The organism is Martinezella lusitana (assembly GCF_016901135.1).
Taxonomy (GTDB): domain Bacteria; phylum Pseudomonadota; class Alphaproteobacteria; order Rhizobiales; family Rhizobiaceae; genus Rhizobium; species Rhizobium lusitanum_D.
Window position 1 is genome coordinate 113,432 of sequence record NZ_JAFEVL010000036.1, and the last position, 55,898, is coordinate 169,329.

Here is a 55,898-nt window from a genome sequence, read left to right on the forward strand (position 1 = left end):
CGATTGGACCGTTGAACGGCTGCGTCGTGCCGTCCATCGCATGGTGCGCGAGAAACTGGCCGATCCCGGTTTGCTTGCCCGGTCGCCGCGTCGCGCCCCGGAGGATCATCTCATGAAGCTGGTTGCCGCGATCACCATCGCCGATCCGGCTTTGTCGTTGCGCGACATCGCCGCGCAACTGGACCAAATGGGGGAGCGGCCGGTGCGTGGTGGTAGGAAGTGGCAGCCGTCTTCCGTCAGGGCCCTGTTGGACGAGGCACATCGTTTCGGCCTCGTTCGCTCTTGAGTGCCTGGCTCATAAGGCGCCCGAGCTTCCTGTCCCGCGAACTCCCCTTTATGGCCGACATCGCTTTCCAATCCTGGCTGGCCAGGATCTGTTCGGCCAGTTGATGATACTCGATATCGGGTCTGAGCCTGAGCTTCGGAAGAGTTTCCAGAGTTCCAACCGAATGGGGCGTTTCGGCGGCCTGCGGCAGTGATTTGCGTTTACGATTGGCCAACTCTCGCTCGAGGTAAGAAGGTGGCGGTCCGAGCCATTGCCTTGCCTGCGCCAGATCAAGCAACTGTGCCACCGCCATGAATGTGACGATGCGCCATGGAAGCGACAGGTAGACGAGAGGGTTACTGCGGGCGGTGAAAGCGGGAATGCGTCCAAAGGGAAACTTCAGGTCAAGCCATGCAATGAACGGTTTGCCATTTGTCTGTGACGGCGACCACAAGGTTTCGATCGCAGCCTTTATCTCATCCAGTGCGCCGCCGCCCTCCCTCCCCTCGATAGCGGCGTCTATCGCGGCCGTCAGTATGAGCAGGAAATCTACCGTGGCCGCCCCTTCGACCTTCTTTTGTCCCCCCGATACCGCGGTCGAGCAGTGTCCGCAGATGAGCCGCGCCTCTTCCTCGATACATTCGAAGCGGAAGCGGTCCCGGGCGAAACAGTGGCCACACCAATCTTGCAGCATGCAGCGATGTTTCCGACAAACCGCTGTTTCGACATGAGCCCATTCACGGCGAAGATAGTGATCCCGGCCAACCGACACGTCCTCGTCAAGGCAATCGGGGCAAGTCCCCTGCTCCCTGCGGTCGGTAACATACCAGGCGATCGATCTCACCGATCGGCTCAACATCATTGCTTCGACTTCAGCGATCTTTAGTCTGGCGGTGCGCGCCCACGATCTGAGGACCAGCGGATCCGGGCGAAAATCCCGCAACTCGAAACTGCCGGAAGCCGGCGGCCGATCCTCATGCCCCAGCCAATGCTCGATTTCGCCCGGCGTGCATCCATAGCGACAAGCCACCCTGGCCTGCCATGACGAGATCAGCTCATCTGGGTAGGGCCGCGGTGCGATCGGCAAGAGGGGGATTTGCCTCACCGCGCCGATCGCCGCTGGAGCGAGCGTTCCGACCGTCGAACCATGGCGACAAGCGGCAACACAAGGTCGTCGCAGCTGAAGCTGTCCGCGGTGATACACTCACTGCCGTTGCGGATGGCGTCGGCAGCAACGGTCTCCATCAGCCGGAATATACGCACCGTCACGCCGTCGGTGAGCTCAAGAACACGCCGGCGGACTGCCGGAGATGTCACTGCCGATGGCCGGCGTAGTGGAAAAATAGACGCCAGGCTCGAAAGAAGCTGAGTGATGCGCTGATCGTTCGACCAGCGCTCCAGGTGAAACGCTTCGAACCGTTCTGCGAGCTGCGGGTCCGTCAGAAGCGCCTGCCGGGCAAGATCGGTGCCCGCGCAGATCAACGGCACCTTCAGGTCATTGGCAAGAAAGCGGATCACATTGAGGAAAATCCGCTGCTGGCGAAACGTGCCGGTCAGCATTGCGTGGATCTCGTCGATAACAAGCATTCTGACGCCCATCCTGCGCATCAGGCTACGGCAGATCGTTTTGAGGCGGAACGCCGCGTCGCTGCTCGGTCCAGGCGCCCCTAGAGCGTTCAATAGCTCACCATAGACATCCCGCTCCAACGGCTCTGCGGGCATCTGCATCGCCACGACCGGCATGAAGGTCACGCCAGTTCCCCTGTCGAAAGTCGCGGGATGATCGCGAAGAAACTTGCGGATGATTTTTGTTTTTCCCATGCCGGTGTCACCATACAATAGTAGGCAAGGCATGCGGTCCCGCGGCGGATACGAAAGCAGGTCCTCAAGCCGCATCAATGCCGAATTTGCCTGAGCCGTTTCGAGCCAGCGATCGGCCCGAATCCAGGCGATGCGCTCACTATCGCTCAGCTCGGCATAGCTCCGGTAGGCCGGCAGAAGATGGGCATACTCGCTCACGACCACTCCTCCACCGCCAACGGCGAAAGGTCGATGCAGACATCGTCTTCGTCGTCTGATTCCGGTAAATCGGTAGTCCGATCACGGGCTGCCAATGCACGCTCTTTCCGCTCAGCATGGCGGCGCATGGCCCGGGTCTGCTGAACGGCGCTCTCCATAAGCCGCCTTTGCTCGGCGATGGTCTCGAAAATCAGGTGCTCGTCGATAGCTCGGACTCCCCGAGCCCTCAGTGCCGCCCGCGCCAGGCGATGTTCTCCGAGGGTAATCGGCGGCCGGTCCAAGGCCGCAAAACGCACGGGCCAGATCGAACCGTCTGCCTGCTCCACATAAACACAGGAGAGATCCCGCGGATCATACTTGACCCGCACCTGGCGCGAAGATCGCCCAGCCAAAGGACTGAGAACGTCATCCCAATAACGAATTCCGAACAGATGCAGACCATCCCTGCGGATACAGCGTTCCTCATAAGGGAGAAAATCGAGCAGAAACCGTTCTGGATCATGCGGCAGGCGTAACGGCCGGGAACGGACCGCGACCGCATCTTCCCATGCCGTCCGCGGCGGGAGCAGCAATGCGCTATGAACTTCGGCATGGTAGCGGCCGACGATCTGGAGGGTCAGCCATCTCTCCAATTCATCCAGTGTCATCGCTGCATGCTTCTGCGGATCGTACGAGCCTCGCTTGGCAATGCTGCTCGAAGTAGATCCCGGCAGCAGATGCACCGCACCCATCATGGTCCCGATCAATCGCTCGATATGCCCGCCGTAATGCGGGCGTGCAACAGGCCGGTACATCAGCTCGATCCCATGTTCAGGCGCTCCCCTGACCAAAGCCTTGCCGTGGAATTCTGCTCCATTGTCGAGGTGAATAACGTCTGGCAATCCAGAGACCGGCCACTCGGCATCGATGCCCATCGTCTGGAGCCAAGGTTCTTTTGGCATCACCAGATTCTGGATCGCCAAGGCCACGGATGTCGCCGACGGGCTTTCCAGGCTGAGATAGAAGCCAGCCACCATGCGGCTGGCAACATCGATCGCCAACGTCAGCCAGGGGCGCTGCAGCGGCTTGCGGCTAACCGCATCGACGATGAACAAATCCACCAGGGTGTGATCGATCTGAATAATCTGAAGGGCATAGTTGGCGTTATATTCTTGCACGACAACGCCGAACTTTTCGGTTGCCGCCTTCGCTCCCTCCCTCCATCGCATCAGTATCTGCGGATCGATGCAGTCGACGCGCGCCCGGACGGCTGTCCACGATGGCGCGCGAACGCCGCGTTCATGGCAAACTTGCCGTACCCGGTCGTGTAGAGCGGAGATCGTCGGCCGCTCACGTTTCCGGTAAGTATCGAAAATTGCCGCTTGAATGATCTCCTCGATCTCCGGGGGCAACAGCACTCTGCCCTTGGCGGGACCCGGTATAGCGTCCAGCAATGAGCTCGTGACCGGCGATGCGCGATATTGGTTCAGCAGCTTATAGAAACGGGTTTGGCCCAACTCCAGCTCTCGGCAGGCTTTACCGACATGCGCGGCTGAAAGGCGGGGCATCAGAGCCAAGGGGCGAATAACCTTTTCGCGTGACACCGCCCTCAGCCATACCGCCTCGTTGACGGCCAACTTGTCTGGTTTCCGGCCCATCGGTGCTCACCCTTACATCGAGCTGCAAATCAGGCTAAAATTCCACCGAACCTACTCAAGTTCACTCAATTAGAATGAGCGATTATTATTACGCGACAAAGACATCCAGTCCGGTCGATTAAAAAGAGTGACACGGTAAAGTCGGGGCAGATCACAGCCCGCGAGCCGCCCATGCCAAAACCCAAAGCCTGCCCTCCCCCACCGATCCGGTGCTGCGCCGCTCGGATGAGGCAATTTAGTATCGTTAGTTAGCCATCTAGCGACGCCTTTCTTGCCATCTCAGGTCGGTATTGCTATATTTGGCGGCATCTCGATAGAGGAAAGCCGATGTCTGAAACACAACTCTCCGTCCGCAGCACAAAGGCGAGGGACCTGGCCCATGCGCTGGCGCGCCGCACCGGTCAGCCAATCAACAAGCTCGTCGAGCAGGCGCTTGAGCGCTACGATCTGGAACTGCGCCAACAGTCTGCCCGGACGCCGATCGATGTCCTATCGGACTTGATGGCCGAGGGCCGGCGTGCTGTGCCAACCGGCACGACATCTGCGCATGACGATTTCTACGACGAATATGGTTTGCCACGATGATCGCTGTCGATACGTCGGTCATTCTGGCGATGGCCTTGGGAGAGCCGGAGGCCGAACGGTTCATATCGTTGGTGGGTCGGGAGGCACTTGCGATCGGCTGGCCGACCCTGCTCGAGGCTCGAATGGTGCTGACAGGAAGAGGGTTTTCAAACGCTTCGGACATAGTTGATCAGTTTGTCCGGCTGCCGAACGTAACCACGATTACTTTCGACGAGAAGCATTATCGCGAAGCGGAACGAGCGTTCGACCGTTTCGGTAAAGGTCGCCATCCAGCCACACTCAATATGGGCGACTGCTTTTCCTACGCCGTTGCCGCGGTCGCCAAGGCGCCGCTCCTGTTCAAGGGCCAGGATTTCGGCAAGACCGATGTGAAATGCCATCCCGCGTCGGCAACCCAATGACACGCAAAGCCATCACCCGACCCGCCCCCGCCGATCCGGTGCAGCGCCGTGCCGAAGAACTCGATGCGCTTGACGCGATCCTTCCCTTCGATCGCCGCGACCAGCTGGCAACGCTACTAACTGATGATGATGTCGCCACACTCAAGCATCTGGCAAACCAAGGCATGGGCGACAACACGCTCAGGGCGCTGGCTTCCGACCTTGGTTACCTCGAAGCCTGGTGCGGGCTTGCCACTGGTGCTCCCCTGCCCTGGCCGGCGCCGGAAAGTCTGCTGTTGAAATTCGTCGCCCATCACCTCTGGGATCCGGTCGAACGGGCCGAGGATCCAAACCACGGTATGCCGGCAGACGTCGAGGCGGGATTGCGCGTCAGGGGGCTGCTGCGCGCCGACGGGCCACATGCGCCCGACACGGTCCGTCGGCGTCTGACCTCCTGGTCGATCCTGACACGCTGGCGTGGTTTAACTGGAGCCTTCACCGCTCCGTCCCTGAAATCTGCTCTCAGGCTCGCCGTTCGCGCAAGTGCTCGGCCAAGGCAGCGGAAGAGCAAGAAAGCTGTCACCGGCGACATCCTGGCGAAACTCTTGGCCACCTGTGCTGGCAACCGCCTGGTCGATATTCGTGATCGCGCCTTGTTGCTGACCGCCTTCGCCTCCGGAGGTCGGCGGCGCTCTGAAGTTGCTGCACTTCGTGTCGAGGATCTCATTGATGAGGAGTCAGTGCACACCGATCCGGCCAACCCAAACTCCCCTCCCCTGCCCTGCCTGACGATCAGCTTCGGCCGCACCAAGACGACGACGGCCGATGATGACGAACACGTCGTGTTGATCGGCCGGCCGGTAATCGCCTTGAAGCATTGGCTGGCGGAGGCCAGGATCGACACCGGCCCGGTGTTTCGACGCATCGACCAGTGGGGCAATATCGATCGGCGGGCGCTGACGCCGCAATCGGTCAACTTCATCCTCAAGGCACGCGTCAAGCAGGCCGGCCTAGACCCGGAGATGTTCTCGGCGCATGGCCTGCGGTCTGGCTATCTCACCGAGGCCGCCAATCGTGGCATCCCCCTCCCCGAGGCCATGCAGCAGTCGCTGCACAAGTCGGTGACGCAGGCGGCCAGCTATTACAACAATGCTGAGCGGAAGAACGGGCGCGCGGCGCGCCTGGTTATCTAGTCGTCACGGTCTGCCGTCTGGTTCCCCGATCTCAAACGTGGCATACATGAGTCCCCTCTCCTACGCTTTCTCGCGGCATCGGTGCCAGACAGAGGGCAGCTAACGCGCTTCCCACGCTAGCCCCGTAAATGCACAGGGTCTCTCACCGCCTTTGATCCTTTGGAGAGCCCAGAACGATGAAGCTGGTAATCGCCGTGACCTGCGGCAGCGTGCCTAACACGTTCCTATGGAACGCCTTGTAAGTGGCGATGTCGGCAACCTCGACACGCAGCAAATATTCTATTGTGCCTGTCACGTTGTGGCACTCAACGACTTCATCGGCCTGTGACATCGCTTGCTCGAACGCCTCTTGGCTCATCTTGGTGTGATCGGACAGCCCGACCGTGATGTAGGCGAGGAACCCGGCTCCCATTCGCGCACGATCAATCGACGCCCGCTATCCCGTAATGACACCGGCGCGCTCCAGTTCTTGAACGCGACGCAAGCATGCCGACGCAGATAAGCCAACGCGCTCAGCCAAACGTACATTCGGCTGGCGTGCATCGACGGATAGCTCGCGCAATATATGATGGTCAATTCGATCAAAATCAGGCTTTTGTTGCAATTTTTCCGGCTCCGTTGATAACATTCGCACCAACATTCTGTGAAAATGCTCTTAACATTGCGCGTATGACCGATCCAGTAGTTCTCGCCCCATTCCTCGTTTTCGCGTTTCTCATGGCAGTTACGCCGGGACCCAACAACGCAATGGCGCTGGCGTCCGGCGTTCGTGTAGGTTTAACCAGGTCGTTTCCGCTCATAGGCGGCATTGCCGCTGGAGTTGCCTTGCAAATGTTAGCGATTGGCTTCGGCCTAGGCACGCTATTCGAGGCCTATCCGATCACGCACGAAATTTTGCGGATCGGCGGTTCGCTTTATCTCATCTGGCTTGCATGGAAGATCGCGCGCAGCGGCCCAATTGTTGAAGGCGAGGAGAGTTCGCCCATCGGCTTCTTTGGCGCCGCCGCGTTTCAGTGGATCAATCCAAAGGCATGGGCAATCACAGTGAGTGCGGCTGCGACTTATATTCCCAGCAACGACTATTTGCTGAATATCTCGATCGCTGCGGCTTTGCTGGCTCTTGTAGCCATCCCTAGTGTTGCTGTCTGGGCGGCTCCCGGGCGCCTGCTCCGCAATGTGCTTACTCGGCCGACTTATGCACGCATCTTCAATCTTTCGGTCGCGCTTCTTCTCGTCGCGTCGACAGTACCGATTCTATTGGGCAATTTGTAGAAGCCAGCTCACCACTCAACCGAGGCCTTAAACTGATCCGAGATGAACCCGATATCCTCAATCGCCGCGGTCACGACTGGACAGTCGAACGATTGCGCCCTGCCGTCCAACGGATGGTGCGCGAGAAACTCGTTGAGCCGGAGTTGATTAAGCGTTCCCCTCGCCGCCAACTAGAGGATCATCTTTGCCATGTCAGCCCTTCTCTAGTGGTCTGTCGATTTTAGCAGAATACCCTACCCATCTGGGTGTATGTACGCGCAGCAACGTTGGTTGTATCGATGAGCTGTTCACTACCCGGTGAACGCCCCAACTGCGCCAGGCGTCTACGCCCCCAACCGGACGCCTGGCACCCTCTGCCGACGATGGCGCTTGACGAAGCTGTTGAGACGTTATCAGGCAATGGCCTCCCAATGTCGTCGGTACGCCCACGGGCGCCGTGAGCCGAGTGGTGCGGACGCGGAATTCGATGTCAGTGTTGCTTGTAGGGTTGCTCTTCTCGTCTGAGGGAGCGACGTTTGCGTCCCCAAAAAACCTTTGGGCGTCGAGCGTTGGTCGATTACGCATGTTCACCAAGTAATCGCCTTAGAGGGAATCGATTATATCGACTTGGAAGCATTCCGGGCCGAAATGAAGCCGGCCTGGGTAGGGTCGAACTTCGGCTAGATCTATTTCCTGGTCAAACGCAAACGAAATATGCGGCGTGTAGCTGGGAAAATCCCAGCTCATTCCGAGCCGGCGAAACTCAGCATGTCGATGGGAGAGCCGCTGGCAGCCGAAGATCAACACGATCACACCGCCAAAATTCCGGACCGACCTTCGGCTCCCAACCCGCACGGTCAAATCGGTCGCGCATGGCGAGATCTGTTTCCAGTTCCCCGTCCCGCGGGAGGTTGCGATCGTCACGTGCAGCCCGTCCGAGGCAACGGTATCGGTAAAACCTTCGGATTTGGCCCAGGCCAGAAATTCACCGTGGTTGAGAAGCGGTCTACTGACTAACATTTGTCAATAAAGGGTTAGAGCGAAAGTTGCTCAAAATACGTCAAGCCAGGATCGTATATCACAACTGTCCGGCTTCATCGATGTCGATGAGGATCACGTTTTCGGGCCGCTGAAGCGGCATCATGACGCCGGCGCCGGCGGGCTCTTTCTCTTGAGCGGGGAAAGAAGGCTCCGCCCCCTCTCCCCAGCAAGGACAAAAAGCCGTCTCCCCATCCTTCGGCTCGAAGGCCTGCAGGACCTGGCCGAACATGTTCAGCTGGCCGCTGACGCGGTGGGCGATACCCCTCGGTTTTTCTCCTTGCCCCCTCTCCCCTGCTGCTCCACGCGAACTTGGGAAGCAGCCAATCGCGATTTCACGCTCCAGGAATGCCGAACTGAAGAACGGGCGAGCGGCGCGGCTTGTCATCTAAATACCGATAGCGGTTGCCACGCTAGCCGCGTTCGCGGGAGGCGGCAGAGATCTAACGCACACGAGCGCCGAGAAAACTGACGCTGGGCTCATTCAAATGTTTCGATGCAACGCATGGGGCAACAAAGAGTTCATCCACCAAACGATGATCTAGATGCCTGAACGATCTTAAGGTCGCCGGAGAATTCCAGCAGTCATGCAAACAAACGCTAAGTGACATACATCGCATGTTCGTTTGCTTTGGTCGGATAATGGCCCGACCTTTCTCAAACTATTGTGATCTCTTGGTCTGCGGGATGAAATGGACGAGCAGAGATTTCAGCTCAATTTCGCGAACCCGTCTGGCAGCCTCGTCCGGGGTTACCCAGTGGAGAAGCCGCTGCCCCTTTTCTTTGAAATCGGCGCGGACCTCTTTCACTTCTATTTGAAACATCTCGACGATGCAGGGCGCAACATCGCCGTCATCAAATTCCTTCAAATAGGTATACCGGCCTATGGCACTTTTCCTCACCGTGCCGCGTACGCCTGCTTCCTCCCACGCTTCGATCGCCGCCGACTCATAGGGCTTCTTGCCTTTCATCGGCCAACACTTGGGAATGATCCATCGTCCACTGTCACGCGATGTAATGACCAGAATTTCGAATTCTTCTCCGTCGTCTTTATACCGAAAGCACAAGGCACCGAACTGGCTGCGGAACGTTCCGCCAAAGAGTTTGTCTGGTGTTTGCGCTAGCTGTTGGAGCAGGTGCTTTGATTTGTCGGGGGAGGGCTTCCTCCCTTCTTTCTTTGGCTTCATGGGACGCCACGTTGTCAAAGTTTCAACGTCAGCTCAATTGCCTAAAGGGCCCTTCGACGAGTTTATACCGATAGTCCATGTGTGAGATAGGGGATAGCCCCTCCTGCTCCTTCTGACGCCGAAACCTAACGGGCGGTTCGGCCAAGGATATGTTATCGGCTTGGATCCCGTGGAGGGACTTTGGCCTTTGCCTTTCGGGATTTATGAGCCTTTTGAATTCGTGATTTCATCACATCTGATGCTGTGAACTTTACGACCCGGCGCGCGGAAATCAGTACCTCTTCCCCTGTTCGTGGGTTGCGGCCCGGCCGGTGGATTTTAGCGTTCAACTGAAACGAGGCAAATGATGAAAGTCCTATCGGTTCTCCGCGCACAAGTGCATCGCCGATCTCACCGAGCACGGCCTCCACAAGATCGGATGATTCTGTTCGTGAAAGGCCGATCTTTTGAAACACAGCATGCGCTAAATCTGCGCGCGTCACGGTTTTCGTGGTCATGTTCTCCGATCCAAAGCTCCGAAAGAAGATTCTTTATCGCAATTCGTGCGGCAAGACGTACCAACGTTGTTGCCAAGAAGGATCCACCGCTGTCCGGTGGTGTCCATCAGCCTATAAATCATATACAATATCGCGGTGGATGCGACCTGGAGGTTGCGTACCGGCCTCTTTTCGTCTGAACCGCTCGCCCCTTATATATGAAAATAGAGCGCCGTAAAAAGCGTTGTTCTTTCAATATGTTAATGCGGTGGTCAGCTGACCACCGGAATCAGGTGGTGTTTTCGATCCTAAAAGCCACCGGCTATCGCCTCAATCCCGGTATTGGACAGTCTGCAACTCCTCTCCCGGCGCCCAACGTCTACCCCGCTTTCAATGGCGCAAGCCCGCTCGCCTTTAACAAGGCAATTATCATCGGGCCAAGCGAGAATTCGCCGCGCTCGGTTCGCCGAGTCAGAGCCCGCAGATATCCACCGGCCGAGTTGATGAAGTTCGCCCGCTCCAAGATGCAGGCGATCACAACCGCCGCATTCTCCGGCCCCATAGTAGCGCACGCGTCCTGATAGGCCGCCGGGCTGACGCCAAGCATGGACCGAACAACCACCGCAGCCGACATCAACTCGCGCCAGCTTGCGATCGCTCCATCCGGTCCATAATCGGCAATCGCTGGGCAGGCCTTCAGCACTGTTCCCAGCGGAAACGCCTTAATCGGCGCACTCATCGGCCGGCTGGTTTCATCCAGTTTCGCCCCCTGCTCTTTTTCGGAGCGAGGTTCAAGTTCATTAAGGTATTCGGGTTTTGAATTCTGTATGTGCCGCTCAATATGAGCACCATTGGTGCTATTTTTCTCCGAATTTCCCTGGATATCCAATCGATTGACTATCTCCTCCTGAAGCAGCTGCATTTCATCGAGGACCGCGGAAACGTCAGAGAGCGTGGGAGAGCGTGGAATCCGCGTGACCAGGGCGATATACATCGCTTCGATCACCCTCCAGTCGCCATCAGCACCTTCTTCCATTGCTGCAGTAATCAACTTACGAACGTCTCGCCGGCAGATCGTCAGGCTTTCCTTGGCCTTACGAAGCATCGCGCGATCGGTCATCACTTGCTGCGCCATCACAGCCAGTTCTTCTGAACGCGCGAGGAGGGGGGAGAGATCAAAGCCGAAGGCACTCTCGATCTCTCCAGCGCCATCCCTGCGAGCGTAACGCTTGCCATTGGCACTGTCTTTCCGGATGATCAAGCCCGCCTCAACCAGGACCGCGATATGCCGGCGCAATGTCGCACCAGCCATCCCGTGGGCTCGAAGCGCAAGCTGGGTATTCGACGGGAAGACTATCAGTTTCGCGTCTTGACGCAGTTCATTGTCCGGATAGAAGCTCAACAGCGCGTCGAGCACCGCGAGACTGTTGGATTGAACGCCGAGCACATCCATAGCGGCGGAGGCGTCCCTGAAGACCTTCCACTTGTCCGCGGTCTTTCCGTGCTTAATTTCAGCCAATGCCGCCTGTCGCCGCACGAGCGCAAGCGTCATCGGCCGCCGCCCGAATGGCGTCGTCACACTTCCTGTTTGCATCGTCTCTCACCTTTCAGCAGGCAAAAGAAATCCACTCACCAAAACGATGCCAAAGAACTCTTGACGAGGATTCGAGGAAATGCGATTCTGTTCTTGCTACAGAGACAGAAGGGCTTCCGCGACGGCGACGTTGAGGAGGCTCTTTTCTTTTGCGGTTACTCTCCCTGTTTCCGTTGGTTTGCAGCGTGGTAGGCTTGGTATAGCGCCGGCACTTGCTCCAGCACGAAGGTCGCAAAGTCAGGCGTCGCCTTCCGGTCGATTATGACTTCCAGCTTGGTCTTGCTCTGTGAGATCTGTGCCAGTCTGTCTCCGTTCGGGGCCGACATCACCTCCGGCAGGCCGCGAGGAGGTCGGCGAGGCTTCAGGTGGGCGATGACCGCCTTGAATCGGTCTGGCGATGGCAGCGCCTGCACCTCTTCTGAGGCAGCATAGATGGACGCGTCAGACGGAGACGCTGCATTCCCGACCAACTCTGCCAGTTGCTGCCAGCTTGGGCGTCCGACGCCAGGAGCGGCACCAATGGCGTCGATCAGTCCGGAGGGGAGGGCGTCGACAAGCACGAGCATCTTCGACAAATTGCTTTTGTCGATCGACATAGCAGCGATGACAATCTCGCGTGGAAACTGTTTGTTCAGATGATATGCGAAGCGCGCCTTCTCAATAAAAGTGAGATCTTCACGCTCATTGTTTTCCTGGCCTTGGGCCACAACGAGTTGTTCGTCCGTCAGCTCGCGGACCACGGCTTTGACTGGAAGACCCAGTTCCGAAACAGCACGCAATCGACGGTGCCCGAAAGCAACTTGATATCGGCCGGAAAGCTCTGGGTGAGGTCGAACCAGGATCGGAACCTGCTGGCCTTGCTCGCGGATTGAGGAGAGAAGGCCGTCGATATCACCCTGCATACGATCCTGGACGAATGACGGCTCGATCACCGAGGCGTCCAGTTCTATGACTGCCTGACCTTCAGCAAGGCGCCGCTCGATTTCTTCGGCACGGCTAAGGCGATCATTTTGCTCGCGCAGTGCATTGCCAATGTTCGCCGTGAGCTTGGTTGCCGGATCGCGATCCTTCCTTGGCACACCGAGAAGCGGCATGGACCGGTTCTTTCCAGACCTGTTTTCCGCGAGTGGCGTGTCGGGGGCGTCTGTCGAGACGCCCAGGATGTGTTTCCGGCTCATGTGGGTCTACCCCATGCTTTTTTGATCAGAGTTTCGATCTCGTCATTGACCGCGTTCATAGCCTCCAAGGCCCGATCATAGGTCGATCGCGTGAACTGTCCGCGCTCGACTTCAAAAAGGGTCTGGTTTGTCAGACCTGCATCCGACACTGCCGTGGTTTTCAGCATCGGGAAATTGAGGACACTCTCGCCAAATATCGACCGCAAATAGCCCACCATTTGGTTTTGCGGCCCATCGCTCGGTTCAAAACGAGTGATGAGGTAGCGCATCCAATTGAACTTGAACTCGGCGCCAGCGTTCTCGATTTCCCGGAGCAAATTGGACGTCATCGCCAGGAACTGGTTCATCGACATCACGTCCAACATCTGAGGATGGACCGTGACCAAGATCGATGTTGCTGCTGTCAGAGCCGAAAGCGTGAGGTAGCCGAGCTGGGGAGGGCAATCGATCACGACGACATCGTAGTTATTGGCGATGTCCTCGATCACTTGACTGATACGACCGTAAAAGAGCGTGTCGCCTTCCTTGCGCTTCATCAGCGCGCGTGGGGTGTCGTGCTCAAACTCCATCAGTTCGAGGTTACCGGGAATGAGGTGTAGGTCGGGAATATATGTTCCCCGGACAACCTGCTCGATCGGGACCTGCTCATTATCGTAGCGAATGGCGCCATAAAGCGTTTCGTTTGGACCAACGTCGGTCTCCGGTTGACTGCCGAAGAGTGCGGAAAGGCTTGCTTGAGGATCAAGATCGATCGCGAGAACCCGGTACCCGCGCATTGCCAGATACTGAGCCAGATGTGCGGCTGTGGTCGTCTTGCCCGACCCGCCTTTGAAATTCATAACGGAGATAACCTGAAGCTGCTCGCCGTCGCGACGGTGCGGCAGATAGCGTCGATTCCCACGGCCGATCTGGTCCATGTGCTTGCGGATCGCATGAATATCTTCGATTGAAAAATTCCGCCTACCGCCCGGGCTCATGCTTACATTCAACTCTGGCATTTCCGAAGCGGTCTGTCGTAGGTAAGATTCACCGACGCCAAGCAGCTTAGATGCTTCCGACGGACCGAACGTTCGAATGCCCTTCTCGGAAGTCGGCGGGAAGACCTTAAGATGATGCGCTTGAAGTTGACTGGAGAGGGCGTCGGCATGACGCTCCATCAATGCCGTCAACCCTTCAACAAGAGGCGCTGCTTCTGCGGCGGACTTCGCCATCTCAATACCCATTTCTTGCCAGTGGCGATATTTTTCGCGAAACCGGTAAAATTCCGCCACCAGAAATAAGCGCCGATTCTGATTTTTGAGCAAGGGTTTTTAGGTTAACAAGGGGTTAACATATTTGCCCCAAACTAAGCCATCAGGCCGAATCGGCGATAACTAACCGGTAGTTAGGCAGATTCCCCGCGTTGCGGCCAGTGCGCATTAAGTGCAGATTTGCACATAAAATGAGGCATCGCCCACAGCGCAAGCCAGTCGGCTTGGCAGGCTTCAACCCCAGTTCGGTAGAATCACTGGGTGCAAATCTGCACGTTGGCACACGCTGACCGAGATGATTTCTGTCCGCATGACCTGTTCATGCGGAGATCATGATGCGGATACTGACCATTCCACCCCACCATCACAGACGGCACCGACGTTTCCTGAAACAGATGCACCGTCTTCGCGCTACAGTATTCGGCGACCGTCTCGAATGGGACGTGTCTATTGCGGCAGGCGAAGAGCGTGATCAATATGATGACTTCAAGCCGGCCTACCTCTTGGCGATCACCGAGAGCGGACTGGTCGCCGGCTGCGTCCGTCTTCTTCCGGCTTGCGGGCCGACGATGCTCGCACAGACCTTTCCTCAACTGCTTAAAACAGGCTCGCTCGCTGTACACCCTGGAATGGTAGAGAGCTCGCGCTTCTGCGTCGACACCTCCCTTGTTTCGGGGAGGGAGGGAGGCCAACTGCATCTCGCGACGCTCACCCTGTTCGCTGGCATTATCGAATGGTCGATCGCGAACGGCTATAGTGAGATCGTCACGGCGACCGATCTCCGTTTTGAGCGTATTCTGAAGCGGGCCGGATGGCCAATGCGCCGGCTCGGCGAAGCTGCCGCGATCGGCAACACCATCGCTATTGCCGGAAGTCTGCCGGCAGATCGCGTCAGCTTCGAACGGGTTTGCCCTCAGGGCTACCACTCGATCCCTCAGCTCGACGGGGCACCGATTGGGAGCGTCGCGTGACTCAGCTGCGCTCCCATCCCCGCCTTGTCCGCAAACTCCAGGATGCCCTGGGTGATCACCTCTGCGTCGCGCTCGACGACGCAACAGTCGTCGAAATCATGCTCAACCCGGATGGCAAGCTTTTTATCGAGCGCCTTGGCCATGGTGTCATGGGAGCTGGCGCCCTTAGCTCGGCGGCGGCAGAGGTTATCATCGGCAGCGTCGCTCATGCTCTGCGCTCGGAAGTAGACCCCGAGCAGCCAATCATTTCCGGCGAGCTGCCGATCGGCGGACATCGTTTTGAGGGCCTCCTGCCGCCTGTCGTCTCGGGACCGACATTTACGATCCGGCGACGCGCCTCGCGCCTTATTCCACTCGATGAGTATGTGCGATCGAAGGTAATGACCGAAGCGCAGGCTTCGGTGCTGCGCAGCGCCATTGCCTCTCGAATGAACATCGTAATTTCCGGCGGTACGGGATCTGGCAAAACGACGCTTGCAAATGCAGTCATCGCCGAAATCATCGCGAGCGCACCCGACGATCGCATTGTCATCCTCGAAGACACCGCCGAAATCCAGTGCGCCGCAGAGAATGCGGTATCGCTCCATACGAGCGACACGATCGATATGGCCCGGCTGCTCAAAAGCACAATGCGGCTGCGGCCCGATCGTATCATTGTCGGCGAAGTCCGTGACGGTGCGGCGCTGACGCTGCTCAAGGCATGGAACACCGGTCATCCGGGCGGGGTCACAACCATACATTCCAATACAGCGATGTCGGCGCTTCGCAGGCTCGAGCAACTGACAGCGGAAGCCAGCCACCAACCCATGCACGAGGTGATCGGCGAAGCCGTGGATCTCGTCGTTTCCGTAGAGCGAACGGGGAAGGGGAGGCGGGTCCGCGAGATCATCAACATCGAAGGTTTTGCCAATTCCCACTACCGCACCGAACATTACGCACAAATCGATGAGGACAGCCATGTCGCGTGACTATCAACGTTTCCTGGCCGGCGGCGCGCTGGTCTTGCTCTTCGCCAACACGTTGGTCGCTCCGGCACTTGCCTCATCGGGTGGCGGGGGTCTCCCGTGGGAATCTCCGCTCCAGCAGATCCAGCAGTCGATAACCGGTCCGGTCGCCGGCTTCATTGCACTGGCAGCCGTCGCCATCGCCGGTGCGATGCTGATTTTCGGAGGCGAGCTCAACGATTTCGCGCGCAGGCTCTGCTACGTCGCGCTTGTCGGCGGCGTTCTTCTCGGTGCGACCCAGATCGTGGCGCTGTTCGGTGCAACAGGCGCTTCGATCGGCGAGAACACCGCACAACCTGCTCCGGGCACTGCCGAACAGATGACGCTGCTTGGACCGAAAGGGGAGGGGGCTCATGGCTGAGCCCGGATCCAATCTCGCTCGCTCGCGGGTGCATCGGGCGCTGTCACGCCCAAATCTGCTGATGGGTGCCGACCGCGAGCTGGTGCTCCTCGCAGCGCTCGCGGCCGTGATCCTCATCTTCGTCGTTCTAACCTGGTATGCCGCACTGTTCGGCGCCGCAATCTGGCTGGTCGCGGTCGCAGCCCTTCGCATGATGGCGAAAGCAGATCCGCTTATGCGCCGTGTCTATGTCAGGCACATCTCCTATCGGTCCTACTACAGGCCGACCTCCACACCGTGGCGACGGTACTGACGATGGCTGCACTGAAGCCTTTTCGTCATTCCGGACCATCCTTCGCCGACCTCGTTCCCTATGCGGGGCTGGTCGATAACGGCGTGGTCCTGCTGAAAGATGGCTCCCTCATGGCCGGCTGGTATTTCGCGGGACCGGACAGCGAAAGCTCGACCGACGCCGAGCGCAACGAGGTCAGCCGGCAGATCAACACGATCCTGTCGCGGCTCGGCACGGGCTGGATGATCCAAGTGGAGGCCGTCCGCGTGCCGACGATCGACTACCCGGGGGAAGACGTCTGCCACTTTCCTGATCCGGTCACGCGCGCCATCGATGCGGAACGGCGATCGCATTTCGAGCGCGAGAGCGGACATTTCGAAAGCCGGCACGCGCTGATCTTGACATGGAGGCCGCCGGAGCCTCGGCGATCCGGGCTTGCGCGCTATGTGTATGCCGACGCGGGGAGCCGATCAGCCACTTATGCCGAAACGGCGCTGGAAACCTTCCGGACCTCGATCCGCGAGGTCGAGCAGTATCTCGCCAACGTCATCTCAATACACCGCATGGTGACGCACGAAACCGAGGACCGCGGTGGTTTTCGGATCGCACGCTATGACGAGTTGTTTCAGTTCGTCCGTTTCTGCATCACTGGCGAGAACCATCCAGTCCGTCTGCCTGACATCCCGATGTATCTCGACTGGCTGGTGACGGCTGAGCTGCAACATAGGCTCGCCCCCAAAGTCGAGAACAGGTTTCTTGGGGTGGTCGCCATTGACGGCCTGCCGGCGGAAAGCTGGCCGGGCATTCTCAATTCCCTCGACCTGATGCCGCTGACCTATCGCTGGTCAAGCCGCTTCGTCTTTCTCGACGAGCAGGAGGCGAGGGCGAAGCTCGAACGTACGCGAAAGAAATGGCAGCAGAAGGTGCGGCCGTTCTTCGACCAACTCTTCCAGACACAAAGCCGGTCGATCGACCAGGATGCGATGCTGATGGTGGCGGAGACAGAGGATGCGATCGCGGAGGCATCCTCCCAGCTCGTCGCCTATGGCTATTACACGCCCGTCATCATCCTCTTTGATGACGACAGCACCCGGCTTCAGGAAAAGTGCGAGGCCGTGCGCCGACTGATCCAGGCCGAAGGATTTGGGGGGCGAATCGAAACCCTGAATGCCACCGACGCTTTCCTCGGTTCGCTTCCGGGCAACTGGTACGCCAATATTCGCGAACCGCTGATCAACACGCGCAACCTCGCCGATCTCATCCCACTCAACTCGGTCTGGTCCGGCAGTCCAACGGCACCGTGCCCTTTCTACCCGCCCGGCTCGCCGCCGCTGATGCAGGTCGCCAGCGGATCCACGCCCTTCCGGCTGAACCTTCACGTCGACGACGTCGGGCATACGCTGGTGTTTGGGCCGACGGGTTCCGGTAAATCGACCTTGCTCGCGCTGATCGCGGCACAGTTTCGACGCTACGCGGACGGTCAGATCTTCGCGTTCGACAAAGGCCGTTCGATGCTACCGCTGACGCTGGCCGCCGGCGGCGATCACTACGAGATCGGCGGCGAGAGCGACGGGAAGGGGAGGGCACTTGCCTTTTGCCCACTGTCGGATCTTTCGACCGATTCCGACCGGGCCTGGGCGACCGAATGGATCGAGACACTTGTGGCGCTGCAGGGCGTGACGATCACGCCCGACCACCGCAATGCCGTATCCCGCCAGATCGGTTTGATGGCGGAGGCGCGCGGCCGATCGCTCTCGGACTTCGTCTCCGGCGTGCAGATGCGCGAGATCAAGGAGGCGTTGCATCACTATACGGTCGACGGACCGATGGGGCAGTTGCTCGATGCCGAGGAAGATGGGCTTGCGCTCGGTGCATTCCAGACCTTCGAGATCGAGGAACTGATGAACATGGGCGAGCGTAATCTCGTGCCCGTGCTCACCTATCTCTTCCGCCGTATCGAGAAGCGCCTGACTGGAGCTCCCAGCCTGATCATCCTCGACGAAGCCTGGATCATGCTCGACCACCCGGTCTTTGGCGGGAAGATCCGCGAATGGCTGAAGGTCCTTCGAAGGTTGAACTGCGCGGTTGTGCTGGCAACACAGTCGATCTCGGATGCGGAGCGGTCCGGGATCATCGACGTGCTGAAGGAAAGCTGCCTTACGAAGATTTGCCTCCCCAATGGCGCGGCGCGAGAGCCGGGCACACGCGAGTTCTACGAACGCATCGGGTTCAATGAACGACAGATCGAGATCGTCGCGAATGCCATGCCCAAGCGCGAATACTACGTTGCCTCGCCAGAGGGGCGCCGGCTCTTCGACATGACGCTCGGACCGGTCGCGCTCTCATTCGTCGGCGCCTCCGGAAAGGACGATCTGAAGCAAATCCGCGCACTGTATTCGCGACACGGGGCCGGATGGCCTCTCCATTGGCTCGAACAGAGGGGGATTGGCAATGCCGCTACATATTTTCCAATCATCTAGCAGTGGCGTAAAACGCTCCGCCGCGATGGCGGCGATCTTGGCTCTCGCAAGCACATCGCCGCTGCAGGCAGGCGGCGTGACCGGACAGGCGACCGAGTGGACGCAGCTTGCCAACAACACTGAGCTGATCAGTCTCGTCGGCAAGTCTGCCGAACAGGTCAACAACCAGATCACCCAGATTAGCCAGCTCGCAGAGCAGATTCAGAACCAGCTCAATATCTACAGCAACATGCTGCAGAACACCGCGCAATTGCCAAACCACATCTGGGGACAGGTCGAGGGCGATCTGAACAAGCTCAAGGGCATCGTTTCCCAGGGCGAGGGCATCGCCTTCTCGATGGGCAATATCGACGATGTGCTGAAGCAGCGGTTCCAGAGCTTTGCCGACTTCAAGTCGAGCCTGCCGGACGGGGCATCCTTCTCATCGACCTATCAGAACTGGTCGAACACCAACCGGGATACGATCGCCGGGACCTTGAAGGCAGCTAACCTGACGGCCGAGCAGTTCTCCTCCGAGGAAACCACCATGTCCTCTCTCCGGTCGATGTCGGAGAGTGCCGACGGCCAGATGAAGGCATTGCAAGTCGGCCATGAAATCGCGGCGCAGGAAGTGGCGCAGATGCAGAAGCTGCGCGGTCTCGTCTCCCAGCAGATGACGATGATGGGTACCTGGTACCAATCCGAGCAGGCTGAGAAGGATCTCGCACAGGCGCGCCGCGAGGAATTCTTCAAGTCGACGGCACCGTCGATGTCCGGTGGACAGGAGATGAAGCCCAGATGGTAGTCTCGAAGCTATTTCTCGTCGTCGTCCTTTTCTCAAGTGCGGCCGGCGCCGGAGGAGCGGTGTGGCTCCTTGCTCAATCCAACGATCCGTCACAGTCAGCCGCCGGGACCGACGCGTCCGAATCTCCGCTCAACGACGAAGCCCGCAGGCGCGCGGAGAAATTCTTTGGCGGCCAGCACAATTACGACCTGACAGGCGGGCAGGAGATGAAACCACGATGGTAGTCGACAGGACTTCAGGTGCGCGGCTTCTGCCGATCGCGCTGGCGCTTGGCGTTTTGGTCATAGCAAGTCCGGCGCTGGCTCAGGATGGCAGCGTGCTGAATACGCTGGAGAACCAGATCGTCACAGCAGCGAAGGGCTGGGAGGACACGATCAGCCGCGCCGCCCGCTCGCTGTTCTGGATCCTCGCCGGCATCGAGGTCGGTATTGCCGCCGTGTGGCTGGCGCTGCAGGCCGCCTCTCTCGATGCCTGGTTTGCCGAGCTTGTCCGCCGCATCATGTTTATCGGCTTCTTTGCATTCGTGCTGGAGCGCGGTCCCGCACTCGCAAAGGCGATCGTCGACAGCCTATTCCAAATCGGCGCCGGCGGTGGTTCCGCTTCGCCGGCTAACGTCTTCAACGCCGGCCTGACCGTTGCCTCGAAGATGTCCGAGAAAATCAGCTTCGGCCTCTTCCAGGACAATGCGCTGGCGCTTTCGGCAGCGCTGGCGATGATCGTCAGCGTCATCGCCTTCTCGCTCGTCGCGGCAATCTTCATCTCCGTGCTCGTTGAAATGTATGTGGGTTTGCTCGCCGGAATGATCCTGTTGGGTCTTGGCGGATCGAGCTTCACCAAGGACTTCGCCATACGCTACCTGATTTATTCATTCTCCGTCGGAATGAAGCTGATGGCGCTGGTGATGATCGCGCGTATCGGCTCCGAAGTGTTGATCGGCATGGCAAACGATGCCTCGGTCGGCGACCAGTATCAAACGGCTCTTGCCATCGCCGGTATCGCCGTCGTGGTGTTCGTCATTTCAATGTATGTGCCGAACATTATCCAGGGCGTCGTCCAGGGCGCCTCCGTCACGGGTGGCATGGAAACGATCCGGCATGGGTCGCAGGCCGCCAACTTCGCGATCGGCACGGCGGTCGGAACCGGAACGCTTGCGTGGGGCGGCGCCAAGGCTGGAGCCTCCGCATATTCCGATGCTCGCAGCACCGGATCTTCGATGGCGGGCGCTGCCCTGAAGGGCATGGCGAGCGGAGGCGCTGCCGCCGCAAGTGCGGTCGCGGCTGCCGCGCGCGATCAAGCGATGGACGGCCGCGGCACATACGGAACCTCAACACTTGGCCTTGCCAACGCCAAACTCGATGAAGCCAACAGGGCATCGGCGCACAAGAGCTTCACCGGAAAAAGGGGATGAGGAAATGAGGATCTTCAAAGTCAACCGGCGAGGTCCGCATGCCGCCGCATGATGGTCCGGACAATCCTTACATCGCAGCTCGCCAGGAGTGGAGCGAGCGCTACGGCTCCTACGTCAAGGCAGCCGCGGCGTGGCGTGTCGTCGGCATCGTCGGAATGCTGATGGCGGTGATTGGGTTCTGCTATGCCCTGTTCCAGAGCACGCAGGTCAAGCTGGTTCCCTATATCGTCGAGGTCGATAAACTCGGCACTACGGCGAATGCCGGCTTCCCGCAACAGATCGAGTACGCCGATCCGCGCGTGGTCCGGGCAACGCTCGGCAGCTTCGTCTCGAATTTCCGGAGTGTGACGCCAGATGCTGTTGTGCAGAAGCAATATATCGATCGCACCTACGCGCTTTTGAGGACGTCGGATCCAGCGACTGAGAAGATCAACGCCTGGTTCAGGTCGAATTCTCCCTTCGATAAGGCTCGGAACGCGACAGTCGCCATCGAAGTCAACAATATCGTGGCGCTGTCGAGCCAGTCTTACCAGATCGACTGGACCGAATTCGAGCGCGACCGCAAGGGTAGCGAAGTCGGCCAGCCGCGTCGCTTTCGCGGCGTCGCCACCGTGACGCTGACACCCCCGCAGGATGAGGACGTTATTCGCCTCAATCCCATCGGTCTCTATCTCCGCGATTTTGACTGGACAGCCCAACTTTGAAAGGCATGGCCCCGCTTATGACCATCAGAACAAGAGCCGTTCCGGCCGTGCTTCCGATCGCCGCACTCGTGCTCGCCGCATCGCCACTATTCGTGGCGCAGGCGGCCGCGCAAAACGTCAGTCCCAACGAAGCAAAGGGAATAGGCATCTCCGGCCAATGGCGGGGCAGCCGCGGTCTCGTCACCAAGGGCAGCGACGGTAAGGTGATCTTTCTCTTTGGCGAGATGCAGCCCTCTGTGGTGTGCTCGCCGCTGCAGGTCTGTGACATCGAGCTTCAGGCAGGCGAGGTGGTCCGCGACGTATTGGTCGGCGACACCGTCCGATGGAAGGTCGAGCCGGCCACCTCCGGCGCCGTCGGCGGTCAGGCGATCCACCTGATCGTCAAGCCGGCCGAGTCCAACCTGGTCACCTCGATGGTTGTGACGACATCGAGAAGAACGTACCATATCCAGCTCAAGTCGCACCCGACGCAGTACATGGCACGCGTCGGTTTCGAATATCCAGAGGATGTTTCGACCAAGCTGGCTGACGTCAACGCCCGGCTGGAGGCGAGCACCATCCCTGGCGCCGGCGTACCCGCCGAGCAACTGAACTTCGCCTATTCGCTTTCGGGCAGCGCTCGCTGGCGGCCGACGCGCGTCTACAGTGACGGCATGAAGACCTACATCCAGTTTCCGCGCTCGATCGCAGGCCAGGACGCGCCGGTGCTGTTCGTCGTCTCCGGCGGGCAGAACCGGATCGTCAACTATCGCATGAAGGACAATATGATGGTGGTCGACTATCAGGTCGACAAGGCTGTTTTGGTCTCCGGCGTCGGCTGGCACCAGCAAAAGATTACGATCAGCCGGGGAGGCCGATGATGGAGTTGGCGTCATTCCGCTCGTTTACGACGACGTGTTTACTTGCTCTCACGTTGGCCGGCTGCCAGGCGGCCGGCCCGGACGCATTGGTTATCAGCAACGCCCCGCCTGAAATCTCCGGGCCTGCGGCTTCCGCGATTGCCGGCGACATGGTGAGCAGGCTTGCCGAGCAGATCGGGCCCGGTACAGCAACCATCTCGTTGAAGAAGGATGCTTCGCCCTTCGGAGAAGCCTTGGAAGCATCGCTCAGAGGCTGGGGTTATGCCGTCGTCACGGATCAGAAGACGGCCGACAAGGCGAAGACGATCGTGCTCGCCTATGCGATCTCGCCGGTCGACGGGCAGATCCTGGCGAGGCTATCGACGACGAGGGTAGAAATCGGCCGTGCATATAGTGCAAACGCAACGGGGGCGACGCCGGCGAGCCCGCTCTCCGTCCTGCAACACGGGTAGGGGAGGGTACGATGGCTCAATCCCTGAAACTCGGCGGGGTACCGGACGACAAAAGCGGCTCCGGTGGCAGACGCGTCAACCGTTTGCCGGTCATCGTTGTGATCATCCTTGTCGTCGCCTTTATCGCGGTCATTTTCTATGGCCTTGCGTCACGCGGGCTTTATTTCCGAGGCACGCCTGGCCTTGACCAAACATCGGGCAATCCTGCCTCGACCTATGCCGACCAGCTCAAACGCGGCGTCAGTGACGGCATCATCGGTGAACCTGTTCAGACCCCTTCCTTCCAGCCGTCGCCCGTCGAGACCAAAAAGGAGACGACATCTAATCCATTTGCCGCAGAGATACGTCCACCCCAACAGGAAGAAAAATCCCAGCTTGAGCCTGAGGCCGTCTGGAAAGCTCGTCTGCAGCGTGAACAGCAGGAACAATACCTACGCGAACGCCATCGGGAGCGGATGGCGCGACTTCAGGCCAGCGACGCCGCCTATGATGCGCCGCTCGTCATCGACAAAGGCAAGGTCGATGCGCAGGCAAAGGCAGCCACCGATACGACGACGAGCCTTGCCGCGAACGCGGTTCAGCCAGGTTCGGCGACAGATCTCTATGCGGCAGCTCTGCAGGCAGGTCTCGGCGGTCAGAATCTCGATCCCAATGGCCAGCACACCAAGGAAGGCTTCTTCAACGCCGATATCAAGGAACTTGGTTATCTGCCGAACAAGGTGATGCCCCAGCAGTCTCCGTTCGAACTCAAACGCGGCTCGGTCATTCCGGCAACGCTGATCACTGGTATCAATTCCGATCTCCCCGGCCGCATCACGGCTCAGGTCAGTCAAAACGTCTTTGACTCAGCCACCGGCCACCGCCTGCTGATCCCGCAGGGAACGAAACTGTTTGGTCGCTACGACAGCAAAGTGTCCTTCGGGCAGTCCAGGGTGCTCGTGGTGTGGACCGACATCATCTTTCCGAATGGGTCAACACTTCAGATTGGCGGCATGGCGGGAACGGACGCGCAAGGTTACGGCGGCTTCAATGACAAGGTGAACAACCACTACTTCAAGACCTTCGGTTCAGCGATCTTGGTCGCGATCATTGGAACCGGGATCGATATGGCGGTTCCGGAGAGCTCTACCCTGGCAACTCAGGATACGGCATCGGACGCGGCGCGGCGGAATTTTGCGGAAACCTTCGGCAGGGTTGCCGAGCGCACGATCGACAGAAACCTCGACGTCCAGCCAACGCTTGAAATCCGTCCGGGCTACAAGTTCAACGTCCTAGTAGATCAAGACATCGTGTTTCCTGGCATCTACAACGGCTAGGACCAATCGACATTCACAGTGTCCAGATCATTCCGCGGCGAGAAAGGCAAAGCTTGAGAAGTGAATGGTTCTTCAGGCATGGAGTGTTACCAAGCGCCAGAAGTGCTGCATTCGGTTTGAAGCACCGCTCCATGTGGTTGCGATGCCGTTCATGCGCTCGGGTTAGGAGCCTCTTGACGCATGCCAAGATCGGCGTCGGTCAGGACGGTGAGGGATTTTGGGAAGACACGACGTCCCCAAGCCGTCATGGTCAGTTTTGTTTCGCCGCAAGCGGAATTCGCCGATCTCACGTTTACAGGGTTCAACTGCTTTCCCTAACGATAAGCTTGAAACCCAGATCTAAAGCCGGGATCTCCGGCGTTTCCCCACAGAGAAGGCTAAGAAGGCTTAAGGCGGCGTGCTCTCCGATGGTAGCGCGGGGTGTGCGAACGGAGGTTAAGCGCGGAACCATCTGCCCGGCTCCCGGCAAATCATTAAATCCGACCACCGAAATCTGCGCGGGGATAGCCACTCCCTTGCGTAGGGCTTCAAAGGATGCCCCGAAGGCAAGATCGTCGTTGCAAAAGAAGATCCCGTCTGTGTTTGGATGCTCCGTCAAGAGCCGGTTGAACAGATCGCCGCCAAGTTCCACCGAGGACGGTTCCGGCGTCATGATTTCGAACGCCGGGGGAAGATCAACCCTAGCAATCGCCTGCTGATAGCCGTCGCGACGCTGGAGAACGCGGGCATCGAGCTGGGCCCCGACAAAAGCCAGTTTTCGCCGTCCCCGCGACATAAGATGCTCGGCAACCTTGGCCCCAGCCGCTTCTTGGGAAAAGCCGACACAGACGATGCCCTCCTCCTGCCGCAGTTCCATCATGTAGACGCAAGGCACTCCGGCATTTGCCAGAAGCCGTGCGGCGGTCTCGCTTCGATTGAAGCCGGTCAGCAGAATGCCGCATGGCTGGAACGAGAGATAGTTGCGAATGAGTTCTTCTTCCTCATCTTGGCGGTAGTGGTAGTTGCCGATCAGGACGTCAAACCCGCGCGGGCGCAGGACATCTTGGACGGCTTCCAGGGTCTCGATAAACAGATGGTTCGACAAGGCAGGAACAAGCACAAGGATCGATTGGCTGCGCGCCGAAGCAAGCGTTCGCGCCGCCGGGTTGGGCACATATGCCAGCGCCTTGGCGGCGTCATGCACCCTGGTTGCGAGTTGCGGATCGACCGTTGCGATTGAGCGCAGTGCGCGTGAAGCCGTTATCTGCGAAACGCCCGCGCGGGCTGCGACCTGCGCAAGCGTCGGCCGGCCGGTGGCACGCGACGGTCTGTCTTTCATGACGAATCTCCTCCGACTTGCCAAATCCTACGATGATTAATAAGGTAGCGCTATCTCAAAGTCGCTTTGCCGTCTTTGCGGGAGGAAACGGCGTCGATTCTCGCGTCTTGAATCGGCCAGGCTTCTGCCGGCGGTTTGTTTCAAGACGATGAGATAGCGCTATCTCGGAGGAGGATACAATGGATAGGATGCCGGCCCTTGTGGTGATGGGCGTATCAGGCTGCGGCAAAAGCAGCGTCGGCCAAGCGATTTCGGATGCCGTCAACGGCACGATGATCGAAGGCGATACCTTTCATCCGGAAGAAAATATCAAAAAGATGAGTGCGGGCCAACCGCTCACCGATGAGGATCGGGCGGGCTGGCTGGCGCGCCTTGCGACAGTCTTGCAGGACGCCGTCAGGAACGGCGAGCGGCCGGTGCTTGCGTGCTCGGCGCTGAAGAAAAGCTACCGCGACATTTTGCGTAGCAAGACACCGGGCCTCGGGTTCGTGTTTCTGGAAATGACGAGACAGGTGGCTGGCGAGCGCGTTAGCCACCGGCCGGGCCATTTCATGCCCGCCAGCCTTGTCGACAGCCAGTTTGCGACCCTCGAACCACCTCATGGCGAGGCGAAGGTGTATCCCGTCGACGCAAACTTGCCCATCGTGGACATCGCGCGGGGCGCGGTCGCGTGGTGGGAGCAGACACCAGTCGCTGACGCCGGCAGGCCAGTGCGGACGACAAAGGCCCAAACCGGCAAGCTCAAAGCATAAATCACACAGGCACCTGTCCAAATCAGAACTTTTCGCGAAGGAATTTCAATGCTCGGACTGACACGGGAGACCTATCTTCTGGTTGATGCTGGTGTGACCATCATCGCACTCATACTTCTCATCACGCGCTTCAAGATGCACCCCTTCATTGCGCTGACCATCGCCGCCGGTTTCTTAGGGCTCACTTCCGGCATGGCCACGGAACTGGTGATGAAATCCTTTCAGGACGGTTTCGGTGGGGTCCTTGGCTTTGTCGGCATCGTGCTCGGGCTTGGTACCATGCTCGGCAAACTCATGGCGGAATCGGGCGGCGCAGACCAGATTGCCCAGACATTGATCCGCACCTTCGGCAAGGAGCGGGTGCATTGGGCGATGATGCTCGCAGCCTTCCTCGTTGGGCTACCGCTCTTCTTCGAAATCGGTTTCGTGCTCCTCGTGCCGCTGGTCTACATCGTCGCGCGCCGGTCGGGCGTGTCGATCGTCAAGGTCGGAATTCCGCTTCTCGCCGGTCTCTCGGTCGTCCATGGTTTGGTGCCGCCTCACCCTGGGCCGCTCCTGGCCATCAGTGTCTTCGGCGCGGATATCGGCAAGACGATCTTCTACGGCCTCATCGTCGGCCTGCCGACGGCTGTGATCGCCGGGCCAATCTACGGCTCATTCATCGCCAAGAGAATTCCGGGCGAAGCGTCGCCGGAGCTGATGGAGCAGTTCGTGCGCGATGACGTGGATACAGTCAAGCTGCCAAGCTTCGCCGTGACGCTGATCACGATCCTGATGCCGGTGTTCCTAATGCTTTTCAAGGCGCTCGCCGATATTACCCTTGCCGAGCACAACGCCGTACGCGTGTGGATGGACCTGATCGGCCACCCGATTACTTCTCTGCTCGTGGCGCTGCTCATCAGCTTTTATACCTTCGGCTCTAATTGCGGCTTCTCGCGAGACAAGATCATCAAACTGCTGAACGACAGCCTCGCGCCCGTGGCCTCCATTGTACTGATCGTCGGTGCTGGCGGCGGCTTCAAACAGATGCTCGTGGCCAGCGGTGTTGGCGACGTCATTGGCCATATGGCCGTTCAGGCGTCCGTCTCGCCAATTCTGCTCGCCTGGTTGGTCGCAGCCGTCATCCGTGTCGCCACAGGTTCGGCAACGGTTGCGACAATCACCGGCGCAGGGATTGTCATGCCGGTCATAGCTCTCGTCCCCGGCGTCAACCGCGAACTGCTTGTGCTGGCAACAGGCGCTGGATCGGTGATCTTCTCCCACGTCAACGATGCTGGTTTCTGGTTGGTTAAGCAATACTTCAACATGACGGTTGCCGAGACCTTCAAGACCTGGAGTATTATGGAAACAATCATCTCCGTCGTCGGCCTGGGCTTCATCTTGCTGTTGTCGCTTGTCGTTTAGATCGGTATGACGGCAACCTGACGACGGGCGGCGACATCACGCCGATGATCCGCGCGGATGTCGATGCGCGGTCTCCTTCGAGCACTTGCCCTCTGTCTTGAGATCGGCGATCGCAATCCGATGGGTTGGCGCCTTGCCGGCGTTGGTGCTCCGTGGCTTTCCCCAATCCAAAGCCGGCAAGCACCATGTCCGGAAAGCGCTTGCCGGCTTTGGCGTTACGGGTCTGCGACAAGTACAAGTCGATTGTGTCGCCGTGCTTATCCACGGCCCGGTGGAGATAGACCCACCGACCCTCGTGCTTCACATATGTTGTCAACCGGCGCGAAAATGTGTCGCTCCGCCGGCCTGTGGTTCTTCAATCACGATCAGGACGGTGCGACGGCGCTCGCCGGCCGGATGGTCGCCATGGGCTCCGCAATCAAGGTGATAGTCGAAACCGTCGCCGCGCCGGTAGCGCGTCAGCTGTCAGGGCTCCAGATGGGACGCTGCAATCGAAAAACGGGCGTTAAGCTCGGCCTCGATCGCCCCGAACTGGTCCGGTGCGAGGGTCCGCAAGTCCGGCCGGAAAAGCGACAGGCTGCGGCGGGCGCGTCCGCCGCCGAGCAGGGTTCCGTCGCGGCGCGCAACCGTGCTCGGCAGCCAATCGCCCGCCTCGCCGATTGCCAGCAGCGCATCGCATGCGCCGGGCATCAAGAACTCGTCGACCACAGTTACCACGTTGACGGCTTCAAACCCGCTCATATTGATCTGCCCAATCGCAAGGGCAGGCCGATCTGCTCTTCGTAGTCGCAGGGCCGGCGCAGGCTGCCGAGCGGATAGTCGCGATGGCCACGCCCACCGAGGATACGGCGGACGCGCGAAAGTGATCGGCGGTCGACATCCGACCAATCATGGTGGTCCTCCCAATGGCAGCGCCGCGTCATCCGGTCGTAGATATGCCAGGCAAGCACACGATGCGGATGGAAGAAGTCGTAGCCGTGGCAGAAGGCCCTCAGTCCCGTCGTGATCTCGTCGCCGAAGAAATAGATATGCGGGTCGAGCGGGATGTCGGTGTTGAAGCGGCCGTCGGCAAACAGGAAGCCGAGGGCAAGAAACAGCGCCGGGATTGGCGACCGCAGCCATTGCCACAAGGCCAGCCTGTGTCCGGCAAAATGCAGGAGCATGCCATCGATATAGGCCTCCTTGTAGATCTTGAGCGGCGCGCGCGATCGCCGCGCCGGATAGGTCTTCGGATCGAAATCCGGTGGATAACCGGTAATGATTGGCCGTGGCGAGCCAGCTGAACGCCGGTCTTCCAGCATGTCGACGAGGTGATCGTCCCAGTACCTCGCAAAGCGAAGATGGGAATCGATGATCATCGTATAGGGTTCCAAGCGCCAGGACCGCTGCTCGCGGCGTCGGGCCCAGTTGGCACCGCGGCTTTCCCGGAAGTTGACCTCGTCGATTTCGATTGCCTTGGCTGAGACAAGGTGCTGGGGCAACGCTTCGTCTTCAGCATGCTGCCAGCAGACGCGCACCCGCAGGCGATCGGGACGGGCGGCCTCGGAAAACAGGCTGTCGAGCGTATGGGCAAGCTCGGGATCGCGATAGGCCGCGATCTGCACGTAGATATCGGGACGATCAATCTTCGACCTCCGAACCGGATGCTGCACGACATATGCCTCCCTCAGTTCCCCCAAGTGCCGTTCCAGCGTATCGCTCCTGGGACCGGCCTGCGTCCGTCGCATTGGCAATTCAGGTCTGATCTACTGCGGCGCCTCGATCTTTAAAGGCCCGGCAAAGGAAATATGCCTGGTTGAAATGCGCCGCAGCGCCTGCGCACGCTTGAACAGATGTCGGCGAGCCAGGCCTTAGGATCTACGCCGTTCAGCCGTGCTTCGGCCTTTACGCCTATTAGCGCCCTATCAATTATTTTTCCTGCAATCGTTGGCGCAGATCGGCAACGTTATTGGACGTGACGGCAGGCGCTGCATTGCCCCAGCTATTACGAACATAGGTAAGTACGTTGGCGATATTAGCATCCGACAGGTTCCAAGCAAAAGACGGCATGGCCGGACCTGTCGGGGCCGCCTGCGTGCCGCTGGCCTTGCTGCCGGCCAGAACCACCCGTATCAAGCTAGTTGCGTCATCGCTATTGGCAAGCGGAGCTTTGGCGAGCTGCGGGAAGAGTTTCGGCACACCTTCGCCGTTCGGCATGTGGCAAGCCGAACAACGGTCCGCATAGAGGGCCGCACCGGCTGTCATCGACGCATCGGACGCCGGGATCGGGGCGGGGGCCGCTGCATCCACGTCGCCAACGTCTTTGAGGTAAGTGGCCACAGCCTTGAGGTCCGCATCCGTCCAGTATTGGCTCGAATTCTCCACTTCCTCAGCCATTGGACCAGAAGCGGTGTCGAAACGGTTCGCACCGGTCTTCAGGTAGGCGACGATGTCGTCCTCGCTCCACGTGCCAATTCCTCGGTGCGAGTCAGCCGTGATGTTGGGTGCATACCAGTCCTGAAGCGCACCACCTGCAAGCAACTGACCGGTTTTATCGCCACCGAGCATGTTCTTTGGTGTGTGGCAGGTGCCGCAGTGACCAAGACCCTCCACGATATAGGCCCCGCGGTTCCAATCAGCAGATTTCGAAGCTTCCGGCTTAAACTGGCCCCTTTCAAAGTTGAGGGCATTCCAGACTGGAAGGCTTGCGCGGACACTGAAGGGGAAAGGCAGCTGATTGGTTTCGACCTTATTCTGAACCGGTTCGAGCGTCCGAAGATAGGCATAGATGGCGGCATTGTCGGCCGGCGAAACTTTTGTATAGGCCGTGAACGGCATCGCTCCGTAAAGATGCACGCCACCAGGCCCTCGACCTTCCGACATCACCCTCTGGAATTCATCAAGCGTCATCTTTCCGATACCGGTTTCCGGATCGGGGGTGATATTGGCGCCGATGAGCTCGCCGAAGGGCGTCTGCAGGGTCACCCCGCCGGCAAAGGGCCTGCCGCCGGGAAGGGTGTGACAGGCGGCACAATCGCCGAGCGTGGCCAGATAGCGGCCTTTTTCGATCTGTTCGAAGGAATCTCCGCGGGGCGATTGCGCCAAGGCGGCGCTGCCGGCAAGCGCAAGGATGCCTGCTGTGACCAGGGAAAGGTTTCTCATGCTTGCACCAGGGGGCCGGGGTTTTTCACATATTGGGTTCGGATTGCATCGGCCGCCTTGAAGGCCAGCGCGCCGACCGTCGCGGTCGGATTATAGCCGGGGTTCTGCGGGAAGGCCGAAGCGCCGACCACGAAAAGATTGGGTATATCCCAGCTCTGCAGATATTTGTTGACTGAGCTTGTCTTCGGATCGGCGCCCATGATGAAGCCGCCGACGACATGCGACGACTGGTATGGCCCGCTATTCCAGTGTCCCTTCATGGGGTTCGCTACCATCTGCCGCGGGTTCATCGCCTTGGCGATTTCCTCAACCTTGCTGGTAACGTATTGTGCCATCTTCAGGTCGTTCTGAGAAAAGTCGAAGGTGACGCGCAGCAGCGGCCTTCCGAGCCTGTCCTTGTAGGTCGGATCCAGGGACAGGAAGTTGTTGCGGGTCGAATAGCTCGATGCCTCGCAGCCGATCGACATGGTCGAGAGATAGTTCTTGACGGTTTGCTTCTTCCATTCACTGCCCCATTTCGGGGTGCCCGGCGGCGTCGGGCGGCTGCCGATCGGTGCAGCACCGATCGGCGTCACGCGTGTGCTGCCGCCGCCGAAGAAGCCGAGCCCGGAATGGTCAAAATTGTCATTGTTGAACTCGTCAATCCCCATGCCTACGGCGCCGCCGCCGATGAACGGATTGAAGTTCTTGTCGTCAAAGAACAGCTGGACGCTGTTTGCGGTCTGATAGGCATAGTTGCGGCCGGTCGTGCCGGTGTTAGATACCGGATCATAGGCCATGCCGACGCCCGAAAGCAGCATCAAGCGCACGTTTTCGAAGGTGAAGGCGCTGACAACCACGAGGTCGGCGGGCTGCTCCCACTCATTGCCCGACGTATCGACAAAGATGACGCCGGTCGCCTTCGTGCCGGTCGAATCCATCACAATGCGAAGAACTTCGGATTCAGTCCTGGCCGTGAAGTTGGACTTGCGCACGAGCGCCGGCAAGATTGTCGTGATGGCGCTTGCCTTGGAATAGTTGGCGCAGCCGTAATTCGTGCAGAAGCCGCAGAAAGTGCAGGGACCCATCGTGACGCCGAGCGAATTGGTATAGGGCTCGGAGATCAAGGCGGAAGGCACCGGGAAGGGCTTATAGCCGAGATTGCGTGCAGCCTCGGCAAAGAGCGTCGGGCCGTAGGGCTGCTTCAGTGGCCTGGTCGGATATTCACTGCTGCGCGCTCCTTCAAAAGGATTGCCGCCGTCCTGGATCCGGCCCTGCAGGTTGCCGGCCTTGCCGGAGGTTCCGGCCACTTTGTCGAAAGCGTCGTAAAAGGGCTCCATTTCGCTCCAGTCGGTACCCCAATCCTGCAGGGTCAGCTCTTCCGGAATGGCGGACGCGCCGTACTTTTCCGTCAGATGGCTCTTCAAGCGAAATTCTTCGGGCTGAAACCGGAAGGTGATGCCGGCCCAGTGATTGCCCGCTCCTCCCGTGCCGTTGCCTGGATGGAACGAGCCCCAGCTGCGCATCGGCAATGCCGTTTGGGAGGGATCGTTGCGCATCGTGATGGTGTTCTGGGCAGTGCGCAGCATCAGATCCTGCCGCTGGGCGTATCGCAATTCGTCGGCCGCAGACGCCAAATTGAAGTCGGCGGCCGTGTCGCGCCAGGGCCCGCGCTCAAGGGCTACCACATCAAGCCCTTCGTCGGTCAGTTCATTGGCGATGATCGATCCGGCCCAGCCGAGCCCGATGATGACGGCATCGGTCTTTGGAAGCTTCGTTGCCATCGGCTTATCCCTTCTTCGTCCATTCGGGCCGGCCCGCAATGCTAAGCGGCGGCAGGTCAAGCTTCTCATTGTGGCGCTCGATGTACTCGCGATAATCATAGCGCGCGCCGGGAAAGCCGATCATCTTCCAGGAAACCATGTCGCGGTTTCCGCCATAGATCGGATCGGCGAAAAAGCCTTCCATCGTGTTGGCCAGGAGCTGGCCGAAAAACATCTTTGAATCGATGCCGTCCAAGCTGATGTCGCCACTTTCCATTCCCGAGATAGTCTTATCCTGATCGGCGGGCGAGAGCTCGGAGAAGGGTTTGCCGAGCGCGCTACGACAGTGCTTGTCAAGAGCCGCAAGACCGATGCGGTAGCGCTCACGTGGTACCAGTGCGGATTGGTCACCCTGCTCGGGCGTCCCCGGGACAAACGGTCCCTTCATGTAGAGCCGTTCTGATGAGCCATAGGATCCCGCAAGCTGACGATCAATAAAGATCGCACACCCCGCGTCCTTGCCGCTGACACTTAAATCGTCGGCCGGAATGATGCGCGAGACCAAGGCATCCATCGCCCGGGCCTCGTCCGATGTAAAGAAGTACCAGCCGCCGGGACTCAGCGTTTCAGGAGGATTGTAATCGAACGGCTTGAAAGGCGCCACGCCCCGGATGATTGTCGCGCCCGCATTGCCCGCAACGGTGACGAAGAATGCTGCGGCTGACGAAAGAAGGACCTGACGTCGACTTAAGTCGGCACCTGACTTGTCTGTCATGGGATGAGACCTCGATTGATGACGGATAGCGCGAGGGCAAATGTCCTCAGCGGCGGTGCTTGCGGCCTTGGGCGCAGGCCTGGGGCCTCCACAGCAAGCCGAGGCCATATTAGGCCGGGCTGGCTAATCTCCAGTGAGAGATTAAGCTAGCGGATGTCGACGGGGCATCGATCTTTCCCGGATGAACAAACGCGCATGTTCGCCTTTCGCTTATTGCTCGGAGGAACTGATGTGGAATGCGGATATTGGTCGGTAAGGTGGAGTGATAGAAGCGCTACATCGCGGCGCTTTCAAAAATGAAAAAAGTTTGATAGCTGAATTTCAGCTATGACACTATTTCGAGATTGTCAATCTGCGGGAGGATGAAGATGACGATGAATTTCATGAGTGACGTGACTGCGGCGCCTGGTTTTTTGATCCGGCGCTGCCATCAGATTTCCGTTGCCATTTTCATGGAAGAAGCCGCTGAACTGGATATGTCGCCAACACAATTTTCCGCGCTTTCCTTGATTGCCTTGGAACCGGGTGCCGACCAAAGCACGCTTGGCGAGCGGATTGCGCTTGACCGCTCCTCCGTCACCAAATGCGTCGAGCGGTTGGAAAAGCGCGGTCTGATCCGAAGGGAAGTGGACCCGGCAGACAAACGGGCGCGAAAGCTCTATGCGAGTCAGGAAGGGCGAGAGATGCTCGAAAAGGCGACAGCTGCGGCGGGACGGGCCCGCGCGCGGCTTCTTGCGCCACTTTCTGAAAAAGAGGGGTCGCAATTGTTAGCGCTGCTAAAGCAGCTTGGTGACACGCTCAATACGTGCAGCCGTGTACCCGTCATAGAATGCTGACAGTGCGCCCAAGACTCCGGCGCAGCTAAGTTAGCACCGGTGATCGTACTCCGCGGAGGTGTCTGCTGCGAAGCTCACGCGGACACCTCAACCTCCACGTCCATGGATCTGAATACGTCGGAGGCACCAACGAAGCTGCCGGCCACGGGAACGGATTGCGCGATATCACGGGTGACGGCGACGGGGATATGATTGGCCCCGCCCATGCTGCGATTGGTCGGATCAAATGTGATCCATCCAGCGCCGGGGACGAACACCTCGACCCAGGCATGCGTCGAGCCCTGATCCTGCGAACCAAGCAATATTCGATCGGGATTGAACAGGTATCCCGACACGATGCGGGCTCCAAAGCCCAGACAACGAACAGTTTCAACAAACAGCACGGCGAAGTCACGGCATGATCCCCAACCACGTTCGAGCGTTTGGATCGGCGTCTGTGTGCCTTCCGCCTCACGGCTTTGATAGGAGATTGATGAAGACACCCCCGCACTTATGTCCTTGAGAAGCGAGAGCGTGTCCGTCGAACTGCTTGCGACAAACCCTTGCGCCCACGTCTGGAGTTTTTGGAACGGGTCGGCATACTGCCGAGCCGTCAGCGCGCCGAGATCGGTCCATTCCTCATCCGAATAGCGGAAGGGAAAGGTAATGGCGGAGCCTGCAATAGCAAAGATCGGCCATGCGGCCGCGGTAAGGTCGACCAAGGCGACGCTGTCGACGGTCAGGACATCGGTCATGTCGCTGAAAACCGCGGTGGCAACCGCGTTGCCGAATACATCGGTCGCCCAACTGATCTGGGTTTGTGGCGTTGTCGACACTTCATGCGAAAGCAGCCGGAGATCTCTGCCCTCGCGTGGCCTCAGCATCAGCCGGTGAGGCCTAAGATTCACCGCATAGCGGTAGCGATAGATCGTACGATGGTGGATACGGATTTGCGACATGAGTGTTCTCGGGTTCTGGGCATCGGCATTAGCCGAGCCACCACATCTATCACATACGCTCGCAAGCTCTCCGACCACCTGCGCGTCGTCACTCCCGTCCCAAAGTGCCAGGAACCTATGGACCAGTCATTCCATATTCTTGGACTTTGCTCTTTCAGCGCTCTGCTGTTCGGCGAAAAGCGACCATGCCGCGATAAACAAGGCGGCGATCAAGGGGCCGATGACGAAGCCATTGATGCCGAACAGGGAGATGCCACCGACGGTCGAGATCAGCACGACGTAGTCGGGCAGCCGCGTTCCCTTGCCGACCAACGGCGGGCGCAGCAGATTGTCGATCAGCCCGATAACGAATATGCCGATGAGGACCAGGATCGATGCCTTCAGCCAGGCCCCCGTGAGGACCAGCCAGATGGCGGCCGGAACCCATACGAGCGCCGCGCCAATTGCGGGCAGCATCGACAGGAACGTCATTGTCACACCCCACAGCAAGGCGGCCTCAATCCCCAGAGCCCAGAATGTCACGCCGCCGATCGTTCCCTGGACGATCGCGATGATGATGTTTCCCTTGACGGTGGCGCGAACGACAGCGGAAAACTTGTCGAGAAACTGCCGTGTATAGTCATCGCTCAACGGAATTGCATGTCGGATCTTGCCTCTGAGGTCCCCGCTATCCCTGAACAGGAAGAAGAGCAGATACAGCATGATGCCGAAGCTGATAAAGAACTGCAGCGTATTTTGACCAAAACTGAGCAGACCGCCGCCGACCGACCGGCTTGCCTGCACGACGCCGGAGGAGATATTCGCGCGCAGTTCCGAAAATCCACCGAGTTTCAGTGACGTCAGCCAGTTGTCGATGAAGCCGGGCAAGGCATTCTGGATCCGGACCAGATAACCATTGAGATCGATTTCGTTGCTGCTGATCCGTTGATACAGGCTGGTTCCTTCCTGGATAAGAGAACCGAGAATGATCATTGCCGGCACGATAACGAGGCATATGCACATCAACACCGTCAGCAGGGCGGCAATGCTGCGACGGCCCCCTAACAAACGCTCCAGTCGCTTGTGAACGGGAAAGAAGATGATCGCGAGGATGACGGCCCAGAAGACAGCGCTGTAATAGGGGATAAGCAGCCAGATGAACGCAATCGTCACGACCGCCAGAAGGACGTAAAAGCTCGTGCGCTGGATCGACATGTCTGCCTTGTTCCCTGGCCGGTCTCTTTCCCACCAGCTATACAAGAGAAATTAGCACAGGACAGCTCCGGCAGCTGAAGCGGCTCCTTTATGCGGCGGGGATCCTAAAGTCGCTCGAAAGCATAGCTGCCATTGCGTCTGCGATGGTATGATTGTTGTAGGGCTTTGAAAAGAACCGGCTTCCCTCAGGAAGGCTGCTCTCTTCGAGGATCGCCCTGCCGGAAGCAACGATCAGCTTCACCGGCGGCCATCGATTGCGGATGTAGTGCGATAGCTTGATGCCGTCCATCGTTCCCGGCATCTGCACGTCGGTAAACACCAGGTCGATGTCGGCTCTCGATTCCAGGATGCGAATTGCCGCGTCGGCATTGCTCGCTTCAAGCGCCTCGTAGCCTGCAGATTGCACCAGGTCGACGGCGCCCATTCGAATGATCGCGCTGTCTTCGACCACCAGGACGACCGCCTTGCCATTAAACATATGTCGCTCGATTTTCGTGTGAACCCGGAAAGCCCGGGCTTGGGTTAGCGTTTCGGCGAGAGATCGGTTCCTATGCCGCCGCCGGAATTCTGGTTCGGCGCTCGGCGTCACCGCGATGACTGATTGTCACGGCGGTTCCAGGGCTAGCATCGTTCAACTGTATTTCGCCCTGCAGATTCCTGGCAAGCGCCTCGACGATGCCGGTGCCGAGGCCGGCCTTGGGTGCGTCGCTACCGGCCGGCATGCCGACGCCGTTGTCAGTGACGATGAGGGTCCAGTCAGTGCCTGTCGAGCGATAGTCGATCACGATCCTACCAGTCTCCTGTTTCGGGAAGGCGTGCTTAAGAGCATTGATCACCAATTCCGTCACGATCAGTCCCAGGCTTATGGACACGTCCGCTTCAACGGCGCTGTCATCGACTGTCACCGAAATCGAGAGCCGATCCTCATCGGCAATCATCGATGCGCCGAGGCTTTCGCAAAGTTGCGTGAAGTAGCTGCGGAGTTCGACGATGCCGCCAGGTGATGTTGAGAGCTGTCGCTGTACGGCCGCGATCGACATGACCCGGTTATGGGCGTTGTGAAGATGTCCGCGCGCTTCCTCGGACTGCACCCGACGGGCACTCTGCATGAGAACGCTCGCAATGATCTGAAGGCTGTTTGCGACCCGGTGCTGGACCTCCTGAATCAGGATTGCTTTCTCCCGGACCAGGTCGTCTTTCTGTTTTGCTTCGGCACGCGCGTCAGTCACGTCGGTGATGGCCACCAGCAGCCGGATATGGTCCTTGTCGCCGTCGTCGAGAACCTGCGCATTGACGATCAACTGACGTGTCTTCCGGTCAGGCCGTTTGAGGTCGATCTCGTAGGCCTCGATCCTTGTACTCCCGGACGCTGTCGCTTTCAGCAGCGAAGCAAGCCTGGGCATTGCCCATTCGCCGCCTCCTAGTTCACCGAGTGCTCTGCCGGGAATTGTCGCAGGATCAATCTCGAAGGTCCGGCAGAAGGACGTGCTGGCTGCAATGACCTTTTGGTCTGCGGACAGGAAAAGCAGCGGCTCGTTCGATGAGACCACCACCGCAAGCGTACTCGCCGCTTCGAAATGGACAATCGGTTCTTTTGACATGGAAATGGCCCTCATGGGCCGAAAACTCGCGCAGCGAGCCATCACTCGGCAGGAACGTCGCCAACACAACCTCAAAGCGATGCTCTAACGTACGATAGCACGTCCACTGCAGATCAGCACCATGCTTAATTGGCACGCCGGCGTATAGGGAGAGCGACTTGCATTTATCTTGTGTGAGTTTCTCGCCCGATAGCCGTGCGGCGTTCTCACGCTGCGTGTTTCATCGGCTTTGCCAAGCATTTGATGGCCTGTTCAAGCGACCGTCCCATCGCAGACTCCGCCTAGCTGGGACATTGCCAGCACTGCCATTCTCTAACATCGCAAAAAAGGCGGGAGGGGCATTGATGTCGTGACAACGTGGCAGCAAGGTAATTGCCTAATGTTGCCTAATCGCGCCAAGCCGAACTAAAGCGTACCCCGCGCCGCCAATTTGATTCAAAAGGTCGGCTCTCATTTCCCTGTCGGTGACGACCTTGATTTTGATCCATTTGTCTACCTTGGTATCGAGCGGTACAGGCAAGCCCTCACGCAGCAAGAGGGTAAGCTCAGGTGCTCTGTCCGACTTATAGATGCAAATCCTCATCGCACGGCATCCAAACTGTACAGATTTATGACAGTTATATTGCAGTGCGTTATCAACTATTGCAATGCCGAAAAACCCTACTGCTAGACAACCCCCTTGCTGAAAATAAAGCATCCGTAGGGACCTGGATCCGACGTTCTGACAATCGCGAACGAGTTTTTTGCAGCCTCGTAAAACGCCAAGCGTTCCAATGCCTCCACCTCGATCGGTTTTTCCTCGGCCCGATCTATCACTGCCTGCATCGCGGAGAAAATCGGCATGTGGCTTTCCGGGTCGCCGACAACCTGCATCCGTTTCACGGGTGCATCGACGAACGTGTCGAGCGGAAAAAGCTTTAGAATTGCTTCCGCCGCACGCTCAAGACCGCAGCCGGACATGTATAGGAGACGACCGTAAGTCGTGTGTCGGGCGATGGTCTGGGCGGGATGGTTGATATCGCACAAGACCAGTTGGTCCCCGTGTCCCATCAGCATCAACGCATGGATCAGTTCAGCATTGATGATCGGATCGATTCCTTTAAGCATCAAGCACCTTTCTTGGTCATAGCTTTACAGAAATACATGTGTGCCGTGATGTTTGCAACCGCTGCTTCACGCGATACTCGAGACGTTTGCTGGATAGAGGAATGACGGGTCTGGCGATCCCGCCCTTGCTTCGGACCGGGCGAGGAGAACGCAGGTCGAAGTAAAATTCTACCCCCGCAAATGAAATACTTTACAAGATTACGATGTTATGTGAAGTTGACGCCGTAGTGATGTCCCTCCCAGGACCGATCAGAGGCAGTGGGTATTGCATGATGCGAGACCCACCGCCTTCTTTTGGAGGGGGATCAAACGTCGTGAGGAGCGCGACGAACGGGGAGGAATGCGCATTGGCATCCATGGATATCGTGAATGTTGGCAAAGCCTATGGAAGCCTGGCGGTTATTCACGGGGTTTCTGTGGAAATACGCGATGGCGAGTTCGTGGTCCTAGTTGGCCCTTCGGGCTGCGGCAAATCCACGCTTCTGCGCATGGTCGCGGGCCTGGAGCCGATCACATTCGGCGATATTCGCATCGACGGCCAGGTGGTGAACGATCTGCCGCCCAAAGATCGCGACATCGCCATGGTGTTCCAGAGCTACGCGCTCTATCCCCACAAGACCGTCGCCGAGAACATGGGCTTCGCACTGAAAATGCGCGGAGAGCCAAAATGGGGCATCGATGACCGTGTGAAGAAAGCAGCCGAGATTCTCGATCTGGTTCCTTATCTCGCACGCTATCCGCGTCAACTCTCCGGGGGCCAGAGACAACGTGTCGCCATGGGACGGGCGATCGTGCGCGATCCCAAGGTTTTTCTGTTCGATGAACCGCTTTCCAATCTGGATGCGAAGCTGCGCGTGCAGATGCGCGCGGAGATCAAGGAATTGCAGCGGCGGCTTGCGACCACGATGATCTATGTGACCCATGACCAGGTCGAGGCGATGACAATGGCGGATCGCATCGTTGTCCTGCGGGACGGACGCGTCGAACAGATTGGTTCACCGCTCGAACTTTATGACAAGCCGGCCAACACTTTCGTTGCCGGTTTCATAGGCTCGCCGTCGATGAACCAGCTCAAAGGCTACATCCGGGCGTCCGGGGCACCCTTTTTTGAGACCGACGACGGTATCCGGCTGCCGCTTGTTCGTGCACCCGAAGGCTCCGACGGTCGACCCGCCTTCTACGGCATCCGGCCGGAGCATTTCGCACTTGGCGGCGAAGTGACGGCCAACGTCACTGTCGTGGAAACGACGGGATCAGAGACACAGGTCTTTGCCCGGATCGGCAACCAGAAGGTTATCGGCGTCTTTCGCGACCGGGTGGAGGATCAATCCGGCCAGCCGATGGCAATGACGCCAAACCCGGCGTCCGTGAATCTTTTCGATCTGAAAACCGGATTGCGGCTCGATTAAGAGCCGCTTCGTCGAGCGCAGGGCTCGGCCGATACCCATCACATGCGGTGATTTGTTCAACGGGAGGAGTGAATTATGAAGGTCAGTGACTTCGAAAGAATGATGGCGATCGGGCTGAGCCGCCGCGCCATTTTGAAGACCGGCGCAAGTCTGGGGGCTCTTGCCGCCGCCGGCACCATTCTCGGCGCTGTTGACAGCGCCAGCGCGCAGGACGCGTCCTTGCGCAGCCAGATCCTGCAGATTCCCGGTGTCGGCAAGGGGGCGCCGACCGATGCGGATTGGCAGAAGGTTGGGGAACTGTGCCTCGGCGCCACCAAGAGCAGCGTGAAGCAGGGGGAATTTGCCGGCGTCGAACTGTCTTTCATGGGTCTCAACAACCAGAATCTTCACAATGTGATCTTCCGTGGCTTCCTGAAATCCTGGGAAGACTACACCGGCGCCAAGATTTCGTGGATCGATCTGGCGCAGGCAGACTATAATCCGCGTCTGCAGCAGGCGATCGCCACCGGGACAGTGGATTTCGATATCCTGGAGATGGGCGCGCCTTTCGAAGGCGACGTCTGCGGCAAGGGGCTCGCATCCGAGATGCCTGACTGGGTCAAGGCCCAGATCGATATGGACGACTATGTCGACTACCTCAAGGCGCCGGTCGGAACCTGGGACGGCAAGACGTATCGCATCTCGGTTGATGGCGATTGTCACAACTTCAACTACCGCGCCGACTACTTTACCAATGCCGATCTGGCAAAGGCCTGGAAGGACGAGGGGCACGAGGGCGAGTGGGGTGTGCCCAGGACCTGGCAGAAGGTTCAGGAAGTTACCAAGTTTCTCAAGGGTAAGACGATCGGCGGCACGCAAGCGATCGGCTATCTAGATGCGCCGAAAGCCTGGGGTGGCTTCGGCTTCTATTTCCTCGGCAGCCGCGCCACCGCCTATGCCAAGCATCCGGACGACAAGGCCTGGCTCTTCGACATCGACACGATGAAGCCGCGGATCAACAACCCGGCTTGGGTTCGGGCCATTCAGGACGTGATCGACGCGTTGCCGTCGGAGTCTGGAGATCAGCTGAATGCAGACCCTGGCACCACCGCGTTCCAGCAGTTCCTGGCGGGTACCGGCTCCATGGTTTCCTGGTGGGGCGATGTTGGTTCGGGCGCGCGCACCAGCGACAGTTCGGTGGTGGGTGATACTGTCGCGTTTGACATCCTGCCTGGTTCTGACGACGTCTACAATTCGAAGACCGGTCAATGGGACAAGCTGCCGAGTGGTCCGAACCATGCTCCGAACATGGCCTACCTCGGATGGGGTGTCTACGTCATGGCCCGGGTCGACAGCGACGAAAAAAAGAAGAAGGCAGCCTGGAGCGCCGCCGCCCATCTCGGCGGCAAGGACCTGGCTCTGTGGATGGCGGCATATCCGTCCGGTTTCCAGTGCTATCGCAAGAGCCAGTTCAACATCAAGGAATGGGCGACAGCTGGCTACGACGAGGCCTTCATCTCGAACTACCTCGCCTCGCAGTCGAACTCGTACAATCACCCCAATGCTGCCATCGAGCCGCGCATTCCCGGCATCTTCCAGTATTACAGCGTCGCCGAAGATGAGCTGGCCAAGGTGTTTGCCGGGCAGATGACAGCCCAGGATGGGGCGGATGCAATCGCTGTTGCCTGGGAAAAGATCACCGATCAGCTGGGTCGTGACAAGCAGATAGCGCTCTACAAGGCGTCGCTCGGCGTTTGAGCCTGAGGCCAATCGCCTCAAGGGCTTAACCGCGAGGTCCCGGCGGCATGACTCTCCCATGTCGCCGGAACTCCAGAGACAATTTCCAAACTTCGGCCGTGAGGGTCTGCTGCCATGTCTCAGTCAATGACGCTGGTCACGAACGAACTGTTCGCAGCGCGCCGTTCTGCTCCTGCGGGAAAGCATGTCCTGCTGGGTAGGTCTCTGCTGGCATTCGCGACCGTCGCCTTCCTCACAGTCCTGGCGCTTCAGTCGCTCGACGCCCTGGGTGTCGCCACGCTCGGCTTTCAAAGCTGGCGGCCTTTGCTCTATGTCTATCTCATCTGGGCGGTGATCTTCGGCATATCCCAGGTGATGATCCGCGGTGAGGCGGGCGAGCGCGCGGCCTTCGTCCTTCCAGCGGTTCTTTTTACCGTCGCGATGGTGATTTTTCCGACCATCTTCGGCCTCTACATCGCGTTTACCGATTGGAACCTCAGTGCGGTCGCGGGACGACACTTCAACGGTCTCGACAATTTCCGCACGCTTTTGGCGGATGCCTATTTCTGGAATGCGCTCTTGAACATGGTCTACTATGTTCTGGCGGTTCTCGTTCAATATACCATCGCCTTCGGCCTGGCTCTTCTGCTCAACGCGGAGATCAAGGCACGCAAGTTCTTCCGCGTCGCGTTCCTATTGCCGTTGATGCTAAGTCCGGTCGCCGTCAGCTGGATGATCGGCAAGTCGCTGATGGAGTATCGCTTCGGTCCCGCGGCGTCACTGGCACGCTATCTGGGTTGGGACAATCCTGCCTTTTTCTCGACTCCCTGGCTGGCGCGATTATCGATCATGGCCATGGATGCGTGGGTCTCCATTCCCTTCATCATGATTTTACTGCTGGCGGGCCTGCAGGCATTGCCTGCGGAAATCAAGGAGGCGGCACGGGTCGATGGCGCCACCGGCTGGCAATCGTTCAAGGAGATTACCTTTCCGCTGATGCTGCCGGTGAGCATGACCGCCTTGATCCTGCGCATCATATTCGAGCTGAAACTCGCCGACATCGTCATCAATGTCACGGCGGGCGGTCCGGGTGGGGCGACGGACACGGTATCGAGTTTCATCTTCCGGGAATACCGGGACCGGTCCAACGTTGGCTACGGCACCATGCTCGCCGAAGTCTATCTCGTCATCATCATCGTTTTCGTCGCACTCATCCTGAAATGGGCGAGCCGATGGATGCAAAGAACAAACTGAGGGCTGACACGATGTCGACAGCACATGGGGCAATACGTTTAGACACGCCCGCACGTCGCGGCTTTGCGCTGCCCGGTTTCATGACGCGCGGCATGTTGATCTATGCCGCCCTGGTTTTTTGGGCTTTCGTTTCCCTGTTCCCGATCTACTGGACGGTGACGACGTCGTTCAAGACCGCGGTGAATGTCACCCAGGGCCATCTCATTCCCTTCGTGGATTTCACGCCGGACTGGAAAGGCTGGCGTTCGCTCGGCCTGTCGCCTGACACGATCTTTGCGCAATCGACCGTGCGCGACGAGTTCATTCACCGGTTCTTCAACAGCATCGTCGCGTCGGCGGGTGCCTCGCTTTTCGCCGTCATCATCGGATCGCTTGCGGCCTATGGCCTCAGCCGGTTCTCCTACAAATTCCTCTGGATGCGCAACAAGGACATCTCCTTCTTCTTCCTGTCACAGCTCATCCTGCCACCGGTCGTGCTCGCAATGCCCTTCCTGGTTCTCTACAAGCAACTGATGCTGCTGGACTCGCTTGTCGGCCTCATCCTGGTCTACACGCTGATGGTGCTGCCGATCGTCATCTGGATCATGCGCGACCAGTTCGACACGATCCCGCTCGAACTGGAGCAGGCGGCGCTTGTTGATGGCTGCTCGATCTGGGGCGCGTTCCTGCGGATCGTGCTGCCTATCGCGCTGCCCGGCATGGTCGCAGCCTTCATCCTGTCCGTTATTCTCTGCTGGAACGAGTATTTCTTCGCGGCGCTTCTGACCAGCACCGATGCCAAGACACTGCCGGTGATGGTCGCAAGCCAGACCGGATCGCAGGGCATCAACTGGTGGTCGATGGCAGCGATCGCCAGTGCCGCCATTCTGCCGCTGGTGCTCATCGGCATATTCCTCGAGCGCTACATCGTTAAGGGCCTGACGGCGGGCGCGGTGAAATAGCGCGGCGCCACCCCTGCTGACCCAGGACGAACATGGTCGCGCGAAATGGTGCGCCGCACAACATTTCATAACTTTACAAAACGGCATTAATATGTGAAGTAAACCCAACATCTAACGATATGAGCGTAGTCCAGTGACCAATTTGAAATTCGCCACCCGCCTTAACTCTTTCGCCTCGCGGCCGCATGCCGAATGGCCTGATCTTTCGGGCAAGCCGACGGTGGCGCAAATGGTCGCCCGCGCGGCAAAGGTTGAGGGTTTGACGGATCTTGATCTCAATTATCCCGATCACGTCTCCGAAAATCCGCGTGAGCTCGCAAGCCGAATTGGGGATACGGGGCTTGCGATCAACGGCTTCGCGATGCGCTACTACACCAACCCGGCTTTCAAAATCGGCGCTTTCACCAATCCCGACCCTGCAGTTCGTCGCGAGGCGATCGATCTTACGAAGAAAGGGATCGATGCGGCGCGCGAGGCTGGCAGCAACCTGATGACCATCTGGCTCGGTCAGGATGGCTTCGACTATGCTTTCCAGGCCGACTACGCAACGTTATGGCAACACGAGATATCAGGAATTCGTGAAGTTTGCGAACATGATCCGGACTGCCAGATCAGCATCGAATACAAGCCGAACGAGCCACGCTCGTACAGCCTGATGCCGGACTGCGCGACGACGCTTCTGGCAATCAAGGAGATCGGGCTGCCCAATCTCGGCGTCACCCTCGACTTCGCCCATGTCCTTTATGCAGACGAGCAGCCGGCCTTCGCCGCTGCATTGATCGCCCGCTACAGCCGCCTTCTCGGCGTTCATCTTAATGACGGCTATGCCAAGCGTGACGACGGGTTGATGGTCGGTGCCGTCCACACACAGCAGACGATCGAGCTGCTCCGTCAGATCCGCAAGGATGGCTACGAAGGCGCCATCTACTTCGACACGTTTCCCGACATGACCGGCCTCGATCCGGTTCACGAATGCGAGGTGAACATCCAGACCGTCAAGCGCATGCTGAAGGTCGTGGATCGCCTTGAGCAGGACAATCGCCTCTCCGGTGCGATTGACCGCCAGGATGCCGTTTCCGCACAGGCAGTCATTCAAGAATTGATGCTTGGCGCGAAGGCGTGAATTCCAACAACCATGGCATGCCAGACGGCATGTGAAGCCAACACTCGGGAGGAACCGATGAAGACATTCTTGAAGACAACTGTCGCTGCAGGGCTGGCCGCCAGTTTCCTGTTCGGCGCAGCTATCGCGCAGGATCTGCCGCCGCTGAACTCGGACACTGAAAAGGACCGCATGGACTGGTCTCAGCTCGAGACCAAGTTCGGGCCACTCCCGAAACTGCCGGATGGTACCAAGGCGGGCGCCGTTTCCAAGACGCTGACCAACGAATATTGGCGCTCGCTGGGTGAGGGATACAAGAAGTTCGGCGACAAGGTCGGCGTTACCGTTGCCTATCAGGCGGCGCAGAGCGAGGGTGACCAGCTCGGCCAGCTGACGATCGCCGAGGGTATGATCACCCAGGGCTTCAATGTCCTTCTGGTCTCGCCGCAGACAGACGCCAATCTGCAGCCCGTCATGGAACAGGCAAAGGCTGCCGGCATCCCTGTCGTCAACGTCAACGATGCGGTCATCCCGCAGGCCGAACACTATGTTGGCAACGTTCAGCGCGACAATGGCGTGCGCGTCGCAAAGTGGTTCATCGACAATCGTCCCAATGGCGGCAAGGTCGCTATCGTCGAAGGTCAGGCCGGCGTTTACGCCGCCGTTCAAAGAACGGATGGTTTCAAATCCACCATCAGCGAATCCGGCAAGTTCCAGGTCGTTGCCAGTGTTCCTGGCAATTGGGATCGCCAAACCTCCTATGACGCGGCAACCAATATCCTGCAGCAGCATCCGGATCTGATCGGCTTCTATGCCAACAATGACGGCATGGCTTTGGGGATCGTCGAGGCGGTGAAAGCTGCCGGTCTTCAGGATAAGGTCGCAGTCTTCGGCACGGACGGCATCTCCGACGCCTATGCGTCGATCAAGGCTGGCGAGCTGACGGGCACCGTCGACAGCTTCCCCGTACTGACAGGCGAAGTTGCGCTCGAGACCGCCCTGCGTCTGGTTGCCGGCCAGAAACTGCCGCGCGTTGTCGCAACACCTCAGGCGCTCATCACCAAGGACAATGTCGCCCGCTATCAGGGCGACGGCGTCGATGTGCGCGCCGTGTTGATGGAAGATGCCGCTAAGGGCAAATGACGCAAACTTGACAATCGTGATGCCGGCCATCTGTGGCCGGCATCTCATCGTCAGACAAGGTGGTAGTAAGATGACCGAGATGCCCAGACTGAGATTCGAAACCATTTCCAAGTCGTTTCCAGGTGTGCGGGCGCTGTCGGATGTATCGTTCGACGTCATGCCAGGTGAGATCCACGGCCTTCTCGGAGAAAATGGAGCCGGAAAGTCGACGCTGCTGCGCATCCTGTCCGGCGTCTTTCGTCCGACGTCCGGTTCGATGTTCGTCGATGGAGAGGCTGCCGCGTTTCGTAAACCCCTCGATGCTCGCGGCGCCGGGATCGCGATGATCCACCAGGAACTGCAACAAGTGCCGCATTTAAGTGTCGCGCAGAACATGTTTCTGGGGCACCCCTTGACGACGGGAGGCGGCCTGTTCGTATCGAGGCGCGAGCAGGAGCGTCGCGCCGGTGACGCATTGGCGATGATCGATCCGGGAATCGATCCCTCTGCGCCGATTTCGACGTTGAAAGTTGCGCAGCGTCAGATCGTGGAGATCGGCCGCGCGCTGCTCGACAAGGCGAAGATCATCGCAATGGATGAGCCGACCTCCAGCCTGACACCGAGTGAATTCGAGCGGTTGGCAGGGGTCATCACCAGCCTTTCGGCAAGTGGTGTGTCGATTATCTATGTTTCGCATAAGATGGATGAGGTGTTCCGCATCTGCCAGCGCGCTAGCGTCATGCGCGACGGCAAGCTGGTTGGTCGTGTGGATATGCAGACTGCCTCGCATCAGGACGTCATCACAATGATGGTCGGCCGCGAACTGATGCAGGAGCAACATGTTTCACATGCCACCACGACGATAAAGCTTGAGGCGCGGGATCTCTCCTCTGCGACGAAGATCCGCAACGCGTCATTCCGGCTCCACCGCGGTGAGGTCCTCGGCATTGCGGGTCTCGTCGGATCCGGCCGAACGGAACTCTTGCGCCTTTTGGCCGGCGTCGACCGCTTGTCCGCCGGCAGCATCGAGATTGACGGCAAGCCTGTAAACCTCACCAATCCACGCGAGGCCATTTCCGCGGGCATCGGTCTCGTACCTGAGGAGCGCAAGCGCGAGGGGATCATCCCGGTTCGCTCAGTCACCATCAATATGGCACTCGCCTCGCTTGGCAGTTTCTCGAAGGGTGGCCTTATCCAGAATGGCAAGCTGCGTAAGACCGCACAGGATCTGCTGCGTCGCGTAAACCTTCGACCATTCCAGCTGGATCGGCCTATTCGTCTGTTCAGCGGCGGCAACCAACAAAAGGCGATTATCGCGCGCTGGCTGGCAAGCCGCTCGCAGATCCTTCTTTTCGACGAGCCCACTCGCGGGATCGACGTCGGTGCCAAGGCAGAAATCTACCACCTAATCGAGGCACTGGCCGCCGACGGACATTCCATCATCGTCGTTTCCTCGGAACTGCCGGAAGTCATCCGACTCTCCGATCGGGTTCTCGTCATGAGAGACGGGAAGATCGCGGCGGAGATCGCAAGAGAATATCTGAGCGAAAGCGCAATCGTGGCGCACGCCATTCCCGGTGCCAACACCGGACACGCGCCTGCGGCGTAAGGCGGAAGACATAGAGGAACACGTTATGAGCAATTCACCCGCTGCTGCCGATGCGAAGCTTTCGCCCCCCTTCGGCCGCTTCTCATTTTCCCTGCGAGACGCCGGCACGCTGATCGGCCTGGTCGTTATCATGGCCGTGTTTGCCACACTGGTGCCCGGCTTCCTGTCCGAGCGGAACCTCATCAATATCCTGCAACAGTCCAGCATCAATGCATGCCTGGCGCTTGGCATGACTCTGGTGATCATATCAGGCGGTATCGATCTGTCCGTCGGTCCGACCGCCGCGATTTCTGCCGTCGTCACAGCGACGCTGCTACTTGCCGGGACGCCGGTCCCGCTCGCTATTCTGGCGGGCCTTGGGATCGGGGCGATCTGCGGTCTTATAAACGGAGTTCTGGTCGCCTATGTCGGTCTGCAGCCCTTCATCGTGACACTCGGAACGTTGAGCACGTATCGAGCGCTCGCGCTGATCTACACGGGCGGCAATCCAGTTCTTGGCATCCCGGCAGGTTTTCGATCGCTCTTCAATGGAAACTTGTTGGGTATTCCGACACCCGTTCTGATCGTTGCCGTCGTGGCAGTGGCCGCCTGGATCCTGCTCAAGAAAACTCCGATCGGTGAGTATCTGCTGGCAGTCGGTGGCAACGAAGAAGCGGCCTATGTCGCCGGCGTTCCGATCGCGCGGACCAAGATCACCGCTTACGTGATCTCCGGCGGACTTGCCGCGCTCGCCTCCCTGATCCTGATCGGGCGACTGGGAGCGGCGGAACCGATCCTTGGCAATCTGTGGGAACTCGATGCAATCGCTGCCGCCGCAATCGGTGGAGCCTCGCTGAGGGGTGGCAAGGGCAGCATTCTGGGAACAATTCTCGGCGCCATCATTCTCGGGACGATGCGCAACGGTCTTACGTTGATGAACGTCCAGGCGTTCTATCAACTGCTGGCCACAGGTCTTATAATCCTCGTCGCAATGATGATCGATCGCGCGACAAGGGGACGAGAATGAATACTGAAAGCTTCGACATGACGGCCGTCGGCCCGCGCATCCGCATGATGATGCCGCTGTTGACGCCACTCGAGGCGAAGGTTGTCGATACGGTCTTTGCGCTGCGCGGCTTCAGCGACGACACGTCTCTGAAGCAGATCGCCGACGATGCCGGTGTCTCGGAAGCCATGGTGGTCAAAATCACCAAGAAGCTTGGCTTCTCTGGCTATCGCGATTTTCGCGCGGCTGTCAGCCAGTATAATCGCCAGCCCACCGCGGAAATGCATCAGGAGCTGTCGGTCGACGATACGTCGCAGGAAATCGTGCAGAAGGTGTTCCGCACGTCGATTAATGCTCTAGAGGAAACGCTATCGATCTTTGATATTGAGGCGTTTGACAGGGCCGCGGATCTGATTCACCGGGCCAAACAACGGGATTTCTACGGCGTCGGCGGCTCCGCCCAGATTGCCCGTGACGTCGCTCATAAGTTCCTGCGCATCGGTGTGCGCGCGAGTGTGTTTGACGATTCCCACATGATGCTGATGTCGGCGTCTCTCGTCTCTGAGGGCGACATCGCGATCGGGTTTTCTCATTCCGGCAATACGACCGCGGTGATCGAAGCCATCCAGCTTGCCCGGCGAAATGGTGCTCGAACGATCGCCATCACCAACTACAATTCATCCGCATTGGCCCAGGCTGCCGATGTTGTGCTTTGTTCCACCGCGCAGGGTTCGCCTTTGATGGGGGAAAATGCGGCGGCGCGCATCGCGCAGCTGAACATTCTTGATGCCGTGTTCGTGGCTGTTGCCCAGCGTGACTACAAAGCCGCCGAACGCAATCTCGAGCGGACGATGTCCGCCGTCACCTCCAAACGAAAAGATCGACTTCCATGACAACTTCGCCCCGCGTCACCGTGTTCGGCAGCCTTCACTACGACATTGCCGTCATGGGTCCGGCCCGGCCGCGCAAGGGTGAAACAGTGACGGGGACGTCCTGGCATCCTAAAAGCGGCGGTAAAGGTGGCAACCAGGCAGTGTCTGCCGCGCGCACGGGGATCGCGACCTCGATGATTGGAGCAGTCGCCGATGACGACTTCGGGCGGTTTCTCATTGCAAATCTCGATCGGAAAAACGTTGATCACACCTTCGTCCGACGCGACGCATCGCAATCCACCGGGATGAGCGTGGCGATTTTCGATGCCGAGGGCGACTATGGCGCTGTTATCGTCTCCGGCAGCAATCTCACCCTTGGCGATGGAGATGTCAGAGCAGCTCAGGATCTGTTGAACAGGACAACGCTGCTCGTTCTGCAGAACGAAATAACCGACGCCGCAAACGTCGCAGCGGCAAGAGCCGTAAAACAAGCCGGTGGCCGTGTTCTCATCAATGCAGCGCCGGCGCGACGGCTATCGACCGAACTTCAGCAGCTTGTCGATATCATCGTCGTCAACGCAATCGAGGCGGAAATGCTGGCCGGGGTTCCCGTCGCTGAAACGCTCGATGGCGCCCTGAAGGCTGCCAAAACGCTGGCGCATGTCTTTCCGGAAGTTGTCGTGACCGCAGGCGGCGCAGGTGTCGCTTTTGCAAATCGCCGAGGGGACGAAATTCTCATTGAGGCTGTCAAGGTTGACGTGAAAAGTACCCATGGCGCCGGGGATGAGTTCATTGGTGTTCTTTCAGCGGAAATATCAGCCGGGACGGCAATCGACGCTGCTTTGCGAAAAGCAAATAGGGAAGCCGCTAAGTTGGTCAGTACAGCTGAGAAGGACCGTGTTTGACGCGGCCGACCCGGAAGCCACACGCTCTCAGTATTGGACCCTCACCTTCAAAGAGGGACCTGCAACAGCCTGACCATTCATCTGTCCCTAAGAGCGACATACACAATCAAGTGAGTTCAGGTGAATTTTGCGGTATCGAGATAATGACGGCTCAGCCCAGTGGGCGGTTACAAAATGCCGGCAGAGGCGGACCGGGTCCGCAGCGATGCGTATCATCTTCGACAGCCGCAAGCGGCTCTCCTAGGGTGCCCGCGCCATCACCGATGGTCGTGTACCATTCGGTGCCGAACCACCTTAACCGGCGACGGGCTGATCGCCTCTTCGGCCGATCTCGTCGATGAACGCTTCTTCGGCGCGAAGAGCAGGTTATTCGGTGTACCGCATGAGTGAGAGAGTGTGTCCAGCGAGCCGGGCCGAAGATATGCCGCCATCGCTGAAGATTTTATTCGGGGTCTCACGGCTTCAGCGCTGATCAACGGCGGCTTGCTCAACAGCATCATGGCGTTTAGAGCCGGGAAGATAGCTCGTATTTCGTCAACAATGGCTTTGAAGCCATGGGACAAGGCTTTCTGCCAGACGTTTGGCATTGTCCCCGAGCAGAGCATTGTGGCCTTGATGCGGTTCGACGCGGTAATCGGCCTTATACAGTTTTGCCAGTGCTTCGCCTGCGCTGGCAGGCGTCAAGGTGTCCAAGGCGCCGGAAACGATTGCCACAGGCATTGTTATGCGGGCCGGATCGACCGAAAGCGTGAAACGTGTTGCTTCATATGCCCGAAGGGGCGACTCTGCTACGAGCAGCGCATAATACTTTTTGCAGTGCTCTTCATCGAGACCCTGGAAAAAGAACTGGCTCGCTACCTCTAGCGGTGGCGGACCCCAAAGACGGTCCATCGATATCGGCATCTCAACGGTTTCCGCGCCGGCCTCTCTAGGCACGACCGGCGTCAGCAGCAGCAGCGCCCTCACATCGTGACCTTGAGCATAGATCTGGCTTGCTAGAGCACCCATCGAATGGGCCACCAAAATAGGCGGCGATTCGAACTGCTGCGCCACCTTGCTAATGTCATGCACTACATCGGCGATCGACATCGTCAGCAACTCGCCCGGCTCTATCGCATCGGACCCGTTGCGTCCAAGCCAGTTCAAAGCATGGACATCGAAACCTCCTGCTGCGTAAATCGGTGCAGTATCTTGCCAGGCCCAGGAAGCCTGACCTCCACCGTGAACACAGATGATGTCGCCGCGCTTGTTGGGCTGTGAAACTTGACGATATCTCTCGATCCGAATTCCGTCCATGACGTAGTCGTCGAGTTGCACCTTTGGTCTTAGGCTGTCTTCAAGATCAGTCATTCGTCAATCCCTTTCTGTGTTCCGTTTCCATTGATGGGCTCGCGCAGCATGAGATACGTCAGGTTTCTTTCCTACTCTGTCGCCCGGTCGCGAAGGCTTGCGCACCGAGTTTGGGGAAGCCGCGCTGCACGCCGAGCGTGACGCCAGGCCTCGAAGCCCTTCCGCTTCAGACGTTTGGCCTGCAGCGGGTTCACGAGGCTCATCGACCCTTCGAAGGCGACGGTGTGAAGGTGTGAGGCCTTTGTCACCCTCCTTGGGCCTGGACGCCTTCAAGACCTTTTCCTCGTAATCGACGAAGAAGTCTCCATCCGGGTGGGCCGGTGAGGATAATTGGGGCATGAATGGCTCCTGTGTGCGAAGTCAAGCCCCTCTCGCGGGGTGCAGCCATCAAATTGCAAGCACCGTGCCAAATTGACATTGCACAAATAGCAGTCAATTAACGCCATAAAGCATTCAATCATACATTCAATTTTGGAGGCCGGTGAACTTGACGCCGCTTAGGCGGGCATACACGTGCAAAATATGAATGCAAGGGAGGTCGAAATGGATGCATTCAAAATGCTATCAATATACCGAGGCGATGCCCGATGGCGATTATATCATGCTTGCATGCGGCGTTCGGACGTCTGGCGCACGCCGGCGCGACGGTGTTTTGCGCTCAGCCGCAGCGCGAGCTCGCAAAGCGCCTCAGCATCGATTTCACCACGGTGGCGCGCGGTTACGAGGAGGGACAGGAACGGGGCCCGGTGGACTCGCATGCCGGACCCGGTTCAAAGGAATGTCTGGGGGGAGGTTATGAGAAATCGGACTAACTTGCGAACAGTAAGCGGAGCTGGCGGCATTCACGACGTCGCCTGGATGCAGGCCAGTTCCGTGATGACGGACGGCCATCGAAGTGAGGGTACTCTCAATGTCGCTCGGATGTCTCGATGACATCCAACCCGATCCGATAGCCCTCGACTTCAGCCTTACCGAAAGCTATCGCGTCGGATGATCACGCGGCGCGCCTTTGGAAAGGCAGGCACGCCAGCGCGGTTCCGAACGAGATGCGATCCGTGGTGGCCGCCTTGCTGAAGCCGAGCCCCGCCCCCGGCATCATCGCACTAGATGAGCATCGAAGAACGCAGCCGCGCGCGCAATCGCGGTCCTCGACTCAAGAGCGTCCGGTACGACGCTCTGGAAGACATGGGGCATGCCTTCGTAGAGGTCGAGCACGGCGTCATGCCCACCCATGCGGATCGCCTGATAGTGGCGCACGAAGTTGCTGAGGAATATCTCGCGCGTGCCGCCCTGGATTAGAGTCGGCGGGAAAGCCGCGCCGTAATCGCCATAGACTGGACTGACATAGGGATGCCTGTGGTCGGCGGGATCAGCGTAGGCCTGCACGCACCACGCCAGTGATTCCGGCGCGAGGATCGGATCGGCGGACTTCAACGTCTCGTAGGTGTCGCCGGCGCCGCTGATGTCCGACCAGGGCGAGACCAACCAGAGCGCGCCCGGCAGGGCCAATCGCCGGTCTCGCATTTTTAGCACACTACCAGCGGCCAGTCCGCCGCCGGCGGAATCGCCAAGGAGGCCCAGCGCGGCCGGGTCGTACCCGCCCGCCAGCAACGCTTCCCAGACAGCCAAGACCTGGTCGGTGACCGCCTCCCAGCGCGCCCGGGGCGCCAGCGTATAGTCGATCGAGATTACCTCGAGGCTAGTCGCGGTGGCGATCAGCGCGGGCAAACCGAGCAGCGTTCCGGCCGAAAAATAGACATAGGCGCCGCCGTGGACATAGGCGAGTCCGCGCCGGCCAGGTCGGTGGTCGCGCGGCGTGATCCGGACCACCGGCAAACGGGCGATGGTCTCGCGCCGGATCGTGACGCCCAATGCGTCGGCCAGCTGTGCGTTCGGAGGCGCGAACGCGGCCTCCATCTGCCGATTGGCGTCGTCGAAATCGGCCTGCGACAAAGGCGTGGTCGGTTCGGGTGTCTGCCGGCTGGCCTCATACAGGGCGGCCAGGGTTACAGCCGCCTGCGGCGACACCGTTCTGGGAGTCTGAAAGCGGAGCGGAAGGGCTGGAGCTTGCGATGGGTTCATCGTCATAGTCTCAGCGCGCGGCCAGCGTGGGATAGTCGGTATAGCCGAGCGCCTCACCCTGGTAAAAGGTCGCAGGATCCGGGTCGTTGAGTGGAGCGCCGTGGCGGAAGCGCTCGATCAGATCCGGGTTGGCGAGGAATTTCGTACCAAAAGCGACCAGATCGGCCGCGCCGGCAGTTATCGCGGCCTCGGCGCTGTCGGCGTCGAAGCCGCCATTGGCGATGTAGGGACCGCCGAACGCCCACTTGAGCGCGGTGTAATCGAAGTCCGGATCGCCGATCTGCACGACGTGAAGATAGGCCAGCCCGTATAGACCTAGCATTGTAGCCGCGTGGCCGAACGTGGCGGCCGGATTGCTGTCACTCATCGAGAACACCGGAATGGTTGGCGACAGGCGCACGCCGATACGATTGGCCCCGAAGACCGGAATGATCGCTTCCACAATCTCTTTAAGGAAGCGAACCCGATTTTCAACAGGACCGCCATAGGCATCGGTCCGCTTGTTGGTACCGTCACGCAGGAACTGATCGATCAGGTAGCCATTGGCGCCGTGCAGTTCGACGCCGTCGAAACCGGCGCGTTTGGCGTTCTCGGCGGCACGGCGGAAATCCTCCACCACGCCGGGAATTTCCTCAAGGCCCAGCGCCCGCGGCGTCTCATAGGGTTGGAGCCCGGTGGCAGTGTAGATCTCACCTTCCGGGGCTATCGCGGACGGCGCAACCGGGAGGCCGCCGTCCGGCTGGATGGTCGAATGCGACAGGCGACCGACATGCCACAGCTGCAGGAAGATGCGTCCGCCTTCAGCATGAACCGCTTGTGTCACCTTTTCCCAGCCGGCGACCTGTGCATCGCTGAAGATGCCGGGGGTGCGCGGATAACCCTTGCCCTGCGCCGAGATCTGCGAGCCCTCGGTGATGATCAGGCCGGCCGTCGCGCGCTGACGATAATATTCCACCGCGAGCGATGTGGGCGCGTCACCCTCACCGGCCCGGCTCCGAGTGAGCGGTGACATGACCGCGCGATTGCGCAGCGTATAGGGTCCCAGTTGAATGGGTGACAGCAGCGTCTTGGGTACGGGC

At 59.0% G+C, this 55,898-nt stretch carries 55 protein-coding genes and 3 pseudogenes (2 of these 58 running past the window's edge); 31 read left to right on the forward strand and 27 right to left on the reverse strand.

All coding sequences use genetic code 11. The features are described from left to right. Window positions 1–286, forward strand: the end of a protein-coding gene (locus tag JTP94_RS14000; protein ID WP_204851095.1) for a recombinase family protein. The gene continues 632 nt to the left of window position 1, outside the view; only the last 286 of its 918 coding nucleotides appear in the window; the start codon falls outside the window, past its left edge; the stop codon is at window positions 284–286. Here JTP94_RS14000 and JTP94_RS14005 read toward each other — a convergent pair. Genes JTP94_RS14005 through JTP94_RS14015 form a run of 3 tightly spaced genes read right to left on the reverse strand, consistent with a single transcriptional unit; the run spans window position 237 to window position 3,900 of the window. Continuing rightward, window positions 237–1,352: a TniQ family protein gene (locus JTP94_RS14005; RefSeq protein WP_204851096.1), complete on the reverse strand. Its 1,116-nt coding sequence runs from the start codon at window positions 1,350–1,352 to the stop codon at window positions 237–239. The genes JTP94_RS14000 and JTP94_RS14005 overlap by 50 nt on opposite strands. Window positions 1,353–1,366: 14 nt before the next feature. After that, window positions 1,367–2,284: a TniB family NTP-binding protein gene (locus JTP94_RS14010; protein ID WP_204851097.1), complete on the reverse strand. Its 918-nt coding sequence runs from the start codon at window positions 2,282–2,284 to the stop codon at window positions 1,367–1,369. Then, window positions 2,281–3,900, reverse strand: coding sequence for a transposase family protein (locus tag JTP94_RS14015; protein ID WP_246754944.1), 1,620 nt, complete (start codon window positions 3,898–3,900; stop codon window positions 2,281–2,283). The genes JTP94_RS14010 and JTP94_RS14015 overlap by 4 nt, the downstream gene beginning before the upstream one ends. A 348-nt stretch (window positions 3,901–4,248) precedes the next feature. On the opposite strand from JTP94_RS14015, the gene JTP94_RS14020 reads away from it, so the two are divergent. Genes JTP94_RS14020 through JTP94_RS14030 form a run of 3 tightly spaced genes read left to right on the forward strand, consistent with a single transcriptional unit; the run spans window position 4,249 to window position 6,079 of the window. Beyond that, window positions 4,249–4,506, forward strand: a complete 258-nt coding sequence (locus JTP94_RS14020; protein ID WP_174010983.1) for a type II toxin-antitoxin system VapB family antitoxin — start codon at window positions 4,249–4,251, stop codon at window positions 4,504–4,506. After that, entirely contained in the window at window positions 4,503–4,907 is a 405-nt protein-coding gene (locus JTP94_RS14025) for a type II toxin-antitoxin system VapC family toxin (protein WP_204851099.1), read from the forward strand. The genes JTP94_RS14020 and JTP94_RS14025 overlap by 4 nt, the downstream gene beginning before the upstream one ends. Continuing rightward, complete coding sequence (locus tag JTP94_RS14030) at window positions 4,904–6,079, forward strand: site-specific integrase (protein WP_204851100.1); 1,176 nt, start codon at window positions 4,904–4,906, stop codon at window positions 6,077–6,079. Before JTP94_RS14025 ends, JTP94_RS14030 begins: the two co-directional genes overlap by 4 nt. Before the next feature lie 142 nt (window positions 6,080–6,221). Here JTP94_RS14030 and JTP94_RS14035 read toward each other — a convergent pair whose 3' ends face one another. Together JTP94_RS14035 and JTP94_RS14040 are read right to left on the reverse strand one after the other, a co-directional pair. Further along, on the reverse strand, window positions 6,222–6,491 hold the full coding sequence (locus JTP94_RS14035; protein WP_204851101.1) for an Lrp/AsnC ligand binding domain-containing protein: 270 nt from the start codon (window positions 6,489–6,491) through the stop codon (window positions 6,222–6,224). 24 nt (window positions 6,492–6,515) lie between these two features. Beyond that, window positions 6,516–6,719 carry an Lrp/AsnC family transcriptional regulator gene (locus JTP94_RS14040; protein WP_312038164.1) on the reverse strand — a complete coding sequence of 68 codons (204 nt, stop codon included), beginning with the start codon at window positions 6,717–6,719 and terminating at the stop codon, window positions 6,516–6,518. 77 nt (window positions 6,720–6,796) lie between these two features. Between JTP94_RS14040 and JTP94_RS14045 the strand changes: the two genes are divergently transcribed. Further along, window positions 6,797–7,351 (forward strand): LysE family translocator, encoded by a 555-nt coding sequence (locus tag JTP94_RS14045; protein WP_281434801.1) that lies wholly within the window; start codon window positions 6,797–6,799, stop codon window positions 7,349–7,351. Window positions 7,352–7,404: 53 nt separating this feature from the next. Then, window positions 7,405–7,563 (forward strand): annotated as a pseudogene (locus tag JTP94_RS35495) (recombinase family protein); the annotation flags it as partial. An 845-nt stretch (window positions 7,564–8,408) separates the two neighbouring features. Here JTP94_RS35495 and JTP94_RS14050 read toward each other — a convergent pair. The 6 genes from JTP94_RS14050 to repA form a co-directional block, all read right to left on the reverse strand. After that, window positions 8,409–8,756 carry a hypothetical protein gene (locus JTP94_RS14050; protein ID WP_204851104.1) on the reverse strand — a complete coding sequence of 116 codons (348 nt, stop codon included), beginning with the start codon at window positions 8,754–8,756 and terminating at the stop codon, window positions 8,409–8,411. Between the two features lie 274 nt (window positions 8,757–9,030). Then, entirely contained in the window at window positions 9,031–9,555 is a 525-nt protein-coding gene (locus JTP94_RS14055; RefSeq protein ID WP_204851105.1) for an NUDIX hydrolase, read from the reverse strand. Window positions 9,556–9,707: 152 nt separating this feature from the next. Next, the gene (locus JTP94_RS14060; protein WP_204851106.1) at window positions 9,708–10,052 is read right to left on the reverse strand and encodes an integration host factor subunit alpha; all 345 of its coding nucleotides are present in this window, start codon (window positions 10,050–10,052) and stop codon (window positions 9,708–9,710) included. Window positions 10,053–10,410: 358 nt separating this feature from the next. Continuing rightward, window positions 10,411–11,625, reverse strand: a complete 1,215-nt coding sequence (repC, locus tag JTP94_RS14065; RefSeq protein ID WP_204851107.1) for a plasmid replication protein RepC — start codon at window positions 11,623–11,625, stop codon at window positions 10,411–10,413. A 155-nt stretch (window positions 11,626–11,780) separates the two neighbouring features. Further along, window positions 11,781–12,803 carry a plasmid partitioning protein RepB gene (repB, locus tag JTP94_RS14070; protein WP_204851108.1) on the reverse strand — a complete coding sequence of 341 codons (1,023 nt, stop codon included), beginning with the start codon at window positions 12,801–12,803 and terminating at the stop codon, window positions 11,781–11,783. Continuing rightward, window positions 12,800–14,014 carry a plasmid partitioning protein RepA gene (gene repA / locus JTP94_RS14075; RefSeq protein ID WP_204851157.1) on the reverse strand — a complete coding sequence of 405 codons (1,215 nt, stop codon included), beginning with the start codon at window positions 14,012–14,014 and terminating at the stop codon, window positions 12,800–12,802. The genes repB and repA overlap by 4 nt, the downstream gene beginning before the upstream one ends. Window positions 14,015–14,388: 374 nt before the next feature. On the opposite strand from repA, the gene JTP94_RS14080 reads away from it, so the two are divergent. The 12 genes from JTP94_RS14080 to trbI are packed head-to-tail and all read left to right on the forward strand — an operon-like array spanning window position 14,389 to window position 24,664. Next, window positions 14,389–15,024, forward strand: a complete 636-nt coding sequence (locus JTP94_RS14080) for an acyl-homoserine-lactone synthase (protein WP_204851109.1) — start codon at window positions 14,389–14,391, stop codon at window positions 15,022–15,024. Then, window positions 15,021–15,992, forward strand: coding sequence for a P-type conjugative transfer ATPase TrbB (trbB, locus tag JTP94_RS14085; protein WP_204851110.1), 972 nt, complete (start codon window positions 15,021–15,023; stop codon window positions 15,990–15,992). The genes JTP94_RS14080 and trbB overlap by 4 nt, the downstream gene beginning before the upstream one ends. Beyond that, window positions 15,982–16,389 carry a conjugal transfer pilin TrbC gene (gene trbC / locus JTP94_RS14090; RefSeq protein WP_204851111.1) on the forward strand — a complete coding sequence of 136 codons (408 nt, stop codon included), beginning with the start codon at window positions 15,982–15,984 and terminating at the stop codon, window positions 16,387–16,389. Before trbB ends, trbC begins: the two co-directional genes overlap by 11 nt. Further along, the gene (locus JTP94_RS14095) at window positions 16,382–16,681 is read left to right on the forward strand and encodes a conjugal transfer protein TrbD (RefSeq protein WP_204851112.1); all 300 of its coding nucleotides are present in this window, start codon (window positions 16,382–16,384) and stop codon (window positions 16,679–16,681) included. Before trbC ends, JTP94_RS14095 begins: the two co-directional genes overlap by 8 nt. A 2-nt stretch (window positions 16,682–16,683) precedes the next feature. Then, on the forward strand, window positions 16,684–19,140 hold the full coding sequence (locus tag JTP94_RS14100) for a conjugal transfer protein TrbE (protein WP_204851113.1): 2,457 nt from the start codon (window positions 16,684–16,686) through the stop codon (window positions 19,138–19,140). Between the two features lie 25 nt (window positions 19,141–19,165). Beyond that, window positions 19,166–19,924, forward strand: coding sequence for a P-type conjugative transfer protein TrbJ (trbJ, locus tag JTP94_RS14105; RefSeq protein ID WP_246754964.1), 759 nt, complete (start codon window positions 19,166–19,168; stop codon window positions 19,922–19,924). Then, entirely contained in the window at window positions 19,918–20,148 is a 231-nt protein-coding gene (gene trbK, locus JTP94_RS14110) for an entry exclusion protein TrbK (RefSeq protein WP_204851115.1), read from the forward strand. Before trbJ ends, trbK begins: the two co-directional genes overlap by 7 nt. Beyond that, window positions 20,142–21,332: a P-type conjugative transfer protein TrbL gene (trbL, locus tag JTP94_RS14115; RefSeq protein WP_204851116.1), complete on the forward strand. Its 1,191-nt coding sequence runs from the start codon at window positions 20,142–20,144 to the stop codon at window positions 21,330–21,332. The genes trbK and trbL overlap by 7 nt, the downstream gene beginning before the upstream one ends. A gap of 38 nt (window positions 21,333–21,370) precedes the next feature. Beyond that, entirely contained in the window at window positions 21,371–22,036 is a 666-nt protein-coding gene (locus JTP94_RS14120; protein ID WP_204851117.1) for a conjugal transfer protein TrbF, read from the forward strand. Window positions 22,037–22,053: 17 nt separating this feature from the next. Next, window positions 22,054–22,896 (forward strand): P-type conjugative transfer protein TrbG, encoded by an 843-nt coding sequence (gene trbG, locus JTP94_RS14125; protein ID WP_204851118.1) that lies wholly within the window; start codon window positions 22,054–22,056, stop codon window positions 22,894–22,896. Then, window positions 22,896–23,348, forward strand: coding sequence for a conjugal transfer protein TrbH (gene trbH / locus JTP94_RS14130; RefSeq protein ID WP_246754946.1), 453 nt, complete (start codon window positions 22,896–22,898; stop codon window positions 23,346–23,348). The genes trbG and trbH overlap by 1 nt, the downstream gene beginning before the upstream one ends. Before the next feature lie 11 nt (window positions 23,349–23,359). Continuing rightward, the gene (gene trbI / locus JTP94_RS14135) at window positions 23,360–24,664 is read left to right on the forward strand and encodes an IncP-type conjugal transfer protein TrbI (protein WP_204851120.1); all 1,305 of its coding nucleotides are present in this window, start codon (window positions 23,360–23,362) and stop codon (window positions 24,662–24,664) included. Window positions 24,665–24,965: 301 nt separating this feature from the next. Here the strand turns inward: trbI and JTP94_RS14140 are convergent, their stop codons facing one another. Beyond that, on the reverse strand, window positions 24,966–25,982 hold the full coding sequence (locus JTP94_RS14140; protein ID WP_204851121.1) for a LacI family DNA-binding transcriptional regulator: 1,017 nt from the start codon (window positions 25,980–25,982) through the stop codon (window positions 24,966–24,968). A gap of 179 nt (window positions 25,983–26,161) precedes the next feature. Between JTP94_RS14140 and JTP94_RS14145 the strand changes: the two genes are divergently transcribed. Both JTP94_RS14145 and JTP94_RS14150 read left to right on the forward strand, forming a co-directional pair. Further along, complete coding sequence (locus JTP94_RS14145; protein WP_204851122.1) at window positions 26,162–26,734, forward strand: gluconokinase; 573 nt, start codon at window positions 26,162–26,164, stop codon at window positions 26,732–26,734. 48 nt (window positions 26,735–26,782) lie between these two features. Then, entirely contained in the window at window positions 26,783–28,138 is a 1,356-nt protein-coding gene (locus tag JTP94_RS14150) for a GntP family permease (protein WP_204851123.1), read from the forward strand. Window positions 28,139–28,198: 60 nt separating this feature from the next. Here the strand turns inward: JTP94_RS14150 and JTP94_RS36045 are convergent. The 6 genes and pseudogenes from JTP94_RS36045 to JTP94_RS14180 all read right to left on the reverse strand — a co-directional run. Further along, window positions 28,199–28,454 (reverse strand): annotated as a pseudogene (locus tag JTP94_RS36045) (DDE-type integrase/transposase/recombinase); the annotation flags it as partial. Window positions 28,455–28,603: 149 nt separating this feature from the next. Beyond that, entirely contained in the window at window positions 28,604–28,879 is a 276-nt protein-coding gene (locus JTP94_RS14160; RefSeq protein ID WP_204851125.1) for a hypothetical protein, read from the reverse strand. Continuing rightward, window positions 28,876–29,790 (reverse strand): GlcNAc-transferase family protein, encoded by a 915-nt coding sequence (locus JTP94_RS14165; protein ID WP_204851126.1) that lies wholly within the window; start codon window positions 29,788–29,790, stop codon window positions 28,876–28,878. Before JTP94_RS14165 ends, JTP94_RS14160 begins: the two co-directional genes overlap by 4 nt. Before the next feature lie 256 nt (window positions 29,791–30,046). Continuing rightward, complete coding sequence (locus JTP94_RS14170; RefSeq protein WP_246754950.1) at window positions 30,047–31,222, reverse strand: c-type cytochrome; 1,176 nt, start codon at window positions 31,220–31,222, stop codon at window positions 30,047–30,049. Window positions 31,223–31,275: 53 nt separating this feature from the next. Further along, entirely contained in the window at window positions 31,276–33,042 is a 1,767-nt protein-coding gene (locus tag JTP94_RS14175) for a GMC family oxidoreductase (protein WP_204851128.1), read from the reverse strand. Window positions 33,043–33,046: 4 nt separating this feature from the next. Continuing rightward, complete coding sequence (locus JTP94_RS14180) at window positions 33,047–33,685, reverse strand: gluconate 2-dehydrogenase subunit 3 family protein (protein WP_312038166.1); 639 nt, start codon at window positions 33,683–33,685, stop codon at window positions 33,047–33,049. Between the two features lie 479 nt (window positions 33,686–34,164). Between JTP94_RS14180 and JTP94_RS14185 the strand changes: the two genes are divergently transcribed. Then, window positions 34,165–34,632 (forward strand): MarR family winged helix-turn-helix transcriptional regulator, encoded by a 468-nt coding sequence (locus tag JTP94_RS14185; protein ID WP_204851130.1) that lies wholly within the window; start codon window positions 34,165–34,167, stop codon window positions 34,630–34,632. 74 nt (window positions 34,633–34,706) lie between these two features. Here the strand turns inward: JTP94_RS14185 and JTP94_RS14190 are convergent, their stop codons facing one another. From JTP94_RS14190 to JTP94_RS14210, 5 genes are all read right to left on the reverse strand, one after another. After that, window positions 34,707–35,570, reverse strand: coding sequence for a transglutaminase family protein (locus tag JTP94_RS14190; RefSeq protein ID WP_204851158.1), 864 nt, complete (start codon window positions 35,568–35,570; stop codon window positions 34,707–34,709). Window positions 35,571–35,696: 126 nt separating this feature from the next. Beyond that, a complete protein-coding gene (locus JTP94_RS14195; protein WP_204851131.1) occupies window positions 35,697–36,764 on the reverse strand; it encodes an AI-2E family transporter in 1,068 nt (355 codons plus the stop codon). Between the two features lie 88 nt (window positions 36,765–36,852). Further along, window positions 36,853–37,242, reverse strand: coding sequence for a response regulator (locus tag JTP94_RS14200; protein ID WP_204851132.1), 390 nt, complete (start codon window positions 37,240–37,242; stop codon window positions 36,853–36,855). Window positions 37,243–37,312: 70 nt separating this feature from the next. Beyond that, window positions 37,313–38,365 (reverse strand): sensor histidine kinase, encoded by a 1,053-nt coding sequence (locus tag JTP94_RS14205; protein ID WP_204851133.1) that lies wholly within the window; start codon window positions 38,363–38,365, stop codon window positions 37,313–37,315. A gap of 666 nt (window positions 38,366–39,031) precedes the next feature. Beyond that, the gene (locus JTP94_RS14210; protein ID WP_204851134.1) at window positions 39,032–39,472 is read right to left on the reverse strand and encodes an RbsD/FucU family protein; all 441 of its coding nucleotides are present in this window, start codon (window positions 39,470–39,472) and stop codon (window positions 39,032–39,034) included. Between the two features lie 347 nt (window positions 39,473–39,819). On the opposite strand from JTP94_RS14210, the gene JTP94_RS14215 reads away from it, so the two are divergent. The 10 genes from JTP94_RS14215 to JTP94_RS14260 all read left to right on the forward strand — a co-directional run bounded on the left by JTP94_RS14215 (window position 39,820) and on the right by JTP94_RS14260 (window position 51,387). Next, entirely contained in the window at window positions 39,820–40,881 is a 1,062-nt protein-coding gene (locus JTP94_RS14215; protein WP_204851135.1) for an ABC transporter ATP-binding protein, read from the forward strand. Window positions 40,882–40,956: 75 nt separating this feature from the next. Next, the gene (locus JTP94_RS14220) at window positions 40,957–42,618 is read left to right on the forward strand and encodes a sugar ABC transporter substrate-binding protein (protein ID WP_204851136.1); all 1,662 of its coding nucleotides are present in this window, start codon (window positions 40,957–40,959) and stop codon (window positions 42,616–42,618) included. A gap of 114 nt (window positions 42,619–42,732) precedes the next feature. Beyond that, the gene (locus JTP94_RS14225; RefSeq protein ID WP_246754952.1) at window positions 42,733–43,851 is read left to right on the forward strand and encodes a carbohydrate ABC transporter permease; all 1,119 of its coding nucleotides are present in this window, start codon (window positions 42,733–42,735) and stop codon (window positions 43,849–43,851) included. An 80-nt stretch (window positions 43,852–43,931) separates the two neighbouring features. Continuing rightward, window positions 43,932–44,792: a carbohydrate ABC transporter permease gene (locus JTP94_RS14230; protein ID WP_246754966.1), complete on the forward strand. Its 861-nt coding sequence runs from the start codon at window positions 43,932–43,934 to the stop codon at window positions 44,790–44,792. 142 nt (window positions 44,793–44,934) lie between these two features. Next, window positions 44,935–45,915, forward strand: a complete 981-nt coding sequence (locus JTP94_RS14235; protein WP_204851161.1) for a sugar phosphate isomerase/epimerase — start codon at window positions 44,935–44,937, stop codon at window positions 45,913–45,915. Between the two features lie 57 nt (window positions 45,916–45,972). Further along, entirely contained in the window at window positions 45,973–47,037 is a 1,065-nt protein-coding gene (locus JTP94_RS14240) for a substrate-binding domain-containing protein (protein WP_047557057.1), read from the forward strand. A 70-nt stretch (window positions 47,038–47,107) separates the two neighbouring features. Further along, a complete protein-coding gene (locus tag JTP94_RS14245) occupies window positions 47,108–48,625 on the forward strand; it encodes a sugar ABC transporter ATP-binding protein (RefSeq protein ID WP_409456609.1) in 1,518 nt (505 codons plus the stop codon). A 25-nt stretch (window positions 48,626–48,650) separates the two neighbouring features. Beyond that, a complete protein-coding gene (locus JTP94_RS14250; protein WP_204851138.1) occupies window positions 48,651–49,631 on the forward strand; it encodes an ABC transporter permease in 981 nt (326 codons plus the stop codon). Continuing rightward, on the forward strand, window positions 49,628–50,503 hold the full coding sequence (locus JTP94_RS14255) for a MurR/RpiR family transcriptional regulator (protein ID WP_204851139.1): 876 nt from the start codon (window positions 49,628–49,630) through the stop codon (window positions 50,501–50,503). The genes JTP94_RS14250 and JTP94_RS14255 overlap by 4 nt, the downstream gene beginning before the upstream one ends. Beyond that, window positions 50,500–51,387, forward strand: a complete 888-nt coding sequence (locus tag JTP94_RS14260; RefSeq protein ID WP_204851140.1) for a ribokinase — start codon at window positions 50,500–50,502, stop codon at window positions 51,385–51,387. The genes JTP94_RS14255 and JTP94_RS14260 overlap by 4 nt, the downstream gene beginning before the upstream one ends. A 534-nt stretch (window positions 51,388–51,921) precedes the next feature. Here the strand turns inward: JTP94_RS14260 and JTP94_RS14265 are convergent. The 4 genes and pseudogenes from JTP94_RS14265 to JTP94_RS14275 all read right to left on the reverse strand — a co-directional run. After that, entirely contained in the window at window positions 51,922–52,737 is an 816-nt protein-coding gene (locus tag JTP94_RS14265) for an alpha/beta hydrolase (RefSeq protein ID WP_204851141.1), read from the reverse strand. A gap of 91 nt (window positions 52,738–52,828) precedes the next feature. Next, window positions 52,829–53,076, reverse strand: a pseudogene (locus JTP94_RS35505) (hypothetical protein); the annotation flags it as partial. Between the two features lie 756 nt (window positions 53,077–53,832). Then, window positions 53,833–54,819 carry an alpha/beta hydrolase fold domain-containing protein gene (locus JTP94_RS14270; RefSeq protein WP_204851142.1) on the reverse strand — a complete coding sequence of 329 codons (987 nt, stop codon included), beginning with the start codon at window positions 54,817–54,819 and terminating at the stop codon, window positions 53,833–53,835. Between the two features lie 10 nt (window positions 54,820–54,829). Continuing rightward, on the reverse strand, window positions 54,830–55,898 hold the 3' portion of the coding sequence (locus JTP94_RS14275; protein WP_204851143.1) for an alkene reductase. The gene runs 2 nt beyond the window's last position; the window shows 1,069 of its 1,071 coding nt (coding positions 3–1,071); only part of the start codon is in view: it crosses the right edge, with 1 base visible at window position 55,898; it ends in the stop codon at window positions 54,830–54,832.

What these genes read in the sequence shown, in the direction of transcription:
- JTP94_RS14185 (WP_204851130.1), top strand. Translation starts at nt 34,165, where the DNA reads ATGACGATGAATTTCATGAGTGACGTGACTGCGGCGCCTGGTTTTTTG.
- trbJ (WP_246754964.1), top strand. Translation starts at nt 19,166, where the DNA reads ATGGCGGCGATCTTGGCTCTCGCAAGCACATCGCCGCTGCAGGCAGGC.
- JTP94_RS14220 (WP_204851136.1), top strand. Translation starts at nt 40,957, where the DNA reads ATGAAGGTCAGTGACTTCGAAAGAATGATGGCGATCGGGCTGAGCCGC.
- trbG (WP_204851118.1), top strand. Translation starts at nt 22,054, where the DNA reads ATGACCATCAGAACAAGAGCCGTTCCGGCCGTGCTTCCGATCGCCGCA.
- JTP94_RS14145 (WP_204851122.1), top strand. Translation starts at nt 26,162, where the DNA reads ATGGATAGGATGCCGGCCCTTGTGGTGATGGGCGTATCAGGCTGCGGC.
- JTP94_RS14030 (WP_204851100.1), top strand. Translation starts at nt 4,904, where the DNA reads ATGACACGCAAAGCCATCACCCGACCCGCCCCCGCCGATCCGGTGCAG.
- JTP94_RS14190 (WP_204851158.1), bottom strand. Translation starts at nt 35,570, where the DNA reads ATGTCGCAAATCCGTATCCACCATCGTACGATCTATCGCTACCGCTAT.
- JTP94_RS14225 (WP_246754952.1), top strand. Translation starts at nt 42,733, where the DNA reads ATGTCTCAGTCAATGACGCTGGTCACGAACGAACTGTTCGCAGCGCGC.
- JTP94_RS14055 (WP_204851105.1), bottom strand. Translation starts at nt 9,555, where the DNA reads ATGAAGCCAAAGAAAGAAGGGAGGAAGCCCTCCCCCGACAAATCAAAG.
- repA (WP_204851157.1), bottom strand. Translation starts at nt 14,014, where the DNA reads ATGGCGAAGTCCGCCGCAGAAGCAGCGCCTCTTGTTGAAGGGTTGACG.
- JTP94_RS14205 (WP_204851133.1), bottom strand. Translation starts at nt 38,365, where the DNA reads ATGTCAAAAGAACCGATTGTCCATTTCGAAGCGGCGAGTACGCTTGCG.
- repB (WP_204851108.1), bottom strand. Translation starts at nt 12,803, where the DNA reads ATGAGCCGGAAACACATCCTGGGCGTCTCGACAGACGCCCCCGACACG.
- JTP94_RS14270 (WP_204851142.1), bottom strand. Translation starts at nt 54,819, where the DNA reads ATGAACCCATCGCAAGCTCCAGCCCTTCCGCTCCGCTTTCAGACTCCC.
- JTP94_RS14150 (WP_204851123.1), top strand. Translation starts at nt 26,783, where the DNA reads ATGCTCGGACTGACACGGGAGACCTATCTTCTGGTTGATGCTGGTGTG.
- JTP94_RS14025 (WP_204851099.1), top strand. Translation starts at nt 4,503, where the DNA reads ATGATCGCTGTCGATACGTCGGTCATTCTGGCGATGGCCTTGGGAGAG.
- JTP94_RS14195 (WP_204851131.1), bottom strand. Translation starts at nt 36,764, where the DNA reads ATGTCGATCCAGCGCACGAGCTTTTACGTCCTTCTGGCGGTCGTGACG.
- JTP94_RS14080 (WP_204851109.1), top strand. Translation starts at nt 14,389, where the DNA reads ATGCGGATACTGACCATTCCACCCCACCATCACAGACGGCACCGACGT.
- trbI (WP_204851120.1), top strand. Translation starts at nt 23,360, where the DNA reads ATGGCTCAATCCCTGAAACTCGGCGGGGTACCGGACGACAAAAGCGGC.
- JTP94_RS14095 (WP_204851112.1), top strand. Translation starts at nt 16,382, where the DNA reads ATGGCTGAGCCCGGATCCAATCTCGCTCGCTCGCGGGTGCATCGGGCG.
- JTP94_RS14240 (WP_047557057.1), top strand. Translation starts at nt 45,973, where the DNA reads ATGAAGACATTCTTGAAGACAACTGTCGCTGCAGGGCTGGCCGCCAGT.
- JTP94_RS14175 (WP_204851128.1), bottom strand. Translation starts at nt 33,042, where the DNA reads ATGGCAACGAAGCTTCCAAAGACCGATGCCGTCATCATCGGGCTCGGC.
- JTP94_RS14050 (WP_204851104.1), bottom strand. Translation starts at nt 8,756, where the DNA reads ATGACAAGCCGCGCCGCTCGCCCGTTCTTCAGTTCGGCATTCCTGGAG.
- JTP94_RS14250 (WP_204851138.1), top strand. Translation starts at nt 48,651, where the DNA reads ATGAGCAATTCACCCGCTGCTGCCGATGCGAAGCTTTCGCCCCCCTTC.
- trbK (WP_204851115.1), top strand. Translation starts at nt 19,918, where the DNA reads ATGGTAGTCTCGAAGCTATTTCTCGTCGTCGTCCTTTTCTCAAGTGCG.
- repC (WP_204851107.1), bottom strand. Translation starts at nt 11,625, where the DNA reads ATGCAAACAGGAAGTGTGACGACGCCATTCGGGCGGCGGCCGATGACG.
- trbH (WP_246754946.1), top strand. Translation starts at nt 22,896, where the DNA reads ATGGAGTTGGCGTCATTCCGCTCGTTTACGACGACGTGTTTACTTGCT.
- JTP94_RS14260 (WP_204851140.1), top strand. Translation starts at nt 50,500, where the DNA reads ATGACAACTTCGCCCCGCGTCACCGTGTTCGGCAGCCTTCACTACGAC.
- JTP94_RS14100 (WP_204851113.1), top strand. Translation starts at nt 16,684, where the DNA reads ATGGCTGCACTGAAGCCTTTTCGTCATTCCGGACCATCCTTCGCCGAC.
- JTP94_RS14140 (WP_204851121.1), bottom strand. Translation starts at nt 25,982, where the DNA reads ATGAAAGACAGACCGTCGCGTGCCACCGGCCGGCCGACGCTTGCGCAG.
- JTP94_RS14265 (WP_204851141.1), bottom strand. Translation starts at nt 52,737, where the DNA reads ATGACTGATCTTGAAGACAGCCTAAGACCAAAGGTGCAACTCGACGAC.
- trbL (WP_204851116.1), top strand. Translation starts at nt 20,142, where the DNA reads ATGGTAGTCGACAGGACTTCAGGTGCGCGGCTTCTGCCGATCGCGCTG.
- JTP94_RS14060 (WP_204851106.1), bottom strand. Translation starts at nt 10,052, where the DNA reads ATGACCACGAAAACCGTGACGCGCGCAGATTTAGCGCATGCTGTGTTT.
- JTP94_RS14255 (WP_204851139.1), top strand. Translation starts at nt 49,628, where the DNA reads ATGAATACTGAAAGCTTCGACATGACGGCCGTCGGCCCGCGCATCCGC.
- JTP94_RS14045 (WP_281434801.1), top strand. Translation starts at nt 6,797, where the DNA reads ATGGCAGTTACGCCGGGACCCAACAACGCAATGGCGCTGGCGTCCGGC.
- JTP94_RS14245 (WP_409456609.1), top strand. Translation starts at nt 47,108, where the DNA reads ATGACCGAGATGCCCAGACTGAGATTCGAAACCATTTCCAAGTCGTTT.
- trbC (WP_204851111.1), top strand. Translation starts at nt 15,982, where the DNA reads ATGTCGCGTGACTATCAACGTTTCCTGGCCGGCGGCGCGCTGGTCTTG.
- JTP94_RS14120 (WP_204851117.1), top strand. Translation starts at nt 21,371, where the DNA reads ATGCCGCCGCATGATGGTCCGGACAATCCTTACATCGCAGCTCGCCAG.
- JTP94_RS14035 (WP_204851101.1), bottom strand. Translation starts at nt 6,491, where the DNA reads ATGGGAGCCGGGTTCCTCGCCTACATCACGGTCGGGCTGTCCGATCAC.
- JTP94_RS14020 (WP_174010983.1), top strand. Translation starts at nt 4,249, where the DNA reads ATGTCTGAAACACAACTCTCCGTCCGCAGCACAAAGGCGAGGGACCTG.
- JTP94_RS14200 (WP_204851132.1), bottom strand. Translation starts at nt 37,242, where the DNA reads ATGTTTAATGGCAAGGCGGTCGTCCTGGTGGTCGAAGACAGCGCGATC.
- JTP94_RS14210 (WP_204851134.1), bottom strand. Translation starts at nt 39,472, where the DNA reads ATGCTTAAAGGAATCGATCCGATCATCAATGCTGAACTGATCCATGCG.
- JTP94_RS14230 (WP_246754966.1), top strand. Translation starts at nt 43,932, where the DNA reads ATGACGCGCGGCATGTTGATCTATGCCGCCCTGGTTTTTTGGGCTTTC.
- JTP94_RS14040 (WP_312038164.1), bottom strand. Translation starts at nt 6,719, where the DNA reads ATGTTGGTGCGAATGTTATCAACGGAGCCGGAAAAATTGCAACAAAAG.
- JTP94_RS14160 (WP_204851125.1), bottom strand. Translation starts at nt 28,879, where the DNA reads ATGAGCGGGTTTGAAGCCGTCAACGTGGTAACTGTGGTCGACGAGTTC.